Source organism: Massilibacillus massiliensis, assembly GCF_900086705.1.
Taxonomy (GTDB): domain Bacteria; phylum Bacillota; class Negativicutes; order FLKF01; family FLKF01; genus Massilibacillus; species Massilibacillus massiliensis.
In genome coordinates this window covers 1,134,406-1,192,076 of the sequence record NZ_LT575483.1, presented here as the reverse complement: position 1 = coordinate 1,192,076, position 57,671 = coordinate 1,134,406, and the positions used below count along the sequence as shown (strand labels likewise).

Annotated in this window: 44 protein-coding genes and 1 riboswitch (2 of these 45 only partly in view); of the genes, 37 read left to right on the top strand and 7 right to left on the bottom strand. The window is 39.4% G+C overall.

Annotated features, from left to right (window positions below):
- From BN6559_RS06000 to BN6559_RS05975, 6 genes are all read left to right on the top strand, one after another.
- Positions 1 to 2,545: the 3' portion of a sigma-54-dependent transcriptional regulator gene (locus BN6559_RS06000; protein ID WP_110953873.1), read on the top strand. 158 nt of this gene lie to the left of the window's left edge; only the last 2,545 of its 2,703 coding nucleotides appear in the window; the start codon falls outside the window, past its left edge; the stop codon is at positions 2,543 to 2,545.
- A 556-nt stretch (positions 2,546 to 3,101) separates the two neighbouring features.
- Positions 3,102 to 3,509: a PTS sugar transporter subunit IIA gene (locus BN6559_RS05995; RefSeq protein ID WP_110953872.1), complete on the top strand. Its 408-nt coding sequence runs from the start codon at positions 3,102 to 3,104 to the stop codon at positions 3,507 to 3,509.
- A 38-nt stretch (positions 3,510 to 3,547) separates the two neighbouring features.
- Positions 3,548 to 4,021, top strand: a complete 474-nt coding sequence (locus BN6559_RS05990; protein ID WP_110953871.1) for a PTS system mannose/fructose/N-acetylgalactosamine-transporter subunit IIB — start codon at positions 3,548 to 3,550, stop codon at positions 4,019 to 4,021.
- Positions 4,022 to 4,040: 19 nt separating this feature from the next.
- Positions 4,041 to 4,817 carry a PTS mannose/fructose/sorbose/N-acetylgalactosamine transporter subunit IIC gene (locus tag BN6559_RS05985; RefSeq protein ID WP_199883783.1) on the top strand — a complete coding sequence of 259 codons (777 nt, stop codon included), beginning with the start codon at positions 4,041 to 4,043 and terminating at the stop codon, positions 4,815 to 4,817.
- Positions 4,817 to 5,635 carry a PTS system mannose/fructose/sorbose family transporter subunit IID gene (locus BN6559_RS05980; RefSeq protein ID WP_110953870.1) on the top strand — a complete coding sequence of 273 codons (819 nt, stop codon included), beginning with the start codon at positions 4,817 to 4,819 and terminating at the stop codon, positions 5,633 to 5,635. The genes BN6559_RS05985 and BN6559_RS05980 overlap by 1 nt, the downstream gene beginning before the upstream one ends.
- Positions 5,636 to 5,659: 24 nt before the next feature.
- Complete coding sequence (locus BN6559_RS05975; RefSeq protein WP_110953869.1) at positions 5,660 to 7,024, top strand: sn-glycerol-1-phosphate dehydrogenase; 1,365 nt, start codon at positions 5,660 to 5,662, stop codon at positions 7,022 to 7,024.
- A 540-nt stretch (positions 7,025 to 7,564) separates the two neighbouring features.
- On the opposite strand, the gene BN6559_RS05970 is transcribed toward BN6559_RS05975, so the two are convergent.
- The 3 genes from BN6559_RS05970 to recQ all read right to left on the bottom strand — a co-directional run bounded on the left by BN6559_RS05970 (position 7,565) and on the right by recQ (position 13,619).
- A complete protein-coding gene (locus BN6559_RS05970) occupies positions 7,565 to 9,754 on the bottom strand; it encodes a TonB-dependent siderophore receptor (RefSeq protein WP_110953868.1) in 2,190 nt (729 codons plus the stop codon).
- A gap of 441 nt (positions 9,755 to 10,195) precedes the next feature.
- On the bottom strand, positions 10,196 to 11,326 hold the full coding sequence (locus BN6559_RS05965; RefSeq protein WP_110953867.1) for a [Fe-Fe] hydrogenase large subunit C-terminal domain-containing protein: 1,131 nt from the start codon (positions 11,324 to 11,326) through the stop codon (positions 10,196 to 10,198).
- 181 nt (positions 11,327 to 11,507) lie between these two features.
- Positions 11,508 to 13,619: a DNA helicase RecQ gene (recQ, locus tag BN6559_RS05960; protein WP_110953866.1), complete on the bottom strand. Its 2,112-nt coding sequence runs from the start codon at positions 13,617 to 13,619 to the stop codon at positions 11,508 to 11,510.
- Between the two features lie 304 nt (positions 13,620 to 13,923).
- Here recQ and BN6559_RS05955 point away from each other — a divergent pair, with 304 nt between their 5' ends.
- The 8 genes from BN6559_RS05955 (at position 13,924) to BN6559_RS05920 (ending at position 21,850) form a co-directional block, all read left to right on the top strand.
- Positions 13,924 to 15,195 (top strand): TolC family protein, encoded by a 1,272-nt coding sequence (locus tag BN6559_RS05955; protein ID WP_110953865.1) that lies wholly within the window; start codon positions 13,924 to 13,926, stop codon positions 15,193 to 15,195.
- 2 nt (positions 15,196 to 15,197) lie between these two features.
- A complete protein-coding gene (locus tag BN6559_RS05950) occupies positions 15,198 to 16,295 on the top strand; it encodes an efflux RND transporter periplasmic adaptor subunit (RefSeq protein ID WP_110953864.1) in 1,098 nt (365 codons plus the stop codon).
- Positions 16,296 to 16,310: 15 nt separating this feature from the next.
- A complete protein-coding gene (locus BN6559_RS05945; protein ID WP_110953863.1) occupies positions 16,311 to 17,015 on the top strand; it encodes an ABC transporter ATP-binding protein in 705 nt (234 codons plus the stop codon).
- Positions 17,008 to 18,225: an ABC transporter permease gene (locus BN6559_RS05940; protein WP_110953862.1), complete on the top strand. Its 1,218-nt coding sequence runs from the start codon at positions 17,008 to 17,010 to the stop codon at positions 18,223 to 18,225. Before BN6559_RS05945 ends, BN6559_RS05940 begins: the two co-directional genes overlap by 8 nt.
- Before the next feature lie 232 nt (positions 18,226 to 18,457).
- Complete coding sequence (pxpA, locus tag BN6559_RS05935; RefSeq protein ID WP_110953861.1) at positions 18,458 to 19,228, top strand: 5-oxoprolinase subunit PxpA; 771 nt, start codon at positions 18,458 to 18,460, stop codon at positions 19,226 to 19,228.
- Positions 19,229 to 19,282: 54 nt separating this feature from the next.
- Positions 19,283 to 20,074 (top strand): putative hydro-lyase, encoded by a 792-nt coding sequence (locus BN6559_RS05930; protein ID WP_110953860.1) that lies wholly within the window; start codon positions 19,283 to 19,285, stop codon positions 20,072 to 20,074.
- 25 nt (positions 20,075 to 20,099) lie between these two features.
- Positions 20,100 to 20,852 carry a 5-oxoprolinase subunit PxpB gene (pxpB, locus tag BN6559_RS05925; RefSeq protein ID WP_234407812.1) on the top strand — a complete coding sequence of 251 codons (753 nt, stop codon included), beginning with the start codon at positions 20,100 to 20,102 and terminating at the stop codon, positions 20,850 to 20,852.
- Positions 20,843 to 21,850 (top strand): 5-oxoprolinase subunit C family protein, encoded by a 1,008-nt coding sequence (locus tag BN6559_RS05920; protein WP_110953859.1) that lies wholly within the window; start codon positions 20,843 to 20,845, stop codon positions 21,848 to 21,850. Before pxpB ends, BN6559_RS05920 begins: the two co-directional genes overlap by 10 nt.
- A 247-nt stretch (positions 21,851 to 22,097) precedes the next feature.
- Here the strand turns inward: BN6559_RS05920 and pdxT are convergent, their stop codons facing one another.
- On the bottom strand, positions 22,098 to 22,679 hold the full coding sequence (gene pdxT, locus BN6559_RS05915) for a pyridoxal 5'-phosphate synthase glutaminase subunit PdxT (protein WP_110953858.1): 582 nt from the start codon (positions 22,677 to 22,679) through the stop codon (positions 22,098 to 22,100).
- Positions 22,680 to 22,684: 5 nt separating this feature from the next.
- A complete protein-coding gene (gene pdxS, locus BN6559_RS05910) occupies positions 22,685 to 23,563 on the bottom strand; it encodes a pyridoxal 5'-phosphate synthase lyase subunit PdxS (RefSeq protein ID WP_110953857.1) in 879 nt (292 codons plus the stop codon).
- Positions 23,564 to 23,691: 128 nt separating this feature from the next.
- Between pdxS and pdxR the strand changes: the two genes are divergently transcribed.
- From pdxR to BN6559_RS05880, 6 genes are all read left to right on the top strand, one after another.
- Complete coding sequence (pdxR, locus tag BN6559_RS05905; protein WP_110953856.1) at positions 23,692 to 25,128, top strand: MocR-like pyridoxine biosynthesis transcription factor PdxR; 1,437 nt, start codon at positions 23,692 to 23,694, stop codon at positions 25,126 to 25,128.
- Between the two features lie 179 nt (positions 25,129 to 25,307).
- Positions 25,308 to 26,093, top strand: coding sequence for an amino acid ABC transporter substrate-binding protein (locus BN6559_RS05900; RefSeq protein WP_110953855.1), 786 nt, complete (start codon positions 25,308 to 25,310; stop codon positions 26,091 to 26,093).
- A 394-nt stretch (positions 26,094 to 26,487) separates the two neighbouring features.
- Positions 26,488 to 27,132 carry an amino acid ABC transporter permease gene (locus tag BN6559_RS05895; RefSeq protein ID WP_110953854.1) on the top strand — a complete coding sequence of 215 codons (645 nt, stop codon included), beginning with the start codon at positions 26,488 to 26,490 and terminating at the stop codon, positions 27,130 to 27,132.
- A 16-nt stretch (positions 27,133 to 27,148) separates the two neighbouring features.
- Complete coding sequence (locus tag BN6559_RS05890; RefSeq protein ID WP_324609403.1) at positions 27,149 to 27,910, top strand: amino acid ABC transporter ATP-binding protein; 762 nt, start codon at positions 27,149 to 27,151, stop codon at positions 27,908 to 27,910.
- 477 nt (positions 27,911 to 28,387) lie between these two features.
- Positions 28,388 to 28,489, top strand: a riboswitch (glycine riboswitch).
- 213 nt (positions 28,490 to 28,702) lie between these two features.
- Positions 28,703 to 29,872: an ABC transporter substrate-binding protein gene (locus BN6559_RS05885; RefSeq protein ID WP_110953853.1), complete on the top strand. Its 1,170-nt coding sequence runs from the start codon at positions 28,703 to 28,705 to the stop codon at positions 29,870 to 29,872.
- 298 nt (positions 29,873 to 30,170) lie between these two features.
- Complete coding sequence (locus tag BN6559_RS05880; RefSeq protein WP_110953852.1) at positions 30,171 to 31,337, top strand: ABC transporter substrate-binding protein; 1,167 nt, start codon at positions 30,171 to 30,173, stop codon at positions 31,335 to 31,337.
- Positions 31,338 to 31,455: 118 nt separating this feature from the next.
- On the opposite strand, the gene BN6559_RS05875 is transcribed toward BN6559_RS05880, so the two are convergent.
- Positions 31,456 to 32,439, bottom strand: a complete 984-nt coding sequence (locus tag BN6559_RS05875; protein WP_110953851.1) for a helix-turn-helix domain-containing protein — start codon at positions 32,437 to 32,439, stop codon at positions 31,456 to 31,458.
- A 399-nt stretch (positions 32,440 to 32,838) separates the two neighbouring features.
- Here BN6559_RS05875 and BN6559_RS05870 point away from each other — a divergent pair, with 399 nt between their 5' ends.
- The 9 genes from BN6559_RS05870 (at position 32,839) to BN6559_RS05830 (ending at position 45,392) form a co-directional block, all read left to right on the top strand.
- Entirely contained in the window at positions 32,839 to 35,001 is a 2,163-nt protein-coding gene (locus BN6559_RS05870) for a TonB-dependent siderophore receptor (RefSeq protein ID WP_110953850.1), read from the top strand.
- Between the two features lie 476 nt (positions 35,002 to 35,477).
- Positions 35,478 to 36,557 carry an ABC transporter substrate-binding protein gene (locus tag BN6559_RS05865; protein ID WP_199883782.1) on the top strand — a complete coding sequence of 360 codons (1,080 nt, stop codon included), beginning with the start codon at positions 35,478 to 35,480 and terminating at the stop codon, positions 36,555 to 36,557.
- A gap of 155 nt (positions 36,558 to 36,712) precedes the next feature.
- Positions 36,713 to 37,240: a flavodoxin family protein gene (locus BN6559_RS05860; RefSeq protein ID WP_110953848.1), complete on the top strand. Its 528-nt coding sequence runs from the start codon at positions 36,713 to 36,715 to the stop codon at positions 37,238 to 37,240.
- Positions 37,237 to 38,712, top strand: coding sequence for a heme anaerobic degradation radical SAM methyltransferase ChuW/HutW (gene hutW / locus BN6559_RS05855; RefSeq protein ID WP_110953847.1), 1,476 nt, complete (start codon positions 37,237 to 37,239; stop codon positions 38,710 to 38,712). Before BN6559_RS05860 ends, hutW begins: the two co-directional genes overlap by 4 nt.
- 397 nt (positions 38,713 to 39,109) lie before the next feature.
- Entirely contained in the window at positions 39,110 to 41,032 is a 1,923-nt protein-coding gene (locus BN6559_RS05850) for a TonB-dependent receptor plug domain-containing protein (RefSeq protein WP_110953846.1), read from the top strand.
- 392 nt (positions 41,033 to 41,424) lie between these two features.
- The gene (locus BN6559_RS05845; RefSeq protein ID WP_110953845.1) at positions 41,425 to 42,465 is read left to right on the top strand and encodes a FecCD family ABC transporter permease; all 1,041 of its coding nucleotides are present in this window, start codon (positions 41,425 to 41,427) and stop codon (positions 42,463 to 42,465) included.
- On the top strand, positions 42,465 to 43,502 hold the full coding sequence (locus tag BN6559_RS05840; protein ID WP_110953844.1) for a FecCD family ABC transporter permease: 1,038 nt from the start codon (positions 42,465 to 42,467) through the stop codon (positions 43,500 to 43,502). The genes BN6559_RS05845 and BN6559_RS05840 overlap by 1 nt, the downstream gene beginning before the upstream one ends.
- Before the next feature lie 26 nt (positions 43,503 to 43,528).
- Entirely contained in the window at positions 43,529 to 44,320 is a 792-nt protein-coding gene (locus tag BN6559_RS05835; protein ID WP_110953843.1) for an ABC transporter ATP-binding protein, read from the top strand.
- A gap of 85 nt (positions 44,321 to 44,405) precedes the next feature.
- Positions 44,406 to 45,392 (top strand): ABC transporter substrate-binding protein, encoded by a 987-nt coding sequence (locus BN6559_RS05830; RefSeq protein WP_199883781.1) that lies wholly within the window; start codon positions 44,406 to 44,408, stop codon positions 45,390 to 45,392.
- Positions 45,393 to 45,529: 137 nt separating this feature from the next.
- On the opposite strand, the gene BN6559_RS05825 is transcribed toward BN6559_RS05830, so the two are convergent.
- The gene (locus BN6559_RS05825; RefSeq protein ID WP_110953841.1) at positions 45,530 to 46,237 is read right to left on the bottom strand and encodes an HAD family hydrolase; all 708 of its coding nucleotides are present in this window, start codon (positions 46,235 to 46,237) and stop codon (positions 45,530 to 45,532) included.
- Positions 46,238 to 46,559: 322 nt separating this feature from the next.
- On the opposite strand from BN6559_RS05825, the gene BN6559_RS05820 reads away from it, so the two are divergent.
- The 8 genes from BN6559_RS05820 to BN6559_RS05785 form a co-directional block, all read left to right on the top strand.
- Entirely contained in the window at positions 46,560 to 47,681 is a 1,122-nt protein-coding gene (locus BN6559_RS05820) for an N-acetylmuramoyl-L-alanine amidase (protein ID WP_110953840.1), read from the top strand.
- 154 nt (positions 47,682 to 47,835) lie between these two features.
- Positions 47,836 to 49,059, top strand: a complete 1,224-nt coding sequence (locus BN6559_RS05815) for an SEC-C metal-binding domain-containing protein (protein ID WP_110953839.1) — start codon at positions 47,836 to 47,838, stop codon at positions 49,057 to 49,059.
- Positions 49,056 to 50,417 (top strand): MATE family efflux transporter, encoded by a 1,362-nt coding sequence (locus tag BN6559_RS05810; RefSeq protein WP_110953838.1) that lies wholly within the window; start codon positions 49,056 to 49,058, stop codon positions 50,415 to 50,417. The genes BN6559_RS05815 and BN6559_RS05810 overlap by 4 nt, the downstream gene beginning before the upstream one ends.
- 115 nt (positions 50,418 to 50,532) lie before the next feature.
- Positions 50,533 to 51,774: a purple acid phosphatase family protein gene (locus BN6559_RS05805; RefSeq protein WP_110953837.1), complete on the top strand. Its 1,242-nt coding sequence runs from the start codon at positions 50,533 to 50,535 to the stop codon at positions 51,772 to 51,774.
- Positions 51,775 to 51,938: 164 nt separating this feature from the next.
- Positions 51,939 to 53,309: a lipase family protein gene (locus tag BN6559_RS05800; protein ID WP_110953836.1), complete on the top strand. Its 1,371-nt coding sequence runs from the start codon at positions 51,939 to 51,941 to the stop codon at positions 53,307 to 53,309.
- A 386-nt stretch (positions 53,310 to 53,695) separates the two neighbouring features.
- On the top strand, positions 53,696 to 56,473 hold the full coding sequence (locus BN6559_RS05795; RefSeq protein ID WP_110953835.1) for a sigma 54-interacting transcriptional regulator: 2,778 nt from the start codon (positions 53,696 to 53,698) through the stop codon (positions 56,471 to 56,473).
- 319 nt (positions 56,474 to 56,792) lie between these two features.
- Positions 56,793 to 57,227 (top strand): PTS sugar transporter subunit IIA, encoded by a 435-nt coding sequence (locus BN6559_RS05790; RefSeq protein WP_110953834.1) that lies wholly within the window; start codon positions 56,793 to 56,795, stop codon positions 57,225 to 57,227.
- Positions 57,227 to 57,671, top strand: the 5' portion of a protein-coding gene (locus BN6559_RS05785; protein ID WP_110953833.1) for a mannose/fructose/sorbose PTS transporter subunit IIB. 32 nt of this gene lie beyond the right edge of the window; only the first 445 of its 477 coding nucleotides appear in the window; its start codon is at positions 57,227 to 57,229; its stop codon lies beyond the right edge, outside the window. The genes BN6559_RS05790 and BN6559_RS05785 overlap by 1 nt, the downstream gene beginning before the upstream one ends.

The window sequence follows — 57,671 nt, the reverse complement described above, 5'->3', positions numbered from 1 at the left end:
CTGCTTGATTCGAAATAATGTAAGCAAAGAATTAAATATATTAGTTAAAGAGAGACAAGCGATCAAAATAACAGGAAAACCAGTATTTTATCTGGCGGTTTCAGTATTAGAAACAACGTATCATTGTCGTTTAGAATCTGTAATATATAAAAGTTTTTCTGATCTAAAAACTTCAATTATGCCAGAAGGGTTGAGCGAAGAGCCGAAGATTAGTGTTATCTCGAATCGCTTGATTCGTAGTGGGATAGAAGATGCAAATAAGCACCAGAATCAAAATAAAAATTTTGATTCTGGTGTTTTTGAAAATCTTATTGGAGCGCATGATGATTTACAAGTACAAATAAAGCAAGCAAAGGCGGCAATCCTATATCCACCACATGGTTTACATACCTTGCTCATTGGGCCTACCGGAAGTGGAAAAACAACATTTGCCGGTGTTATGTACCGTTATGCTGTGCAGATTGGTAAGCTGCCAGTGCATGCACCATACATTATTTTTAATTGCGCAGATTATGCGGAAAATAAGCAGCTGTTGCTTTCACACTTGTTCGGACATGTAAGAGGTGCTTATACTGGTGCGGATCGAGAAAAAAAGGGACTGGTTGATCAGGCCAATGGTGGAATTTTATTTTTAGATGAGATTCATCGATTGCCACCGGAAGGCCAAGAAATGTTATTTTCCTTAATTGACCGTGGGTCATATCGAAGATTAGGTGAAACGGAGAGTGTTCGCTCAGCAAATGTATTGATTATTGCAGCTACGACGGAAACTCCGCAAGCAGCTGTATTGAGCACTTTTTTACGACGCATCCCGCTTATTATTAATCTTCCAGGGGTAAATGATCGCCCCTTAAAAATAAGAATGCTGTTAATTTGTCAATTTTTTCGTGAAGAATCTATGAAAATAAAAGTTCCTTTGACAGTATCAAAAGAAGTATTAAAAGTTTTATTAATTTATAAATGTCAAGGAAATATCGGACAATTGCGTAATGATATTCAATTGCTTTGTGCGAATGCTTTTATTGAATATGTTACAGCAAAAAAAGGTGAAATACAGATTAAATTATCTCAACTGACCGAACAACTTAGAGAAGGCTTTTTCGCAATGGATGAAAAACGCAAAGAAATCATGCAGAATTTTAATTTAAATGATTATGGGACAATTACCTTTAGTGGAAATGAAACTAGCTTAAAGGAAAATTTAAACGATATATTACTGTTTGATGAATATCAAATTGGTGAAGATTTTTATGAATTTATTTTAGAAAATGCCCAAAAATTGTATAGCGAAGGTCGTTCAATTGCGGAAATAAAAGAAAATATCAATTCTAAGATACAAACGCGTATGCATCAAACAATGACAAAAGCAAGGATTCATAATGTAAAAATAGATCAAGAAATACTATCTAAGCTCGCTACGCCTGATATTGTGAATATTATAGAAGAGGAATTTGGCTGTGCTCTGCACTTATTTGGACATAGCGTTGATACAAAGGTTATTTATGGTTTAGCATTGCATATGGAAACTTTAGTTGAACGTATTAGGCAAGGAAATATTACAATCTATCCGGATATCGTTAAGTTGAGTAACAAATATCCTGAGGAATATGCTGTTGCAAAAAAAATTAAATCAAGAATTGAAAAAGTATTAAACATGCAAATTCCGGATGATGAAACGGCGTTCATTGCAGTATTTCTTCATTCCATGCAGGTCAAAGAGTGTGGAATGGTGCAAGTACTTGTTATGGCACATGGAAATTCTACTGCAAGTAATATGGTGGAAGTTGCTAAAACGTTATTAGGGTATGATTGCATTTATGCACTAGATATGCCTATGGAAGCGAAAGTTGAAGATATACTGCAATCGGCGATTGAACTTGTGCAGCAGATTGACCAAGGAAATGGTGTTTTATTTCTGGTAGATATGGGATCATTGACGACTTTTCCTGAAATTATTACAAAACGAACAGGCATTGCAACGCGTATGATTCGTATGGTGAGTACCCCGATGGTAATAGAAGCAGCAAGAAAGGCTATGATGCCGAATATGACATTGGATAAGGTTGAAGAGAGTGTTATTACAATGAGTACATTTATTGGTGAACGTGTTAAGGTAGAAGAAGATCGTTCAGCCATAAAATTTAGTGATCATGAGCTTCAGCTGTCTATAAAACCTTTTTCAAGCCGTGTGGTCGCAATGATGGAAAATATTCTTGTGTTTTTAAATGTTCAAAAGGCTTGCAAGATATTAGAAGAAATCTTTCATGATATTATGAAAACGTATCATCAAGAAATAGACGATACCATCAGCTTAAAATTCTTTTTTCACTGTGCTTGCATGTTAGAACGTGTTATTCGAAAAGAACCGCTTCCATACAATAATTTTGATTTAATCAAGCAGGAAAAAAGTGAATTGTTTCAAATCGTTAGAGAACGTTTTACCTTAGCAGAAGAAGTATTTGGTGTTTCTATACCGGATACTGAACTTGCTTATATTGTAGAAATGCTGTTACTACATTTCAATTTAAATGGTACGAAAAAATAATGATCGCAATAAAAAGGTGTCGCATGAACAATGCGACATTCAGTGTGTAGACAAACTATGGACAGATAGGTTGCGGGCTGGCGATAAGCACTCATCTGCGTTGTTACAGCAAGGTGCTGCTCGTCGACGTACAGAAGTACGACTCCTTCACAACCCCTTGCTGCGCCTAGCATCTGAGTACTTCTCACCAACCGGCAACCTATCTTCGTACTAGTTTATAAGTGGAACGAATTTCGGTTTTTTCTAAGTTATCAACATAAATATATGATTTGTCTACAGTCTGGGTGTCGCATGAACAATGCGACATTTTTTTTATTGCGATACGGATCTTGATACGGATGTGATACGCATCGCAATACGCATTAGGTATACGGATCATATATAGCTTATTTTTATTAAAAAATAATAAACTTGAAATAAATTTTAAAAGAGATATAGCGGTAGTTGATGTTGGACGGACTTTACGTATTGTGATACACATTGAAACGTGTATTGGCATAACTTTTGCAATATTCTATAGCGTAAATAAATACAAGAACCAAAAGGAGGTGAACACATGATTAGTATCTTAGTATTAACGCATGAAGATTTTGGTACAGGTATGTTAAAGAGTGCTTCTTTGATTGTCGGCGAGTTGAAAAATTGTTTGTCGATTGGTCTCAACCGTGGTGATGATATTACAGCCTTTGGTCGGAAAGTACAACAGGAAATTGAGGAAATAGATGCAGGAGATGGTGTTCTTGTATTTGTTGATCTGTTTGGGGCTAGTCCGTATAATGTGATGGCTATAGCAAGTGCACAAATCAAAAACAAATTCAGGTGCATTTCAGGGGTAAGTTTTCCTATGTTGTTGGAAGCCTTGACGATGCGTGGGACCTATGGATTGGATCAGTTAACAGAGCACTGTATGGAAGTTGGCGCTGAGGCAATTAAAGAGTTGTTCACGGAAATAGAACGCATGTGACTTTGAATCATAAAAATTAAGGTAACGGAGTGTTTTGAATGTTAAATATCGTATTAGCAAGAATTGATGATCGATTAATTCATGGTCAAGTTGTTACAGCTTGGTCGAAAATTACAAAGGCGAATAGAATCATTGTTGTGGATGATGAAGTAGCGCAAGATGATTTCATGGTAAAAATATTAAAAATGGCAGCGCCAAATGCATTTAAAATTGGAATTCACACGATTGCTGATGCAAGTAATATTTTAAAGGAAGAAGATCATGGGGAACGTGTAATCATTCTGGTAAAAACCCCAAAAACGGTAGAAACGTTAATTGAAAATGGTGTCGAAATTAAACGGTTAAATTTGGGGGGGATTGGTGCAATTCAAGGGCGCAAGCAGTTGTATCGTAATATATCGATTTCTGAAGATGAGAAAGCTTGTTTTAAAAGATTATTAGATATTGGAGTTCAAGTTTATGTACAGATTGTACCGGATTCATCACCCATCGATATTAAAACGCTCATATAAATTTTAAGGGGGAGTTACAATGCAAATGGAAGTGACCTTATTCCAAGCTGCTTTAATTGGATTTTTCTACTATCTTTCATGGAGTCCATGGTGTACATATGTTGGTTTTTTTACATTAAATAGACCCTTGTTAGCAGGCTTTATTACTGGTATTATTCTTGGAAACCCATTAGAAGGTGCATTGATTGGTGCTGGGATTAATGTTATTTATCTTGGTTTTATCTCAGCCGGAGGGGCACAAATGGGGGATCCTTCTTTTGCTGGTTATGTAGGGACTGGTTTAGCGCTCATATCAAATTTAGATGTCAGCACAGCTATGGCAATATCAGTTCCATTAGGTACCATTGCAACTGTGCTATGGATTGCAAAAATGACGGTAAATTCATTTTTTGTCCATTGGGCTGATCGAGAAGTGGAAAAAGGCAATCTTAATATGGTGGCATTTATTAATGTTGTACCACCACAAATTTTATTATTTGCTGTAAGTTTTATCCCAGCTACTTTAGTTGTGTATTATGGCCCTAATGCAGTTAACGGTATGTTGAATGTTCTAACGCCAAATGTTTTACATGTCTTTAATGTTATTGGAGCAACTTTGCCGGCATTAGGAATTGCAATGAATTTAAAATTGATTGGTAATTCGTTTACCATGCCTTTCTTTGTCCTTGGAATTATATTAGCAGTTCATTTTAATATGGATATTATCATTATTTCTATAATTGGTGCAGTTATTGCCTTGACGATCAGTGGAATAAAGCATAATTTAAGCAATCATACAGATGCAGGAGGAATGTAATGATGGAACAAATCAAACTGTCCAAACATGATGTTATAAAATCCTGGTTCAATTGGTTTATGTTTGCGCAATCCAATTATAATTATGAACGCTTGCAGGCGACTGCATTTGCACATTCCATGCTGCCGATTATAAAGAAATTATATAAAAATAAAGAGGAACAGAAAGCAGGCATCAAGCGGCATTTATCCTTCTTTAACACAGAACCTATTTGTGGATCTGTCATCCATGGCGTAACGGTAGCGATGGAAGAAGAGCGAGCGAATGGTAAGCCGATTAACGATCAGGCGTTTAATGGAATCAAAACAGGCTTAATGGGGCCGATCGCTGGGATCGGTGATACATTGACACAAGGTGTTATTACACCAATTATGCTGGCAATCTGTATCGGTATTACGAATAATAATAATATTGCTGGCCCAATTATTTTCGTCCTTGCACAATTCATTATTATGACTTCAATTTCGTTTAGTTTATGGATGAATGGCTATAAATATGGACGAATGGCTGTAGAGGAAATTATGTCTGGCGGTAAAATAAATCGAGTAATAGAAGCCGCTTCTATATTAGGTACGTTAGTCATGGGTGGCTTAGTTGGCAGGTTCATTCCACTCCAATTTGCTTTAAATTATGATTTAGGCAGTGGAACAATGTTTAACTTACAAACGGATTTACTGGACAAACTTATGCCTGGATTGATCCCGTTGATCTTAACATTGGTTGTTCTAAAATTGGTTCGTTCCGGTGTATCCCCAATTAAATTGATGGGACTATTGATTCTATTTGGTGCGGTTACCGGGGCGCTTGGAATATTTTAATGCAGATACATTAGGGAGGCGTTTATGATGAAATTGACTTTAGAAACGATAGATCAGCTTTCTCTATCAGATTTATTAGGGAAAGCGTTAGAGTGTCAATGCGGAAAATCGCATAAGATTTGTATGGAGAAAGTGATGATCGAACCAGGTGCTATCGAAAAAACTGCAGAAGTTTTAAGAGAATTAGGTTATAAAAAAGCACTGCTGATTTCAGATTCAATCACTTGGGATATTGCGGCTAAGAAAGTAGCAGATGTATTACGGAGAGAGCAGTTTGCCTATAAAAAATATATAATCAATGGACGAATTGTTCCTGATGAAAAAATGGTCGGTGATCTTGTCATTCATTGTGAACGTGACTTTGATGTAATCGTAACAGTGGGGGCAGGGGTGCTAAATGATCTTGGAAAATTTGTGAGCTATAAGGTGGGGATTGATAATATTGTAGTCGCTACAGCCCCATCCGTTGATGGTTTCGCTTCCCAGCATGCAGCGCTAGTAATTGGCAACTTAAAAATATCGTATAATTCGGCTTGTCCTAAGGCAATTATTGGTGATGTGAATGTGCTGAAAGAGGCTCCTTTGTCGATGATTATGGCTGGCTGGAGTGATCTAATGGGAAAGTATTCTGCTCTGAGCGATTGGAAAATTAGTCGTATCGTTAACGATGAGTATTATTGTGACGTAATTTATGAGATGGTATATAAATCCGTACGAATCTGTAAAGACAATATTAAAAAAATACAAGCACGTGACGCTAAAGCGATTCAGCACATCATGGAAGGGCTGGTGTTAACCGGAATTGCGATGAGCTTTATCGGAAATTCTAGACCTGCCTCAGGATCTGAACATCATCTATCACATTGCTGGGAAATGATAGCGCTAGAGCAAAATAAAAAAATAGCACCCCATGGCGTTCAGGTTGGTGTTGCTACGACATTGATCACAGATTTATATAAAAAACTAGCGATACAAAAGATCGATTTTAAAAAGGCAATGGATCAGGCACAAATCTTTGATGAGGCTAAATGGGAGGAAAAGACGAGAAAATATTTTCATAATATTGCAGAGGAATTAATAGAGGAAATACAAAGTGATAAAAGATATTCAACTGAGAAGCGAATTCAACGAATTCAAAAATTGGAAGAGGCGTGGCCTGAAATTCAAAATATTTTAGATCATGTTCCGTCGTCTGAGGAAATAAGTGCTCTTTTAGAAAATGTAAATGCTCCATCAAAACCACAGGATATCGGAATAACCTTAGAAGAGGCAATTGACTCTATTCGTTTCGCCAAGGAAGTTCGGCCTAAGTATACAATTTTAGGGGTGTTAGATGATTTAGGGCTGCTGGAACAATTTGCTGAAGAAATCAAAGGGAAACTTGCTTGATTCTTGCAAGGGCATGACAAGGGGACGGAGGAAGTGTCTTAAAAGAAAAGAGAAGACAGAACCACCGTCCCTTCGTCTTACCTTCGTCTTACTCAGAAAATTAATTTTAGACAAGAATATATAAGTTTTTTCCAAATAGCACCTTATATCGGACTAATCCGATGAAATCGTAAGCTATTTTAGGGGTAACTAGCCGGTAGCATACTTCAACTGTCTAGCGCATGCGTTATCATGCGATGTGCATATATGAATAACATCGTTTGTGGATAAACTATGCTATACTAAACATAGTTCATTGTTACAAAAAGGAGATGTTCGATATGGGAGATAAAAGCCCAAAGAACAAGGAAAAAAAGAAGAAAAAGCAAATAAAGAAAGTTGAACCGACTCCAGCAGTTTCATCAACTAAATCTGAATAAGAAAAAAACGCAGCCAGCGATGGTTGCGTTTTTTCTCTCTTTTGTACGAGTTGTTATGTAAATAGGGGCAATGGGATATTCTATTATCGCAAAATTTTGAAGGCAATAACGGCGTTTTTTCTTACCATTTATGCGTAGCTGTTAACAGTACAGTACGACCTTCACCGGCAAAACCGGTGCCGACATCATAAAACTTATCAAAGACGTTGCGGACGTTGAGTGCCAGCCGCCATTCGTCTAAATCATAGCGAATCATCGCATCGGTTACGACTACGCCTGAATGTTTGAAATCGTTGGCACTATTATACCGTGAGCCGATATAACGCAGACCGGCACCAAAGCCAAGCCCTTTCATTTTGCCTTCCTGTATCGTGTAGTCGGTCCAGAGCGAAGCAACATGTTTGGGAACTCCGACTGTGCGTTTGCCGATTTCTCCCACTGTATTACTCTTCGTTGTTTTATTATCCAGATAAGTATAGGCTGCGATCACATTCAGCCCTTTCACCGGTGTCAACTGTGCTTCCAGTTCCAGTCCTTTTGATGCGACCTCTCCGGTTTGTACCTTATATTTAGGGCCGGAAATCACTTCGTTCAATGGGTCAGGGGTCAACATATTTTGCCGGCGCAGATCAAATACAGCGGCGGTGAACCGAGCATTGCTTCCGACCGGTTCGTATTGGACACCAACTTCGTATTGGGTTCCGGTGGTCGGGTCAAACGGTTTATTGTAACGATCCTTTTCAGATTGTCCTTCGAAGGATTCTGCATAGCTGATATAAGGGGATAGTTCGTTGGTCGCGTGATACACGATGCCGGCTCGACTGGTATTGGCTGTCTGTTTAATACCGCTTGAATCATCTTCATACCAATCGCGTCGACCGCCCATTAAAAACACCCAACGTTCTCCTAATTTTGCCTGATCCTGTAGATATAAACCACGCTGGCGGATATGAGCTACAGTAGCAGAATAAAGATTAGTCGGTGCGGGTACCACTTGACCATAGTTAAATTTTCTTATATCAAGGTTGGGCGCATCGCCAGTTAATATGCGGGAATTATAGTTAGTCTGCAGATAATCAAACCCTACTAAACTCGTATGCGACCACGACCCGGTTGTCCATTTGGCCTGAAAATGCGTATCGATGCTATTAGAACGTAGAAATTCCGGCATGTCATATGCGCCGCGCGTTAGCGTTCGTCCGTCGCTACTAAGCATGCCTTTTTCTACGTATCTATACTCTAGGTTAATATCGGTGTGACGAGCGGTCTGCGTTACCGACCATACATCGTCAAATTTATGTTCAAAAATATAGCCGATCTGTTTTTGCTCTCGTTCGTAATGATCGTAGTCCGGTTCGCCGAAATATGATGTACTTGGTAATCCGTATAGAGGATTTGTTGGTGAAAAAATTTCTCGTGAAACTGTAACACCTTTAACTTTATTTTTTTGATAGGTAGATAAGACGGTGAATTTTGTGTCATCATTTGGTTTCCAAGTGAGTGCCGGCGCAACAAAGATGCTATTGGCGCTGCTGTGATCGCGTTCTAAATCCTGATCCTGCGTTCGCGTTGTCAGACGAAAGAACAGTTTGCCGTCATCAGTTGCCGGTCCGCCAAAATCAAGGGCGAGGCTTTTATTTGCGTTATTGCCGACTTGCATTTGAAGTTCGTGCAGTTCCTGTTCAGGTGGCAGCTTGGTCACTTGATTGATGAGCCCCCCGGGACTGTTGGCGCCATAAAGAATGGAAGCAGGTCCCCGTAGAATTTCAATACGGTCAAACGCATAAGGGTCAGTATTGGTTGTGATAAAAATTCCGGATGCGTTTCTCAGACCATCAGTAAAGGTTGAATAGGTGCCGTCGCTAAGTCCGCGAATGCTTATATAGCTGTAACCACGTGCGTCTTTTCCAGAAGTAGTAGGGGTGATACCCGGTGTATAGGCAACGGCCTCATCGAGGGTTTGCACGGCGCGTGCTTCCATCTGCTCACGGGTAACTACGCTGATAGACTGCGCCGTTTCGTTGAGTGGTGTGTCGGTCTTGGTAGAGACAGAGCTGCGTTTGGCAACATAGCCGGTATCAGCTTTATCTTCTTTTGCTTTTTTTTCTTTTAGGGCTGTGATTTCCATGCCTTCCAAAGTGAATTCATGCTGCGATGCATCATCGACTGCCGCTGTTTCCTGAACTTCCTGTTCGGACGGTGGCTGCGCAGTTTCGTCAGCAGCGTAGACTGGGGATTGCCAAAAAAAACTGCTGCCGATTAAAGCGTACAGCAATCTTTTTTTTGTTGGACTTAGTGTTCTTTTTTTCATGCGGTTCCTCATACTCCTTTAAAGATATATGCTTCCTAGCTCACGCTGAAAAGTCTGCTTGTCCCGGCATACTTGTAATGACCAAGCCAGCAAAACGGACATTCATGGTAATCGCCAAGAATTCAACTTGTTTTACTTATAAAAGAAAGTATACAGGATAATGATAATCAATGTCAATTATTACCCATAATCTTATACGAAGTATAAACAGTACTATCATTAAAAGTGATTTTCAACATAGATTATTGACAATCATTCTCAAAATGACATATACTTACCACAGGAATTATACTTTTTAATGAAAAGGTTGGAGTTGTTATAGCTATGACTATACGAAGAAATCCCATACATACACAAAAATAAAAAAGTTTAAGAGGCTTATGCAGCCATCTTAAACTTTTTGCTTTTCAACGAGTTTAGAAAGTAACGTATATTTAAATTTTAAAATTTTCGGGTGAAAAATTTATTATCTTCAATCAGACTTTCAGGGGTGTCAAAACCTAGGCGGTGCAGCAGTTCAATGACGTAAGGGTTATCGATTGGTGTTGGATAAAGGGCTTTTTCGCCGTAGGTGTTGATATGATCTTTGGCGATCGCTTTGTCAAGAATCGATTTGGGACCACCGACACAGCCGCCTATGCAGCCCATGCCTTCAAAGAAGTTGGCTGTTATCTGACCGGACATGAGTTCGTTGATCATGGCTTTGCAGTTGATTACACCGTCTGCTTGACGTGTTTTGATGGCAATTTCTCGGTTGGGATTGAGGCGCTCAACCGTATTGCTTACCGCTTCGCTGACACCACCGACCCGTGCGTAAATTCGCCCGGCTTTAGAAGAGTTTTCTTTCTCGTTGGCGTTGAAAAGTGTTAAATCTACTTTCAACAGATCAAATAATTCTTGGGTTTCCTGAAATGTCAGCACATGGTCAATGGCGCCTTGGAGATCAGGCTCTCTTGCTTCTGCTTTTTTTGCGATGCAAGGGCCGATGAAGACGGTTAGGGCATCGGGGTGAAGAATTTTCACCGTACGTCCTGCGGCGATCATCGGTGATACAGTCGCAGGCACGTGCGGCATCAGCTCGCTGTATATTTTGCGGATCATGGCAATCCACATTGGGCAACAGCAGCTGGTTAATTGATAATCTTTTTCGGAAATAATATTTTGATCAAACTCCAGTGCTTCTTTCAAGGTTAGAATGTCGGCGAAAACAGCAACCTCGACCATACCATCAAAACCCATTTGTTTAAAAGCACTGCGTAGCATTCCGGGGGTGACTTGATCGCTAAATTGCCCAATAAACGCTGGGGCAATGAGTGCATATGCAAGATTTTTTTTGCGGTGTAGTGATTGCATACACGAATGGACATCTTTGGAGATTTTTAAACCAGTTTGGTTTGCCTTGGTTACGCAGGCATCGAAATTCCAGAATACCGGATGACGTTCAGGCGTGAAAAGACAATTTAATTCACTTTTATCAAAATCTTCGAATAGATTTTTTACGGAAAAATCGTTTGCGTGGCCTAACGCCGATGTTTCCAGTATTCTTTTTTGTAAATCTTTAAATGTCTGCATGCTTGACGGCTCCTTTTTCCTTTTGTATGGCTCACAGTATTTTCATGCCAATTTCTCTTATTAGCTTATCATACTTATGCAAAAGCAGAAAGTCATTTGGTTAATTTTTGAAAATAATAATCATTTTAGAAACTTTTATAGTATGATCTAAACGTCAAGATGGTATCCGATGTAAAAAGGCTTAAGAAAAATGCTTTGCAATAACTGCTTTAATGGTGTCATAACCGATTTCTTCTGGTAAGGCATCTTTAATTGGACGAAGTTTATCAGTGCCGAGCTCATCGATCACGGCGATTATGCGTGATTCTTGACCCGCGGGGATTAAGCGATCCCAATCTACGGGATGACCTTCTTCGGCAGCTTTTACAAGGTGGTTCTGCAAGGTTACAGGTTTTAAGTCACGTGTTTGGCCAATTTCTTCTAGGGATAGGCCATCAGCAAACATTTGCAAGGTGATTAGATGGGTAGGCTGTTTGTCGGATTTTTTTTCAGGTTGTACTTTTTTTTCTTTGGTTTCCGGTGGTGCGCTAGGTGCAAATTCTTTGAGTAAATTTAAAAACTGCGCGCCATATTTTTTTTGTTTTACTTCTCCGATACCTTTGATTTGCTGTAGGTCATCCATTGTTCTTGGCAATTGCGCAGACATTTCCCGCAAGGTACTATCGGCAAATACGAGATACGGTGGAATATTCTCTTCTTCGGCAATTGTTCTGCGAAGTTTACGCAACGCAGTAAAAACCGTGTCATCCGCTTGTGCTTTATGTGTTTTAACAACTTTTTGCCAAACGCTTGCTTCATTTTTTAAGACGGCAAAGGCTGTTTCCGTTAATTTTACTACAGGGTATTCACTTTCGGTAAGTGCCAGATATTGTGTTGCAGTAAGACGCTGAATTAAAGATTTAATTTCATCTACACTGCGATTTGAGAACAAACCATAGGTAGGAAGTTGATCAAATTTGAATTGCAGGACTTTCTTATTTTTAGAGCCTTTCAGCACATCGGCAATCATTGTCACGCCGAACCGTTCACGCAGGCGATATACGCAAGAAAATACTTTCTGTGCATCAATGGTGATGTCGATCAGTTCACTGTCGTTTTTACAGTTGCTGCAGTGGTCGCATTCATTTTTGGCGCTCGTTTCACCAAAATACTGCAGAATGTATTGGCGAAGGCAGTTTGGTGTATGACAATAGTCAACCATAGCTTGCAATTTGCCCAGTTCATGCTGTTTACGATCAGGATTTTCTACGGATTTATCAATGAGAAATTTCTGCAGCATGATGTCTTGGGAGCTGAATAGTAAGATACATTCACCTGGTTCACCGTCACGCCCGCTGCGTCCGGCTTCTTGATAATAAGCTTCCATATTTTTTGGCATGTTGTAATGGATGACAAAGCGGACATTGGATTTATCAATACCCATACCAAATGCATTGGTGGCAACCATAACTTGAATTTTGTCATACAGAAATTGTTCTTGCTGGTGGATGCGTTCGTCATCGCGAAGGCCAGCATGATAATGCCCAGCTTGATAACCTTTATTGAGGAGCAGTTCATATAGACCATCCACATCTTTACGTGTGGCCGCATAAATGATGCCGGATTGGTCTGCATGATTTTTGATATAGTTCAAAATAAATTTTTGTTTGTTTTCACCTCGAAGAATGCTAAAATATAAATTTGGACGATCAAAACCAGTAACGTAAATTTCTGGTCGATGCAGGCCGAGCAATGTATGAATATCTTCTTTTACTTCGAGCGTTGCCGTGGCAGTAAAAGCGCTGATCAGAGGTTTGGTCGGCAAGGTATTAATAAATGGGAAGATGGCTTGATAGCTTGGCCTAAAATCATGTCCCCATTGTGAGAGACAGTGCGCTTCATCTACGGCTACCATACTCACGGTGAGTTTATTTAGAATGGATTGAAAAGCCTCTGTCGATAGACGTTCTGGGGCAATATAGATAAGTTTATAATGATTGCTGCCGATGTCATAAAGGCGGCGGCTGAGTTCTGCTGATGTGAGGGAACTGTTGATATAGGTAGCAGGAATACCTTGCATGTTTAGCGCATCTACCTGATCCTTCATTAAAGAAATCAACGGTGATATGACAAGGGTTACGCCAGGAAGCAGCAGTGCAGGGATTTGAAAGCAAATGGATTTTCCGGCTCCGGTTGGCATAATCGCAACAGTATCTTTGCCTTCGAGCAAGCTTAGAATGATTTTTTCCTGCCCGGGTCGAAATTCATTATATCCATAAAAACGTTTTAATAATTGAAGTGCTTGTTGTAACATGATTTTGTTAACCTACCTTTTTGTGCATGTGCGTGCGTTATAGTTCGTGTATTTTACATAGTTCAACATAAGTAATAAGATACCTTTCTTCCAATCTGAAAGGCAGAGGAAAAAAACTATGTCGAAACGTGTTTTTCCCTTTAGAATAAAGGTGTAAAATTATGTATAGCAATGCGTTATGAACAATGGATGGAAAACTAGAATAATTTGAGAATTTCTATCAAAAACAAATATTTTTCAAAGAAAGAACTTTTATAATGAAGTAATCAATTTTATCAGAAGGAACGGCAGAGGAGTGTGCTAGATGAAAAAAGAGTCTTTGCGCAAAGTTATGGCGGTAACGGCGAGTTATTTTTTACTGAATACGTCGGCTGGATTTTGTGCTGATTTATCTTTGGATCAGGCCATTGATATGGCACTTACCAATAATTATGATATTAAAATCGCGCAGAAGGATGGAGAAAATGCGAAAGTTGCTTTAGATGGAGCAAAAGGGCAGAAAAAACCTTCCATTTCAGCAAACAGCAGCTTTAGCTTTTCCGATATAAATAATAATGGGTCTTCTCGGGGGAATAGTAACAGAATAACGATGAGTATGCCACTCTATACTGGCGGCAAAAATGAGTTAAAAATAGAAAAGGCGCAAGAGGAAATTACTTCTGCTGAGCTGGGGCTTGCGAGAACAGAGGAAAATACAATTTTATCGACGATAACTGCCTATTATGATATTTTAGAAGCCAAAAAGGTCGTTGATGTAGATACAGAGACGGTAAATAATTATCAGGAACATTTAAATAATGTACAACAATTATATGATGCAGGCAGTTCCCCAAAGGTAGACTTACTTCGTTCGGAAGTGGAGCTTGTCAATGCGCAGCAAACCTTAATCAAGTCGCAAAATACGTATGATGTTGCTGTAAGCACCTTGAAAAATATTATAAAACTAAAAGGTGAAGAACCAGTCGAGTTAATTGACGATGCAGGGTATCAAAACTTTGATTCTTCGCTTATGGATTGTATTTCTTATGCAAAAGACAATCGTAAAGATTTAATGAAATATCAAATTGCAATAGAGCAGGCAGAAAAAGATGTCAAAATTGCGAAAAGTGATAAAAAGCCAACGGTAAATTTATCCGTTGAAAATAGCTGGCAAAAACAAGTGCTGCCAAGTGATGATAATCATACGTTAGCGGCCGGAGTTTCTGCGAGCTGGAATCTTTTTGACAGCAATGTGACAGAGTCAAATATAAAGCAGGCACAAATTGCTGTAGAGCAAGCACAGCTAAATTTTGAAAAACAAGCCGATGCGATTGATTTAGAAGTACGTGAAAATTATCTGAGTATGCGCGAAGCAGAGAAGAGATTTAATAGTACACAGGTTGCCATTCATAAGGCGGAAGAAGATTATTTTATTGCAAAGGAAAAATATAGAGCTGGAGAAGGACTTATGTTGGATGTGATTGATGCACAGTTGGCGTTAACTACGGCAAAAACAAATTATATTCAAGCACAATATGACTATGCAACATATAAAGCAAAACTAGAAAATGCAATGGGCATGAGTAAAGGAGAATAACTATGCAAGAAAAAAAAATCAAGTGGATTGTTGTTTTTGTTGTAATTGCGGCGTGCATTGGCGGTGGGTACTATTATTACAGCGCGAAGCAGACGGTTCAGCCAACAGTGACACAAACAGCAGTGGTTGAACGAGGAAAAATAACTTCTACTGTGTCTGCGACGGGAACGATTAAACCTTTAAATTCGGTAGAAATCAGTTCTAAAGTTACGGCGCGGTTAAAAGAAGTAATGTTTAAAGAAAATGACGTTGTAAAAGCTGGGCAGACAGTCGCTGTATTAGACAGCACCACGTTACAGACGCAGCTTGATCAGGCGAAATATAAAGTGACGAATACAGAAGCAAAATATAAAAGATTACAATATTTAAATTCTATTGGAGCAAAATCCGATGCGGATTTAGAAGATGCGTTGCTATCCTATCAAACTGCTGTATTAACGTATGCAGGTGTTCAATCGGATGTAAATGATACGATTATCGTTTCGCCGATGGATGGGGTTGTGATCGGTGAGCCTAAAATTGCAGGAACGATGATTACAGCAGGCGTAACGTCCCCAACTGTGATTATGACAGTTGCCGATATGTCAACGAAACAAATTAATGCAAAAGTCGATGAAACAGATATCGGCAAGGTGAAAATTGGTCAAAAAGCAACCTTTACAGTAGATGCTTATAGTGGCAGAACGTTTACTGCAACCGTATCGAATATATCACAAACAGATGTAGGCAGTACTTGGTCCAGCAGTACTTCTACGACGACGGTTATTTATTATAGTGTGACACTGGATATTGATGATCCGGAAAATTTATTAAAACCAGCCATGACGGCCAGAGTTAACATCCATACGGCTGAAAAAGAAGGCGCGCTCATGATTCCGCTTTCTGCATTAAAGACGAATAATGACGGACAGTATGTTGTGCTGGCACATCCAGATGGAACTACAGAGAACAGAAGCGTAACGATTGGGTTATACAGTGATGATAAAGTGGAGATAACGGATGGACTTAGTGAAGGCGATACATTGTCTATTTCGTATACAAAATCAACTTCAAAAAGCAGCAGCTCGTCAAAGGATCAAGGCGGGCCACCGCCAAGATAGGAAGGAGAATCTAGTATGACAATTCGTCTTTCTGATGTAAAGAAAATTTATAATGTCGGAGACTCAACTGTGGCGGCGCTTGCGGGGATTGATTTGCATATAAAAAAAGGACAGTTTGCAGCCATCATGGGACCGTCTGGTTCGGGTAAATCAACGTTGATGAATATTTTAGGCTGTTTAGACCGACCGACAACGGGGTCTTACATTCTCGATGGCGAGGAAGTTGCACAGCTCAGTGATGATAAGCTGGCGATTACACGCAACAAAAAAATTGGTTTTGTGTTTCAGAACTTTAACTTATTGTCGAGAATCAGTGCTTTAGAAAACGTAGCTTTACCGCTCATTTATGCAGGTGTAAATAAGAAAGAGCGTACTGAACGGGCGGCAGCGCTGCTTGAGTCAGTCGGACTGGGAGAGAGAAAAGATCATTTGCCAAATGAATTATCTGGCGGACAGCGGCAAAGGGTAGCGATTGCTCGTGCGCTTGTCAATGATCCAAGAATTTTGATGGCCGACGAACCAACCGGGAATCTTGATACGAAATCGAGTATCGAAATTATGGGGTTATTTGGTCAGTTGCATAAAGAGGGAAAAACGATTATTCTTGTAACGCATGAACCGGATATTGCAGAGTATGCGCAACGCCAGTTGATGGTACGGGATGGCAAGTTGGTACGGGATGAAATCAGCCAGCCGGAGGAGGGCGTTGCTCATGTTTAGGGAAAGTGTAAGGATCGCTTTTTCTGCGCTGATCTCCAACAAAATGCGGTCTATTTTAACGATGTTAGGGATTATTATCGGCGTTGGTGCTGTCATTGCAATGGTTTCAATCGGGATGGGGGTACGGCAGGAAATCCAAACTTCTATTTCCAGTCTTGGCAGCAATATGTTGATTATTTCACCGGGATCGGCTTCGGCTAAAGGTGGTCCGCGGTCTGCGGCCGGCAGTGACATTACGTTAAAATTTGGGGATGCTGAAGCGATCGATAAAGAAATCAAAAATATTGATTATGTATCACCAACTGTGAGCAGTTCCTATCAGATCGTAGCAGGAAACCAAAACTGGAAGACAAGTGTACAAGGCGTAACGCCTGAATATATGGCAATTCGCAGTTTGAGTGTTGGCAGCGGCAATTTTATCACAACGCAGGATATTAATTCGCGGAACCGTGTGGCGGTGATCGGTTCTACGGTAGCGGAAAACTTATTTGGAGAGGTAAATCCAACCGGGAAAAATATCCGGATCAACAATACACCGTACCAAGTAGTTGGAGTTCTTGATAGCAAAGGGCAGTCTTCTATGGGGCAAGACCAGGATGACGTGGTCATTGTTCCGCTTACAACAGCGCAGGAGAGATTAATTGGTATTACTTACGTACAGTCTATTAACATCCAGGTATCGAATGCAGAGGTTATGGATCAAGTACAAGATGAAATCACCACTTTATTGCGCCAACGACATAAGATTGTTGGTGAAAAAGAAGATGATTTCACGGTACGTAATTTAACCAGTCTTATGGAAACAATGACAGAGACGACAACGATGATTACCTTGTTGCTTGGGAGTATAGCAGCAATTTCCCTGCTGGTCGGCGGTATTGGTATCATGAATATCATGATGGTGTCAGTTACGGAAAGAACGCGGGAAATTGGGATTCGTAAAGCGCTTGGTGCAACGTATCAGAATATTATGCTGCAATTTTTGATTGAATCGATTGTAATTGGTGTGGTCGGCGGTCTGATTGGAATCGTTCTTGGATGTGCTTCCTCGCTGGCAATCTCTAAAGTTGCCGGATTTACGACTGTAATTACGATGATGCCGATCCTTGTGTCTTTTGGTTTTTCAGTGGGAATCGGACTTTTCTTTGGGATTTATCCTGCGAGAAAAGCAGCACTTTTAGACCCAATAGAAGCTTTACGATATGAGTAATAGCGGCACAATATAAATTAAGGTTATTTATCATAAAGACATTGTTTTTATAAGTAAGACTGTAAAAACAAGGTGGAATATACATTGACAAGGACTTTCTGCAGTGCTACTATTAGGGTATTCACAGTAGAATACTGGGAATGAATTGTTGAAGCAGAGCGGCTTCGGGTGAAGATGACTTTACTCGGAGCTTTTTTTGTCTGTTGATGCGCAATAAATGAGGTGAACATAAATGTATACAATTGACTTAAATTGTGATCTAGGGGAGAGTTTTGGTGCATATACAATTGGCGGTGATGAAAAAATTTTACCGTTCATTACATCTGCTAATATTGCTTGTGGTTTTCACGCCGGTGATCCAAGTGTAATGCGAAAAACTGTGCAGGCGGCAATTGCACAGCATGTAGCAATCGGTGCGCATCCAGGTCTGCCGGATTTGAATGGCTTTGGTCGTCGTGAGATGGCGATTTCCCCGCAAGAAGCTTATGATATGATGGTGTATCAAGTAGGCGCATTATATGGATTTGTGAAGGCGGAAGGTGTAAGAATGCAGCATGTGAAACCTCATGGCGCTTTATATAACATGGCGGCAAAGAAACCGGCGCTTGCAGAAGCAATTGCGGAAGCGATTTATAAAGTAGATCCGGAGTTAATTTTATTTGGGTTGTCTTGCAGTGCATTCATTAAAGCTGGTGAAAAAATTGGTTTAAAAACAGCACAAGAGGTTTTTGCAGATCGTACATACCAGTTGGATGGTACACTGACGCCGCGTAAAATGGCGAATGCGATGATAACAGATGCAGATGCAGCTGTCATGCAAGTTGTACGCATGGTAAAGGAAAGCAGAGTGAAAACGCTTCCGGGAGAAGATCTCACAATCAAAGCAGATACAGTTTGCATTCACGGTGATGGTGCACATGCGATTGCGTTTGCAAAGCAAATTCATGAAACACTGGAGCGAGAGGGAATCACCGTACAGGCTTTTGGTAGTAAAATTCTTTAAACGATGTTTTTAAAATAGATAGAGTAAGTTTTAAAATTGAGGAGTTGATAGTTCATGGGAGATATTTTGAATTTAAGTCCTGAAGCGGCACGGTTAATGATTCGTAACAATGCGTGGTTAAAACCCACTTCCGGCATGGCCAGAGGGTATACGCAGGCGAATTTAGCGATTATGAAAAAAGAGCTAGCTTTCGATTTTCTTTTATTTTGTCAGAGAAATCCTAAACCATGTCCTTTAATTGATGTAACAGAGCCGGGCTCGCCAGTCCCGGCGATGGTTGCTCCGGCAGCCGATCTACGTACCGATATTCCTAAATATCGTATTTACCGTCATGGAGAAATGGTAGAGGAAGTGACGGATATCAAACGATATTGGGAAGATGATATGGTTGCTTTTTTGCTCGGCTGTAGTTTTACTTTTGAGTTTCCTATGATGAACAATGGAATTTCTGTTCGCCATATTGAAGAAAATTGTAATGTTCCTATGTTCAAAACCAATATAGCATGTACGAAAGCCGGACGTTTTTCAGGGCCGATGGTTGTCAGTATGCGCCCGATTCCGGAGAAAGATGTTGTTCGTGCGGTACAGGTCACTTCTCGTTTCCCTTCCGTTCACGGCGCGCCGGTGCATATTGGCAATCCTGCCAGCATTGGAATTGCCGATGTTTTCAAACCTGACTTTGGAGATCCGGTAACGATAAACCCCGGAGAAGTTCCTGTTTTTTGGGCTTGTGGTGTAACGCCGCAGGCAGCAGCAATGCATGTAAAACCAGATCTCATGATTACCCATGCACCTGGGCACATGTTTATTACAGATGTTCGTGATGAACAGTATGGCGTTTTATAAAACTGCGTAATACGAGGTGAAAAGTGTGGGAAAAGCAAAAGACTTGCAAGTAGAGTTCTATCCGCTGGGTGAAAATGCAATTATGATTGAGTTTGGTAAATCTATTCATCCGGAAGTCAATCGCAAAGTGATGGCATTGGTGCATTATTTAGAAAATCACCCTTTTAAGGGGATGATAGAATATAGTTCTGCTTATAAAAATGTGACGATTTTTTATGATCCTGTATTGGTGCATACATTGCCTATTGAAATAGAAGAGAGCAGTATGCCGGTATCTTACTGTAAAATGATCAAATTACTTGAATCGATGCTTGCAAATTTAGATATGAATCGGCAAGAGACAGGGAAAGTAGTGGAGGTTCCAGTTTGTTATGGCGGAGAATTTGGACCGGATCTCGCCTTTGTTGCTCAGTACAATCAATTGTCGGTTGAAGAAGTAATTGAGATTCACAGCAGTGGGGCATATTTGGTCTATATGATTGGTTTTGCGCCGGGATTTCCGTTCCTTGGCGGTATGTCAGAGAAAATCGCTACACCACGGCGTTCGTCGCCAAGATTGGCGATACCGATAGGCAGTGTGGGAATTGCCGGAAGTCAAACAGGTGCATATCCCATTGAAACGCCGGGGGGATGGCAGCTTATTGGGCGTACGCCGGTGGAGCTGTTTTGCCCGGAACAGAATCCTCCCACATTATTAGAGGCTGGAAATATTGTGAAGTTTAAGCCGATAAACAAAGCGGAATATGAAGCGGTAAAGGGGGCTAAAAAATGCAGGTAAAGGTCATTAGCCCAGGTCTTTTGACGACCCTCCAAGATAAGGGGCGTATTGGTTATCAAAAGCATGGAATCATTGCCAGCGGAGCGATGGATCCCTACGCTTTTCGTATGGCGAACATTTTATTAGATAATGAAGAGAATGAAGGCGTTTTGGAAATTAGTTTTCTGGGACCTGTACTTGCTTTCCAAGAAGATACGTTAATCGCGATTACAGGTGGTGATTTGTCACCTACGATAGACGGTGAGCCGGTGCCTATGTGGCGGCCTGTGCTCATAAAAAAAGATCGTGTTCTTCATTTTCGTATGTTAAAATCAGGTGCGCGTGCTTATCTTGCGGTGGCTGGAGGTTTTGATGTTCCGGTTGTCATGGGCAGTAAAAGTACCTATATGCGTGCGGAATTGGGTGGATTTAAAGGACGTGCACTCTTGGCCGAAGATACGCTAGTCACGTTGCAGACAAAAACGCAAATGGAGAAGTTCAGACCTGTACTCTGTAAATCGTCGGTAACGGGCGGCTTTCTTACGACGTATTGGTTTTTTGAACCCACGCATATTCCTTTGGGCGATGCACCAATTCAAGTGCGCGTGACGCGGGGAAATCAGATGGAATCTTTTACAGAGACATCGATTGCTGCATTTTTTCGTACGCCCTATGCTGTCACACCAGCCTCAGATCGTATGGGATATCGACTGGACGGTGCAGCTTTGCAATTGATTTCTCCGCTAGAGATGATTTCAGAGGCTGTTTCGTTTGGGACAGTACAAGCACCGCCGGATGGCAATCCGATTATCTTGCTTGCTGATCGGCAGACGGCGGGCGGGTATCCGAAATTTGCGCAAGTAATCCATGTCGATTTGGCAGTTATTGCGCAAATTTGTCCAGGCGGTATGATACAATTCACTGAAGTGTCGTTGAAAGAGGCAGAGAACCTTTATCTGCAACGGGACGCCTATTTGCAGAAAATCCAACAAGCAGTGAACTTTTATCTACAGAAGTAAAAGCAGAACATAAATGAAAAGAGCAATCACTGGGCAGTAGTGATTGCTCTTTTCGTTTATACGAGGGAGTATAGATTGTGAATTACAAAGCAAAAATCAAAGCGGTAGCGATAACTGAATTTTGCTTTGTAATTAAACAAAAAACAAAAAGATGCTATGAGAAAAATTTCTCGTAGCATCTTTGCTTTTATGAACCTAAGTATAGTCGGAGTTTATATTCTTGTCAATCAAAAAAATTTTATCGCGGTTATAGATTGCTTTGTACCTTATTGCAAAAATATCGATGAAACGATAAATCTCCTGTTAATTCTGGGTGAAAGGCAGTGACGAGCATATTGTGTTGCTCGGCAGCGACGATTTTATGATCTACTTCGGCGAGGATCGTTACAGTGTCAGCGGCACTTTCGATATAAGGTGCACGAATAAATACGAGAGGGAGGGGATGACCGGCAATTGCAGGCAATGAAAGTTCTGTTTGAAAACTGTCGAGCTGCCCTCCGTAAGCATTGCGTTTTACGACGATATCCATCGCATTAAAATAGTTCGTTTCCTGGTCAATAATTTTTTTGGCGAGCAAAATCATGCCGGCACATGTTCCCCAAACTGGAAACCCTGTTTGAATTTTAGCAGCAAGTGGTTCTAGCAGATGAAAATATGTTAAGATTTTTGCCATTGCCGTTGATTCTCCGCCGGGAAGAATCAATCCATCCACTTGTTCAATTTCTTCTAATGTTTTGACAGCGATGCCGTTCACATTTTCGGTTTTATGAAGCGCAGTTATATGCTCGGTTATTGCACCCTGTATCGCGAGAACACCAATGGTAATCATAATACTTACCAGCCTCTATTTGCAAGTAATTCTGATTTTTGCAAGGTGTCGATTTCAATTCCTACCATCGGTTCGCCGAGATCTTCAGAGATTTTAGCAAGCTTTTCTGGTTCATTGTAAAAGGTGGTTGCTTCAACGATTGCTTTAGCGCGTTTTACGGGATCACCGGATTTAAAGATTCCAGAGCCTACAAATACTCCTTCTACGCCAAGCTGCATCATCAGTGCCGCATCCGCAGGTGTTGCAATACCACCGGCTGCAAAATTTACGACTGGTAATTTACCGTTATCGTGAACATATTGGATTAAATCGTACGGTGCACCATATTCTTTGGCAATTGACATGAGTTCCATTGACGAAGCTGTTTGTACACGACGCATATCCTGCAGCATCGTGCGCATATGACGAACTGCTTCAACTACGTTTCCAGTTCCTGCTTCGCCTTTGGTACGAATCATGGAAGCACCTTCACCGATACGGCGTAAGGCTTCGCCAAGATTTCTTGCACCACAAACAAAAGGAATTTTAAAGGCGGTTTTGTCGATATGGTTAACATCATCTGCCGGCGTTAATACTTCACTTTCATCAATGTAATCTATGCCGATGGCTTCGAGAATTTGTGCTTCAACAAAGTGCCCGATTCTCGCTTTGGCCATTACAGGAATGGATACCGCTTCTTTGATTGCGCGGATCATTTTCGGATCGGACATGCGAGCGACACCGCCTTCTCTGCGGATGTCGGCGGGGACGCGTTCAAGTGCCATAACGGCAACAGCACCGGCTGCTTCGGCGATCTTTGCTTGCTCTACGTTGGTAACGTCCATAATGACGCCGCCTTTTAGCATTTGTGCTAAATTTTTGTTTAATTCATATCTGTTTTCCATGTGAAAATTACCTCGCTTTACATTGTAGAATCAAAATAAATTTGTTAAAATAAAATTGTACCGATACGATTTTTGTGGTTTGGTACAAAATTTTTCTTATTCTAGCAGAGTAAAATGGAGATTACAAGATGAAAGATGAATTTGTTGATTTTGTATCGATACAATTAATAAAGGATAAAAAAGAAGCGTTGTATGTGCAGCTGTATGACCAATTGCGAGAGTACATAATCAGCGGAAAGTTGTCGCACGGGTATTTACTGCCACCGGTAAGAAAGTTTGCCAAGTTTTTAGCAATTAACCCGGGAACGGTTATGAGTGCTTATAAACTTCTTGAGAAAAATGGTTATATTTTTTCAAGAGCTGGCAGTGGAAGCTATGTTGCGGAGCTTTCTGATGTCGTTGATCAAGAGGATTGCGAAAAACAGGATGAAGAAGAAATTGATGCGATTGAAATCTTGTCACCAAAATTTGATGAAACCTATATCAACTTAGCCAGTATTGCCTTAAATCCTGATTTGATATCGGTAGAAGCATTTAAAAAAGTGCTGATTGAAGTTTTAGACCGTGACCAAGGGTATGCATTTAGTTATCAAGAAAGTCAAGGGTTTTATCCATTGAGGGAATCAATTGCCAAGGATTTGAAAAAGAATGGTGTAAAGGCTGAAGCGAATACAATGCAGATTATTTCAGGGGCACAGCAAGGAATCGATATCGTCGCCAAGGCTTTTTTGAATTATGGGGATTATGTGTTTACGGAAAATCCCACATATCCGGGGGCGATTGCTGCATTTCGTTCGCGGGGGGCTAAAATTATCGAGATCCGTATGGAGGAAGATGGAATTGCAATTGAAGAACTTGAGGAAAAACTACGTAAATTCAGACCCAAGCTAATCTATGTTATGCCCAATATCCAAAATCCGACGGGGGCTTCTTATTCTGTGGTTAAACGAAATCGCTTGATGGGGCTGGCTCGGTATTATAATACAATCATTCTTGAAGATGATTATATTAGCGCATTAAGTTATGGCAAGGAGATGATGGCACCGCTGAAGGCGATTGATCGAGATGACCGTGTCATCTATTTGAAAAGTTTTTCTAAAATTTTCATGCCTGGATTGCGGCTGGCGTTTTTGATGATGCCGGAGCATTTGGTCAGTAGGCTGTTATCGGTAAAACATAACTCTGATATTTCTACTTCGGGATTAACACAAAGAGCATTTGACTTGTATTTACGAAAAGGTATTTGGCATGCGCATATTGCACAGATCAAGGCAATGTATTTGGAACGATTTAATGTAACACTTGCCGCGATAGATGCCTATATGCCAAGAACTGTGAAGGTGATAAAACCACAGGGCGGTTTATCCATTTGGTTGGTATTGCCGATGGGCGTATCTGCGCAAGTATTGGTTGAAGAAGCACGTAAACGGCAGGTGCTGATTACGGAAGGTGCGCCATTCTTTCCACGCCAAGCCCCGGATTGTTACGTAAGAATCAGTTTCGCTACGGCAACGCCGGCTGAAATTCAAAATGGAATTCGAATCATTGCTCATTTAATCAAATAAAAATGTTTTAAAATAATGCGTGTAGAAGTAATATCACGAGGTTTAACGAGCTAGATAGAGAAAATGCATTTTATTTTTTTACAAATGCAACAATTTAAAGGTTTCATGTTTTAGCGAACTAAAGTATAATAGAATATAACATACCGTAAGGGATAAAAAAAGTGAGTGAGGGATTGGGAATGAAGAAATTAATTGCGTTGTGCGTACTGGTTATAATGGCTGCTGCATTTATGGCTGGCTGCGGTGGTGATACGGCAAAACAAGATACGGCTAAGAAAAAAATTGTAGTCGGATTTGACGATAATTTTCCACCAATGGGTTTTAAAGATGAGAAAAATAATATTGTTGGTTTTGATATCGATATGGCAAAAGAAGCTGCGAAAAGATTAGGTAGAGAAGTTGAATTCAAAGCAATTGACTGGAGCAGTAAAGAAGCCGAACTAAAAAGCGGTCGTATAGATGTACTTTGGAATGGGTTAAATATTACGGAAAAGCGTAAAGAAAATATGCTGTTTAGTGCGCCGTATATGGAAGCAAAGCAATTAATTTTCGTTCCTGTTGGTTCAGCCATTCAGGGAGAAGAGGATCTAGCTGGCAAGGTTATCGGTATGCAGAGTGCTAGCACTGCGGACGAAAATCTTGAAGCAGATGCAAAAATGAAAGCAGCGATTAAAGAGGTAAAAAAATATCCGGATTGTATTTCTGCGATGATGGATTTAGAAAATGGTCGTGTTGATGCGATTATTACGGATGAAATTGTAGGCCGTTATTACATGGGCAAAAACAAGGATAAATTTATTGCTTTAGAAAAAGCAGTTGGTCCTGTAGGTGATTTTGGTATTGGCTATCGTAAAGATGACACTGCATTACAAGGGGAAATTCAAAAAGTATTGGATGAAATGAAAAAAGACGGTACGACTGCGAAGATTTCTATAACGTGGTTTGGGAAAGATATTACAAAATAGTGCCTTTTAAAACAAACTATGGACAGATAGGTCGCGGGTCGGCGATAAGTGGAATGATATCGTTTTTATCTATTGAACTAAATCATTATTTTGTTGATTGTCTGTGATTTTATTTATAAAATCTGTATATTGGGTTAAATCGGTGGTCGTCCTTTTGTCATTGCCACAAAAGAACCAAAAAGGCTAGGCCTCACACCTCCAAAATACTTGAAAAATTACCGACTTACTAAAATCCGTAAACTCGCTTTGCTCAGACAAACGGATTTCTTAACGTAAGTCGGTAATTTTTCATCCTTCGGAACGTATTTTTCCGGAAAGGCCGGGAACGAAACCCTTGGAGACCGCAGTAAAGTTTCAAGGGATGGTAAACTGAATTTTAAAAGGGAGTTTTATCATGGAAAAAATCATTGGCATGGTGGTACCGATGCTCGATGGTATCGTTGTCACATTACAGATATTTTTTATCACGCTGGCGCTGTCACTGCCACTCGGATTGCTTTTGGCACTTGCTAGAATTTCTGGCTGGCGGCCGGTCAGCTTTCTTGTAGAGGTTTATATTTGGTTAATGCGTGGAACACCGCTGATGTTGCAATTATTATTTGTTTATTTTGCATTGCCTTCTCTGGGCATTCTATTGCCTGATTTTGCAGCGGCGTTATTGGCTTTTACGCTAAATTATGCGGCGTATTTTGCTGAAATTTTTCGAGCGGGTATTCAATCGATTGAACGCGGGCAATATGAGGCGTCGAAAGCTTTGGGCATGACGTATGTGCAAACGATGCGTCGTATTATCATTCCACAGATGATCAAACGTGTTTTACCGCCGATCAGCAATGAAACGATTACACTCGTAAAAGATACATCGTTGATTTACATTTTAGCAATGAACGATTTGCTGCGCGTTGCCAGAACGATTGTGCAGCGTGAATTTGATATGACGCCATTTGTGATTGCGGGCGTATTTTATTTAATTATGACTTTTGTATTAACGTGGATTTTCAATAAATTAGAGGCACATTACGCAAAATATGATGAGTAAGGAAGGAGGGAAGGACATGCATGAAGCAATGATTGAATTAAAAGATATTCACAAAAGTTTTCATAAATTAGAAGTGCTGAAGGGGATTCATTTAGAAATTAAACGTGGTGAGGTCGTGGCGATCATTGGGCCTTCCGGTTCGGGGAAAAGTACATTGCTCCGTTGTTTGAATCGTTTAGAGACAATTGACAAAGGCTCCATTATCGTACAGGGGGAGACTTTGGTAGAAGATGTAGATGGCATATGTCAATATGCAAATGATTTAAAATCTCGTGCGATATGCGCAAAAATGGGAATGGTATTTCAGCATTTTAATTTATTTCCGCATATGACGGTGCTTGAAAATTTGATTGAAGCACCGATTTTAGTCAAGGGCATGAAGAGAGAAGAGATCGTACCGATTGCTGAGGAATTATTAAAAAAAGTTGGTTTGCTGGATAAAAAAGATTGTTATCCATCCAGATTATCCGGTGGTCAGAAACAACGTGTTGCGATCGCCAGGGCACTGGCGATGAATCCGGCAATTATGTTATTTGATGAACCGACCTCGGCACTCGATCCGGAACTTACAGGAGAGGTATTAAAAGCAATGCGAAGACTTGCTGAAGAGCATATGACAATGATTGTTGTAACACATGAAATGGCATTTGCTCGAGAAGTTGCACAGAAAGTAATTTTTATGGCGGACGGCGATATCATTGAGGCAGGAACGCCAGAAGAAATCTTTGTGCATCCTAAGCAAGAAAGAACAAAGGCATTTTTAAAAAATATGCTATAAATAGGTGCAGCGTGTTGATAAACTATGGACAGATAGGCAGCGGGTTGGCGATAAGCACTCATCTGCGTCGTTACAGCAAGGTACTGCTCGTCGACGTACAGAAGTACGACTCCTTCACATCCCCTTACTGTGCCTAGCATCTGAGCACTTCTCACCAACCGGCAACCTATCTTCGTACTAGTTTATAAGTGGTACGGATTTCGTTATTTTCTAAGTTATCAGCATAAATATATGATTTGCCTACAGTTTAAATGCAATGATCCAATTTTTGAGATCATTGCATTTTTCTTTGTGGATCAAATCTTTTTATGTTGATAGTATTGCAAAAAAATAAACATTGTTTTATAATAGTGTTCATTCGAGTGTTTCAGACAATTACATATGTATACCGGATGAAGTCTACGGAAGAGCGGCAATTTAGCCCACCGAAGGAGTAACACTCTCAGGTACTCAAAATTTTTGAGTAGAACCGTAAATGGACGGGACTCTGGAGAGTACCCTTAAATGGGTCGCCGAAGGTGAAAACAGACAGTGAAAATTGTTTGCAAATCTCTCAGGCAAAAGGACAGAGACAAATGGTAGCAATTAAGTATACAGGATGCATGTATTCTTTATTTCTTGTGCTATTATTTTGCCGTAAGTTTCTTAGTAAATACAGAGTCAAATCAAAACGATTTGACTCTTTTTATTTCTAAGGCGTGAACTACCCTTCTTTGTTTCAATTGCAAATGGATTGTTTCTGAAATGCAGGATAAAATGTTGGTTTGATTGGAAAAGAGGGGGCGTTTATTTATGAGAAACAAAAGTAAAAAAGCGGTATGGATGTGGATGATGGTGACGTTGCTGCTTATGAGCGTAATGTCTGGTTGCGGTGGCGGAGATTCTAATAAAATTAAAATCGGTTTATTAAATGAGATGACTGGCGGCGCTGCAACATTGGGGACATCATCTGCCAACGGGGCAAATTTGGCAATTAAGGAAGCCAATGCGAATGGCGGCGTTTTGGGCAAACAAATAGAATCTGTTGCGGCAGATAATAAATCTGAACCAGCAGAAGCTGCAAATGCTATGACAAAATTGATCAATCAGGATAAAGTGGTTGCGGTTACAGGTACATTCTCAAGTTCGAATGCAATCGCTGCTGCAAGTGTCGCTGAAGCTGCGAAAGTACCTTATCTTGCTTCCGGTGCGACCAATCCAAAAGTAACAGTGGATGAAAAAACCGGCAAAGTGAACGACTATGTTTTCCGCGTATGTTTTATTGATCCATTTCAAGGTACAGTTGCTGCGAATTTTGTTTTTGATCATTTAAAATTGAAAAAAGCGGTTATGTTGATTGATAATAGCAGTGATTATAGTAAAGGGCTTGGTGATTTCTTCAAAAAGGCTTACACGGCAAAAGGCGGAGAAATTTTAGGTGAAGAAGCTTATTTACAGAAAGATCAAGATTTTAAAACCATATTAACGAAGATAAAAAGCTTAAATGCAGAAGTTATCTATATCCCTGGCTATTATGAAGAGGTTGGGAAGATTGTAAAGCAGGCACGTGAGCTTGGGATTGAAGCGGTGATGATTGGCGGCGATGGTTGGGATTCTCCTAAACTAGCGGAGATTGCCGGAAATCGTGCACTGAATCAAACGTATTTTACAAATCATTATTCTGTAGATGCAGATGATGCTAAAGCAAAAGCGTTTGTTGAGGCTTATACCAAAGAATATGGTCAAAAACCAGATGCTTTGGCTGTACTTGGATATGATGCGGCACGTGTACTGATTGACGCGATGAAAAGAGCAAACAGTGCGGAACCGGAAAAAATTCGTGAAGCACTGGCTGCAACAACCAATTTCGATGCAATTAGTGGTGAAACGACAATCAATGCGACGCATGATGCGGTGAAAAGTGCAGTGATTATTGAAATGAAAGATGGAAAGCAAGTATTCAATACGAGTGTAAAGCCTTAAAGGCATGTTGCATGCTCCTGTGTATTTTCATACAGGTATAATGTACGTTGTATACATCATCTATTTTACAAAAAAGTATTGCATAAGAAAAAAACATCGATTATAATAACATTATTCTAAGAGATAGATAATCAAATAAGAACAGCAGGATTATTTTCGACATCGAAAATAGCAATGAAAGCTATTCAGAGTCAAACCATAGATTGTGGTTTGACTCTTTTTTATTTTATAAATCTATCTTGCAGAAGAGGATTCTACGCATGGTCATCCATTGAAAATAGAAGGGGGTATTGTAACTATGAATTTTAGCAAGAAGAAACTTTTAGCGATTTTTATTGGTACTTGTTTGACTGCAACAGCATTAGCAGGTTGTGGTGGCGGCTCTGATGCGAAAGATATCAAAATTGGTATGGTTGCAGAAATGACGGGGGGCAGTGCTACGTATGGTACATCACTTGTAAATGGAGCCAAATTGGCGATCAAAGAGAAAAACGCAAAAGGCGGTGTACTTGGTAAACAAGTTTCAACTGTAATTGCAGATAACAAAAGTGAACCGTCTGAATCAGCAAATGCGATGACAAAAATTATCAATCAGGATAAAGCGATTGCTGTGACGGGGATTTTTACAAGTTCCAGTGCGATTGCAGCTTCTAGTGTAGCAGAAGCAAGTAAAATACCTTTCCTTACAGTTGGTGCAACGAATCCTAAAGTAACGGTAGGCGATGACGGAAAAGTAAAAGATTATACGTTCCGCGTATGTTTTATTGACCCATTCCAAGGCACTGTTGGAGCAAATTTCGTCTTGGATGAATTAAAACTCAAAAAAACTGTGATGTTAATTGATAACAGCAGTGACTATAGTAAAGGCTTGGCATCTTTCTTTAAAAAGGCTTACACTGAAAAAGGTGGAGAAATTGTAGGTGAAGAAGCGTATCTACAAAAAGACCAAGACTTTAAAACCATCTTAACCAAGATTAAGACGATGGGAGCAGACGTAATTTATGTACCTGGCTATTATGAAGAGGTTGGCAAAATTATTAAACAAGCACGTGAAATTGGGCTGAATCTGCCTATCGTTGGTGGTGATGGCTGGGATTCTCCTAAACTTGTTGAGATTGCCGGCGGTGAAGCGCTGAATAATACATTCTTTACGAATCATTATTCTGTAGATGATCCAAATCCAGTATCTAAAGCTTTTGTGGATGCTTATATGAAAGAATATGGTCAAAAACCAGATGCACCGGCTGTTCTTGGCTATGATGCGATGAACGTTATGATGGATGCAATTGAACGAGCAAAAAGCACAGAGGCAAATAAAATTCGCGAAGCTTTGGCAGCAACTAAGGATTATCAAGCAATCACTGGCTCTACGACTTTAAATGAAACACACGATGCCGTAAAAGGTGCTGCAATTATAGAATTTAAAGATGGTAAACAATTATACCGTGCAACGGTAAATCCGTAATTTAAGAAAGTTTTTTATTTATGAATCTCCCTGATTAAAACCATAAAAAGAAGCAAGACAAAGGGACGGTGGAAATGTCTTAAAAAAGACAGAACCACCGTCCCTTTGTCTTGCTCGGTTATAAACCGAATAACTTTCTAAATTGATTTGGCGTAAAGCCATGTACTTTTTTGAAACTGGCGATGAATTGACTGCAGTTTTTATAACCAATTGCCGTCGCTATATTTTTGATGCTCAAATCATCTTTTGACAATAGCCGCATGGCTTCTTTCATTTTTTCTTGCCGCACATATACATCCATGGTTACTCCAAAGGTTTTTTTAAAGCACTGACGCAGCTTGGTTGCCCCCATATTGGCAACGGCTGTAAGTTGCTTAGTCGATGGAGGATTTAGCAGGTTTTCATCCAACGCGTCCTTGACTAAAAGCATATATTTCTTATTTTGATATGTGACATAATGGCGGCGTTCTTCTTTCAGTTGTCTTTTCCAAAACCATTCATAACGGATATTTCTTATAATCAATGACAGTAATTCGCCGATTTTGTTCTCATAATATAATAATGGTACACTAGCAATTCTTAAAGCAAATTTTAGCTGCTCAAATAGCAGTACAATGTCTGGTGTATTATACTGGGGAAACTGCCAGCTATCATAATCCGTAAAGTTGTAAGATGTTTCTGTTGGCTTATCTCGTAAATGGTTATCAATCCATTCATCAAACAGCCAGATGCTGGTAAACCAAATTGGTGCTTCCGTATCAAATACAATTTTAAATGGTTGCCTTCCGGTCTGTACCATATGAATACCAGGTTTCAGTCGCCGTGCTTTCTTTCCGGGCTCGAAAATGGTTATTACACCACTTGCTACAGCACACAGCCATCTCCCTTTTTGCCTAATATCATATTCTCTGATCATAGGTTTCAGCAAAGTTATAAATGCGTTGGTAACGAATAATCCGGGAGAAGGATGTGCTTCCATGAGCCAACTGTCACCATGTTCTGGCGGTAAACGATATTCAATAACATTATTCTGCTCAATCTTTATGCAATCTAACTGGGCGGCTAATTCTGCATTGCCCATCGAGTATTCATTCGTTGTCACGGTGACCTTCCTTTCTAAATTGCGAGACCTTGATGCTAAATTCACGAAAATCTTCTCTGTATTATAACATGAAATAGGTTTTTAAATAACCGATAGTATACTGCCAATTACCACTAGAATACGGTTCTAAATCGCAAAAATAGTCCTATTCATCCTTTAATAAATGATAACAATTCTCATTTTGTGGGCGCTAATTGACTTTTTATACCCTGAAAGAAGTACTGTTGCTGCCAATTGACGCTGTAAAAAAGCATTGCTATAATAGTGCCAGGTTAATTTTACACGTGTTAAACCGAGTAAAACTAGCTGTCACTAGTGAATTTAATAGGTATTTTTATTATATATTTTCATTGTTTGGCCAGCAATGAGAATCACCCTGATGAATGAGGAGTCAAAACTATGAGAAAACTATCATCTTTTACCAGAAAAAGACTGCTGTATGTCTTGGTAGGCAGTGGTCTGATCTGGCAATGGCCATATGCTGCCGCTGCTGAGGAGGCAAATGATCCTCAGGTAGATGTGCGTGAGACCGCTGTCTCGCAGATTGAATTCACTTTAGAGGGGATGGAGGTTACAGCGGATAAGGAAACTCCCGTCAAAGGTCATGTCGCTAAATACAACAATGTTGGCACTAAGACGAATGCAGCACTTATCAATATACCGCAGTCCGTTAGTGTTGTTACTCGTGAACAGATGGATGCCCGTGGTGCGACAAATCTTACACAGGCGTTAGAATACAATGCCGGTGTCACTTCCAACCAGCAAGGAACCGATTACCGATGGAATTCAAGCCTGGTAAGAGGGTTTAACGTTGATAGACGTGTTGATGGCTTGCAGTTGGTAACAAATCAGTTTGCCTTGTGGGATTTTGAACAATATGGGCTTGAACAAGTTGCAGTACTGCGTGGTCCAGCTTCAACCCTCTATGGCAGCAATGCCCCCGGAGGAATGTTTAATTTGGTGAGCAAACGCCCGAAAGCAGACCAAGTGAATGAGATACAGATACAAGGTGGCAATGACGATTATCGCAGCGTTGCTTTGGATATTGGCGGGAAAATTGACGGGCACGACAATCTGACTTTTCGATTGACAGGGCTGACTCGCGAGCAGGATTTGCCTGTAGACTATAGCAGCTTCAAACGAAAGTTTATTGCGCCTTCTTTGGCTTGGAACATTGATCCGGATACCACCATTACTTTTCAGACCCATTATTTAAAGGATGAAATGAAAGGTTCTGATGAAGGAAATTCTCTTTACCGTCCTAACAGTGATTTTTATGGACGCTCCGGCAGGTTGTTTTTAGGACAACCCGGTTATACGGGGTATCAACGAGAACAATATTATTACGGCTATCTCTTGGATCATCGGTTGGATGATACCTGGTCCTTTCATCAGAACTTTCGCTATGGTAAAACTAACACCGTTTATAATATGAATTGGGCCACTCTTCAGAGCGATAAACACACGGTTACGTTTGATCCTCTTATCTATGATGACACTGCTACATCCTATCAGCTGGATACTTATGGAGAAGCAAAATGGAAAAACGGCACAATCAGTCATCAGGCCATCGTTGGTATCGACTATCGGCATGGGAAACTTACAAATCGGTACGGTGCGGGCGGCAGCATTCCGGCTGTTGATCTCGATGATTTGCATTATGGAACATCGTGGCTTGCTCCTGAAACGGCTGTAACTTACAAAGGCAAAGTCAAGCAAACCGGTATCTATCTTCAGGATCAGATCGATTTTGGTGAAAAGTGGTCGGCTACGCTGAACGGACGTAAAGACTGGTATAAACAAAATGGTGTAAATCCTCAAAATGGAGCAATCACTGAGATTGATCAGGATGCCTTTACAGGAAGAGCCGGACTTGTCTATCACGCAACTAAAGAATTATCTCCCTATATCAGCTATGCGAAATCCTTCGAACCCCAATCCGGGAGAGATCGCAGTAGTCAGCCATTTGTACCGACTACAGGACAGCAATATGAAGTAGGTATACAATACGAACCAGTAAATATGGATGCTCGTTTTACAGTAGCACTCTTTGATCTTCGTCAGCAGAATGTGTTGACAGCCGATCCTATAGATACAAATTTTAGCATTCAAACGGGCGAAATTGCATCAAAAGGATTGGAATTAGAGGCAAATATGGTGGCTTTCAAAGATTTGCGACTAACTGCATCTTATACGATACTCGACAATAAAATTACGAAGAGTACCGATGCAGCTGCGATTGGTAGGCGCACGGCAGGTGTCTCAAAGCATACGGCTGCTTTATGGCTGGACACAGCAAAAGATAAGCAAATACAGTCTGGATGGAATGCTGGCATCGGTGTACGCTACATTGGTTCTCGTTATAATACTGACAATTCACTGAAACTCAACGGTGTTTGGCTGGCCGATGCTTCGATCCGTTACAACACTACGGACTGGCAATACCAGCTTAATGTACGTAATTTATTTGATAAATTTTATGAAGCTTCTGCCTTTGACAACACCCGGACATTCCAGGGAGAGCAACGAACTCTCATTCTGACAGCAACACGATATTGGTAAGGCAATGTATAAACAAGAAATCGGTTTCACAGAATTTTGGTGTGTATCGCGCTAAGAAGACAAACATATATAATATACTAATTTTAATCTGCTGCTTAACTATAGGCGGCAGATTTTTTAGATGATAGGATAAAGGTGAAAACTACTATGTCGTGCAACGGTGAATCTGTAATTTAGAATTAATTTTATACATTAAATATTTTCTGCAAATAAAAACTTCCTTAAAGGTAAATGTTTTAGAATATAGGTATAACCTGTAAGGAATTTTAACATCAATTCTAAAATATATTGACAATGATTCTCATCTACGCTATATTATAAACAAGATGTGTATTAAATCAGAAAAAGTAAAGTACTGCTATCCTTCGTTGGTTGCGGTAATGTTTAAGAAAGCCTGGAGCTTCATTACGTAATTAAGTTATGTATGGAGCTCTTTTTATTTTGCGAAAATGGAAAAATGAGGGAGAGTGATTTGCGTGTTGGGATATGATAGACTTGTGCAAGATATATGGCATGAGTCTCACGAGGATTTGTGTCCTGTCCGATGTGTTTTTTGTAATAGTTTGTTGTTTCGCGGAATCGTAGAAAAGGTCGAAATCAAGTGCCCAAAATGTGGGACAATTCAGCTTTTAAACCATAAGGGAGATAGTCGGATTCAAAAGCGAAATTCGCCGAGACGACAGTTAGATAAATCTGGCGATATTCAAAATCGTATGGTTACGGATAGTGCCGGTAGACTGGTTGAGATCCCAAGTCATCCACGTCGGGTGGTTATTTTAAATTCATCTAATTTAGGATTGTATGTTGCAACTGGCGGTATGCCGATTGGCAGGGGGACAAGTGATCGGTTGCCGGCCATATTAGAAGATAAAGTTAAGGATATTCCAGAAGTAGGGATACCGGAAAATCCTGACCTTAAGCGTATTGTCGAGATGAAACCAGATTTAGTTATTGGTATGGCATTTCCGACATATCGATCATTAGCAGCTGTTTTAGAAAGAAAAGGAATTCCAACTATATTACAAACATTTTCTAATTATGCAAGTGTTTTGGAAGGATTATGTTTTTATGGTGAATTAAATGGCACAGAAAAAATAGCGGAAAAAAAGATTGGTGTGATTGAAAAACATCGACAACAATTAATTGAACAAATTGGTGAGCAACCTTCGCCAAGAGTGCTGGTTGTTTGGTCTATTGACGGCGAATTATATGCAGCACTTTCTACAAGTTTTGTTGGCGATATGGTAAAAAGATTGGGCGGCGTCAATGTATTTGATTTAATCACAATTAAAGATGAAAAATTAGCATATGCTCCGCTGGATTTTGAGACGATTACAGAAATTCAAATTGATGTTATTTTATTTGTCGATCATCATTTGAGTGGAGGGGAAAATCAAAAGAATACATCACTCCTGCATTCACCATGGCAGAAACTAAATACGCTGCAGAAAAATAGACGCATATATAAACTCCCGTATTCTTTATTTGCAGTCAATCCTGGTATTCAGATGGAAAAAGCATTGAGTGTATTAGCCGCTTTTCTTTATGAAAAATAGGCAGGTGAACACATTGTTCAGCTTGCTATGAGCATAGCATAAATAAAATTAGAATCTATAACCATGAAGGGAGTGGTGCAGGCAAAGCTTCCGACAATATGAAAAGAAGGATTTTGTTATACTTTAGATGAATTAAATTTTTGGAGGAATGATTTATGAATTGTATCGTTTTATACTCATCAAGAACAGGCAATACTGAGAAAATTGCCAAAGAAATTTGCAGCGTTTTACCTAATGAGACACCATGCCTGTCAGTGGCGGATGCCCCAGAAAATTTGGATGCTTACGATTGTGTTTTTGTAGGCTTTTGGGTTGATCGTGGAACAGCTGATGCACAGTCAAAAAAATTATTAGAAAGATTACATCATCCTAAAGTTGCATTATTTGCTACACTTGGTGCAGATCCGGATTCAGAGCATGCAACATCAAGTATGCAAAACGCGATAGCACTGTTGCCGTCTAATGCAATGCCGATTCATACATTTATTTGTCAAGGTAAAGTTGACCCGAATTTAATTGAGCAAATGAAAAAAATGTTCCCGACTGGACATCCGCATGCTGTGACATCTGAAAGAGAAAAACTGCATGAACGAGCATCGGTGCATCCAGATGATAGAGATTTGCAAGCAGCTAGAAATTTTGTCGTTGAAACATTAAAACGATTGGAGAATTCTGCTTTATGAAACTAGAGACGATTATGCAGACTCTTTCAAAGGAAGAAGCAGCATTACAATTTGGTTATCAAAATGTCGATCCGCTGACTGGTGCATTTCCTCATAAAAGAGTAGTTCATGCTGGTTTGACAGGGAGACCGGTAAAGGCAGACCAAACACAAGGTGTATGGGAAAAAATCATGTTTTCTGTGCCCGAGCAGATGGCGCCTCGTTCCGTTTATATTCATATTCCTTTCTGTCAGACTAGATGTTTATATTGTAATTTTTTTCAAAATGCTGCGAATCAAGCGATCGAAGATAAGTATATTGACTGTTTAATACAGGAAATAGAAGCTTCTGCCGCAGTACCGCAAATGAAAGATGGTCTGATACATGCAGTTTTTATTGGGGGTGGAACGCCGACCTCTTTATCACCACAAAATGCAAAACGTCTGTTACAAACCATTCACGATTGTTTACCGTTGGCTAATGATTATGAATTAACGTTGGAAGGACGCATTTACGATTTAGTGCCGGAAAAAATGGATATATGGATGAAGCATGGTGTCAATAGAATGTCTTTGGGTGTACAATCGTTTCATACGCATATTCGACGCCAATTAGGACGAATTGACGATCAAGAAACAGTGCTAAAAAGATTGGCAGAATTAAAAGCTTATCAGCAATGTGCAGTGATTGTTGATCTGATCTACGGTTTACCTGACCAAGATATGAAGCTGTGGAAAGAAGATTTGGAACTTTTGTCTGCATCAGCGGTGGATGGTATGGATTTATATCAGCTTAATGTGTTTGAAGAAAGTGAAATGAACAAGCGCATTCAAGCGGGGAAAATGTCTCCGGCTGCTGATACTGCACGGCAGGCAGAAATGTTTTCCTTTGCACATGACTTTTTGACAAAACGAGCTTTTAAACGTCTTAGCATCTGTCATTGGACGCGTAATAACAGAGAGCGAAGTCTTTATAATATCTTGGCAAAAGAAGGGCGAGATATGTTTCCTTTTGGTTGCGGTGCCGGAGGTAGTATCGGAGGTTATACAACGATGCTGCACAGAATGCTTCCCGTTTATGAAAAATTGGTAAAAGAAGAAAAAAAACCATGTATGGTACTGATGGAACAATCTCCATTGCAACCAATCATAAATACTGTTTTGGGACAGCTAGAGCAAGGTTTCTTAGACTTACAACGATTGATTCAGGCAGAACCTCGCTTGAGTGAGTTGCAATGGCTATATAAACTATGGGAAGAGCGTGGTCTTGTAAAATACAACGGGATTCTTTATGAATTAACGCTTGCTGGTCAATTCTGGCAGGTCAATCTATCACAGACTACGGTAGAATGTATTCAAATCTTAGTAACTGGGGAAAAAAGTTTAGCTGTGCAAAAAATTGCCGCACAAGATGGGGCAATGAAATTACATCCCAAAATCCAACATATGCCAGAAGGGCATCCGGCAATAGGAGCGGGGTTTGCTAAGGCATAATGCTGGATAGCAGAGTAGATTATAACGTAAACGTTGATATAGATATTTACATACAGCTTTTGACGCAGTGATACACTGCCGTATAAACATGTTGTATAAAATGTTGTGGCCTTGATTTTAATCAGACCACAACATTTTTTTGTATAGAAGTGACGATAGCAAAATGATAACTGGAATCGCAATTGATTTAATAAAATGAAAAGATAGGTAAGCCATTATAGATTAAAGTATGATCTGCTATAGTTTCCGATTCTTTTACTTAGGAAAGATCGTTCAAAGTTGACAAGCCCAAGGTTTTTTTGTATCATAACAAAAGTATTGATAATGATAATAACTATCAATATCGTTTTTATTCTTATTACTTAAAAATAAAGTAAAGATATAAGGAGATGACTGCATGGACAAGAAGACCAAGGGCTTACTGTGTACTTTAATTTGCGGTGCAATATCGTTTGGAATAGCAAATGATGCGTATGCTGAAGAACAGGAATTTGATTTTGATGAATATGTCGTGACCGCAACTCGTGTTCCAGTAAAAAAGAGTGAAGTTGCGGCGAATGTTACAGTTATAGGAAATGAAGAGATTGAAAAAGGCGGATATAGTAAGATTTCTGACGTATTAACTGCGAATAATGTTAATATGGGAACCAGTAGTTATGCTTCTTTTCCAATTCTTAATGGAGATGATAGAGTTCTTGTACTAGTAGATGGCAGAAAAATGACTTGGGCATATTATTCTACTACAGGTAGTTTTAATGGGCTGAATATTGATAATATTGCGATTGAAAATATTGAACGTATTGAAATTGTGCGCGGACCGAATTCAGCTTTGTATGGTAGTGATGCAGTTGGTGGTGTCATCAATATTATTACGAAAAAAGCAAAAGAAAATGTTACGAAGGCAACAACAGAATTTGGATCATGGAATTCAAGGCGTTATGCTTTAACGACCGAAGGTGTTGATAATGATATAAGTTATATATTTACATATGATAAACAAACGAGAGGTAATTTTGACTATAAAAACCCACGAACAGGAAACAGTAGAGAATTTAAAGCCAGTGAAATTGATAAAGAGCATCAAACGTTGCGTATCGATAAACAGCTTGATGATGATAGTGAACTTTCTTTGTCAATCGAACGTATGGAAGATCGCGGGGGCTATGGTTTAGCACTAAAAGATGTAGATGCTGGTACAATTTCTAATCCGGATGAGCGCCGACGTGTTTCAGATTTAAATGTCGCATTGACTTATTCATGGGGAAAAGAAAAAAATAATGCGAATAGCTTTCGAATTTATCAAAATACCAGTGAAGAAACTGCACATTGGCCGTACGGCATTTTGTGGCATGATCTTAAAGTAAATGGTGCAGAATGGCAGCAAAGTTGGCAACTGAATGATAACTATACTATGACCGGTGGTACAGATATTCGGCAAGAGAAGGTTAACGATTTTAACAGTTCAAAGTATATGAAAGCTGATGCAACTACGAAAGCGGTATTCATAGAAAATAATTTAAAATTAAAAGATGATATGTCCTTAAACTTCGGTAGTCGTTATGATCATCATGACACATTTGGTGGTGAGGTTACCTCTCATGTATCTTTGAGTAAAGAAGTAGCAACGGATACAAATGTATATATATCCTGGGGACAAGCCGTCAGAAATCCAAGATTGTTGGATCTATATGCAAATACACCAAGTTGGTTAGGTAATAAAGATTTGAAACCGGAGTCTTCAGATACATTTACACTGGGATTGGATATGAAATTAGATCATAAGACTACACTGCAATCCAGTATTTACCGTAGTGATTTAGAAAATGCAATTGTATGGAAATCAGGAGTCGTCGGTAGTCAAGGAATGTGGATGAATGTGGATCGTGAAAAGAGACAGGGGATGGAGATCAATTTACAAAGAAAATTATCTGAGCAATGGAAGGTCAATGCAGGTTATTCTTATTCAAAAATTGAAAAACAACAAGGGGGAACAGATAATTATATTCTAGATCCTCTAAATAGCCGGCCAAATGGATATTCTTTAGGTATTCAATATAGCAAAGATAAATTGGATGCGGGAATAACGATGCTGTCTGGAACAGGGCGCGATAAGAGAGCATATACCTCTGATTCATATTTTACCCTAGATATGAATATCCGTTATCGGGCTGCAAAAGATACACAAGTTTATTTAAAAGGGTATAATTTGACAAATCAAGCGTATGAAGTCATTGGAACCTCGCCTGAATATTATAAAGTACCGGGTAAATATCCGATGCCTGGAAGAAGCTTTGTAATTGGTGTGGAAAAACAATTTTAACTAAATAAGTAACAATGGAGGCTGAACAGGTATTGCTCATCATTTCATGAGAGCAGTACCTGTTTATTTTAAAGATCCGTTATGATCAAGGCCGAGCGTTGCCTAACGTGTACGATTTTATAAGTAGCTCTTCTTTTAAGAAGAAAAATTCCTAAAGGCGTTGTTTAGCGATCCGCAGAAGGAGATTTCTATGGATGTGTCTTGACAAGATTTCATCATCTATACTATAATTTCAAGCGGTAATGATTTTCGTTATCAATAAAGAATGGACTATTTCGTTCGTTTAAGATATTGCAATTGCACGAAAGTGATGAATCAGTTAAAAGGTATTATCGTACATACGAAACTGATACTTTTGTTGGTCGTAATTTTCAGAGGAGGATTTCATAGGAATGCATAGATGCTCAGAAATTGTAGCAAATAATGAAAAAGCAAGCGCATGTCCGAACCGGGTTTTGATAGTTTTGGCGTGTAGCTTTGTCGCTTTGGTACTTGGCATGTTGGTGTCCATATCAATCGGAGCAGTAAAAGTTCCTCTGTCCACTGTATGGAACGCAATTTTCAATTTTAACCCTGAATTACATGCGCATTTGATTGTTCAGGAACTACGTTTACCTAGAGTCGCAGCAAGTGCTTTGGTAGGAGCAGCTTTTGCTGTAGCCGGTGCTATCATGCAAGGCATGACGCGCAATCCTTTAGCCGATCCCGGGCTGTTAGGTATTAACGCCGGAGCAGGATTTGCTTTGGCGATTTGTTTTGCTTTTTTTAAGAATTTACCATTTAACTATCTTATTTTATATTCTTTTATGGGTGCAGCCGTTAGTATGGGACTTGTATATGGCATCGGTTCTATGGCTAGAGGAGGATTGAGTCCATTGCGGCTGACTTTGGCAGGTACTGCTGTAGCTTCCTTACTCATTGCTTTAAGTGGAGGAATTGCGATTTATTATCGAATCGATCAAGAATTGGCATTTTGGTACGCTGGGGGAATCTCTGGGATCAAGTGGCTACAAATAAAAGTTATTTTTCCTTGGATTATCCTTGGGCTTATAGGATCTCTTATACTGTCGCGTTTTATTACGTTGCTTAGTCTGGGCGAAGAAGTGGCCGCCGGCCTAGGTGTGAAAGTAACTACTGTGAAGTTCTGCGGAGGAATTTTGGTATTGATTTTAGCCGGTGCCAGTGTATCAACTGTTGGATCTATCGGGTTTGTTGGACTTGTGATTCCTCATATCGCCCGTTATTTAGTAGGCGTCGATTATCGATCGATTATTCCATGTTCAGCAATATTGGGAAGTGTACTGATGATTTTTGCTGATATTGGGGCTCGTATGGTCAATCCACCAAACGAAACACCAATTGGTGCGATTATAACCTTCCTTGGCGTTCCATTTTTTCTTTATTTAGCACGCAGACATAGGAGGGCCATGTAATGCAAGAAGTGACAATTCCTATTGCAGAGCGAGCTAAACAGCTTCGAGGATATGCTGTATTGGCTATATTAGCCCTGCTTGTCATAACATTTTTTATCATTAGTATGAATATTGGGTATATCCACTTAAATTTTAGGGAGATGCTAGAAATACTTTTGGGGTTTGGTACGGCAAAGCAAAATTTGGTATTGCTGGATTTACGTCTTCCTCGAATTGTAATTGCGGTATTTGTAGGAGCGGCTTTGTCTTTATCGGGATGTATCTTACAGGGGGTATCACGAAATCCACTTGCTGATCCAGGAATTTTAGGCATTAATGCCGGGGCTGGAATGGCAGTCGTTTTGTTTATTAGCTTTTACCCAATCCAAGCGGGTATATCCGTGTTTTTATTACCTTTTATCGCTTTTATAGGTGCAAGTTTGGCGGCCGGGATGATTTATATCTTAGCTTACCAACGAAATCAGGGATTATCAGGCGTTTCATTAGTTTTGGTTGGAATCGCTGTGGCCGCAGGGCTATCTGCGGCTATGATTATCTTTACAATTCGTATGAATCCAAACGATTATCATTTTATTTCAGTTTGGCTAGCAGGCAGTATTTGGGGGAGTAACTGGAGTTTTATCTTAGCGCTGATGCCGTGGTTACTCGTACTCATTCCATTTGTATTTTATAAAGCGCGCGTTCTCAATATATTAGGATTGGGTGATCAAATTGCTGTTGGCGTAGGTCTTGATTTGGAAAAAGAACGCTTTGCTTTGCTGGCTGCAGCTGTAGGTTTGGCTAGTGCTTGTTCTGCTGTTAGCGGCGCGATTGGCTTTGTGGGATTAATTGGCCCTCATCTGGCAAGGCAATTGGTAGGAAATCAGCATCAATTGCTTATACCCGCCGCAGCCTTGGTGGGAAGTCTTTTATTTATCATCGCCGATATCGTAGCGCGTGTTCTTTTTCAACCGGCTGAAATACCTACAGGTATTGTAATTGCAGTGATTGGTACACCGTATTTCTTATATTTACTAGCAAGATCCAAGCATTCATAGAACAGAAACGAAAGGAGGCCATAGCTATGTTACAAGAATTTGAGGCAAAGCGGCTTGATATTTCCTACGGGGATAGACTTATTGTTGAAAATTTAAATATACATATAACTTTAGGGAAGATTACAGTTTTAGTAGGTGCGAATGGTTCAGGAAAATCTACGATGCTTAAGACTATGGCACGTATTGTGAAACCAAAAAGAGGCGGCGTTTTTTTAGATGGCGAATCTATACATCATAAATCTACGAAAGAAGTAGCCAAACAATTGGCAATACTTCCTCAAAATCCGGTGGCGCCTGAAGGTATGACAGTGTATGAATTAGTTAGTTATGGGCGATTTTCTAACCAGACAGGCTTTGGTTCGCTTACTGCAGAGGATAGAAAAATTATAAGCTGGGCGATTGAAGTGACCGGAATGACGGAATTTTATGATTTTCAATTAGATCATTTATCGGGAGGGCAGCGTCAACGGGCATGGATTGCTATGGCTTTGGCACAGCAGACCGATATCTTGTTTCTTGATGAGCCGACAAGCTTTTTAGATATGGCGCATCAGCTAGAGGTGTTGCAACTTTTATGTCGGTTAAACAAGGAAGAAGGCAGAACTATCGTGATGGTCGTGCATGACTTAAATCATGCAGCTCGCTATGCGCAGCATATGGTGGCTGTAAAAAAAGGAAAAGTCATGCATCAAGGATCTCCAAAAGAAGTCATGACGCCTGCGATCCTTCACGAAATTTTTGGGATTGATGCAGATATTATCCCCGATCCGAGAACAGGAGTTCCGCTATGTATACCCTATGGATTGTCAATGGCGTAGATTGCTATAAGATGCTGGGGTGATCTGTTTTTATAGCAAGAAAGTGTTTTAAATAAAAGTAGAACTACGCATGTGGAGGATCATCATGTTTCGAAAAAAGAAAATTTTAATATTTAGTTTAATTACGATTGTCATCTTAGGATGTTATGTGGGATATAGCCGTGGCGTTGTGGATTCATTGCGTGCGATGGCAGATGTGCATAAGATAGAAAATGAAGATAAAACAGTAGAAAGATCAGAAATGAAAAGAATCAAAACGCTGCAGGGGGAAATTGAAATTCCTGTGAAGCCAAAACGTATTGTAGCGATGAACTATTTGGGCTATTTATTGACCTTGGGGGTTAAGCCTGTAGGTGCTGGCTCTGTAGAAATGAAATACACCTTTTTGCAAGATAAAATTGCGGGTATTGCTGATGTTGGAGAGTCGGTAGAACGTATTGTGGCTTTAGATCCAGATTTAATCATTACAATGGATGGACAAAATTATGAAATACTTTCTCAAATTGCCCCTACAGTGGTGATTCCATGGTCGGCTAAAGATGTTTATGATCAGCTTAGAGAAATCGCTGTGATATTAGATAGAGAAAAAGAAGCAGAAGACTGGATAAAAAATTTCGAAATTAAAGAACAATTTGCCAGAGAGCAAATTGCTGGAGTTATTGGCAAAGATGAAACAGTCGCTATTTATGAGATCTGGGGTAAAGGTCTTTGGGTTATTAATCAAGATTATGGCAGAGGGGCCAGAAATTTATATAGAACGTTCCAATTTACTCCGCCAGCGGCTGCCGAGCAATATATTCTTGGGAAAAACGGTGGAATCAATCTGTCGTTAGAAACGCTTCCCCAGTATGCGGCAGATCATATGTTTATATTAGTTTCTCCGCAAGAGGGAGGCGCAAAACAAACGATTGAAATTATGGAAAGCCAAGTCTGGAAAAATTTATCCGCAGTAAAAAACAACCACTTCTATGAGATTGATCGTTATGACTTTTGGTCTAATGATCCTATTTCACTAGAAAATCAGTTGGATATTCAAGTCAAGCTGTTACTTTCAAAAAATCAGCGTAAATAATATGAAGGAAATGTATAACAAAAAGAGCACATAGCTTTTCAATAGGGTTAACCTTTGAAAGCTTATGTACTCTTTTTCGTATAAGAAAAGCATGTAGAACGTCTTCGAATTGGTTCCTTAATGTTGATTAAAGGCATCTAACATAATATTTTATCAATGTCCTTGGTCAAATCGGCGATTGTACCAATATAGTCAGCTTGAATTTCTTTTTGGTCGAGATTTAGCAGGTGATCAGTCAGAAGGTATGTTTTTATACCGATTTTCCCAGCAATTAAGTCCTCGGTTACATTATTGCCGATCATTAAGCATTCAGTCGGCGTCGTTTTCAGGGTGTCAACGATTTCCTCAAAATAATGTAGGTTTGGTTTGCAATAGTGACTGTTTTCATAGCTGGTAATAAGCTTAAAATCAACATCCTGCAGACCAGCCCAATGCAAGCGGGCTTTCACAGCTTTTAATGGAAAAACCGGATTGGTGGCAATGGTCATTGCTATATGTTTTTTCTTTATTTTATCGATGATTGGTAAAATTTCTGGAACTGTCACCATTTCTTTTAACTGCATAAAATCATTATCATAAAAATCTTCAATCAGTGGGTCTAAGTTTTCTTTTGATAGATTGGTATTGGTATGAAAATAATCCCAAAAAATATCGGCATTGGTTTTGGTCCCATCCGTACTTTTGATCATACAGCCTGTAGCAGAGAGAAGTTGTGCAGCAAACTCTCTGGGATCGGTCATATGGGATAATTTTTTACTTAATAGTTTTACATAATTCTCAACAAAAAGCATGTGGTCAAAATGAATCAGTGTACCATCAAGATCGAATAATACGTGTTTAATCATAGGAATCCTCCACAGGTTAATATAAATTTAGTATACATGGATCAGCGCTAAAAAACAAATGAAGAAAAAATGTGAGTTTTTGAAAGAATATGGGGGAAAAGGCTTGCGTTTTTTGTGTAAACAAATAATAATAAAGGGTAAACCTTTTTATTTTATCAAATAAATACATATATCCAAGAGGATTTGTTGCTCTGGTTTCTCTTTTGAAATCGTCATTTAATGTAGTCGACATTTTGGATATTTTTGACGAAAGTTCAAAATATAATACACGATTTTGAACTAAGTCGCGATTGATATAATTCTCAACAATTGGAGGAGTAAGATGCGCAAGTCGATTCTTTTATGGTTAGTGTTGGTGTGTTTTATTGCGAGTCCAGCGATGGGATTTGCCGCTGGTTTCAGTGAACGTGTGAGTGGACTGGCGAGAGTGGATGGAGTTCGAATTTATAACAGTGGTGATAAAGTACGAGTGGTTTTAGATACATCCGGGCCTGTAGATTATAAAACCTTTGTTTTATCGAATCCAAATAGGATTGCGATTGATATGAAGGGCGCTTGGTTAAGCCCAGATGTTGGTAAGGTGACAGCGGTCAATAGTAGCTTGGTAGGCAAAGTAAGAGTAAGTCAATTTGATGCATCAACGGTACGCGTCGTCGTAGAAGCCAATGTATCAAAAGATCAGTATGATATTTTTTCCTTAAAAGAAAATCCGGCGGCTGATAAAGCAAATCGTATCGTTATGGATTTTGGCAATCTTGCACATGAGGAAACACATACAACTGTGCCAGCTTCCGAAAGTACGTCAGGAACAACATTACCAGATGCGGATGCCGTTGTAACAAAGAATATTAAACTGTTTGATGTACCGGGATTGAAGGATAAGATCATTGCGATTGACCCCGGACATGGCGGCAGTGACAGTGGTGCTGTCGGACCTGATCGCAGCAAGGAAAAAGATATTACCTTTGAAATCGGTTTAGAACTTAAACAAATGTTAGAAGGAGCTGGAGCGAAGGTAATTATGACACGCAGTGCCGATATGGATGTTGCCTATGCGAATGCTTCTGCGAAAGAGGAATTGCAGGCGAGAGCGGATATCGCTAATCGTGCGAATGCAGATGTATTTGTTAGTATTCATTTAGATGCTTTTGTCAATGCACAAGTAAAAGGAACGTCTTCCTATTATTATCCGAAGACAAATGGAGATGAGCGCCTTGCCAAGTTTGTTCGTGAGGGCGTTATTAGTCAGTTAGGAACGGTTGATCGCAGTACGCGTACATGTAATTTCTACGTGGTAAAACATACGAAAATGCCAGCAACACTTGTTGAAGTGGCATTTATATCAAATCCAGAGGAGGGAAAATTCCTTCAGACTGCTGCGGGCGTAAAAAAAGCGGCAACAGGAATTTTCAGAGGTCTGGATCGGTATTTTTCGTATGAGTAATTTTGACATAATTTAGCCTACATAACTTGACGATTGGGAAATATCTATTATAAACTTAGAGTAAGTGAAGGATGGATGAAAAAGCCCTATTTGTGGCAGAGTCTGCAAATAGGGTTTTATTTTGTAAAGGATTTTAAATAAGTGAGGGATTCATATGGCAGAAAAAAATGGACAGGATATTGTAGCGGATGACTTAGAAATAGAGATTGCAAAACAGATGGAAAAACGTAAAAAGATTTTATGGCGTTATCAGGTTCCGGAAAAACGTACACTGCTTGCGGCACTTAGTACTTTAACAAAAGCGGAATTAGATGATATTCGTTATAACTTATGCGTGCAGGGGATTAGCACGTTAAAAAAACAAGAGATGGCAGAGGCGTTAGTTCCGGAGATTGTTGCGTTTTCTCATAAGTGGATGATTACGATTGGGATTGAACAGTATAATATTTTGACGCATTTGAGCAGAAAACAAGGTCTGAGCACAGTCCTTGATATGAATGATGTCCGCATGGACTATATGCGCAGTATTGGGATCTTATTCAGTGGTATGCACGATGATGATGCGCAGGCTTGGTATTTACCGGATGAATTGTTAGAGGTTTATGCGAGTCTGGATAATGCAAAGTTAAAAAAAGAAATTACTGCAAACGATGAAATCATTCATTTAGCAACAGGATTGTTATATTATTATGGATATTTACCTTATGATCAATTGCATGCACGTGTAAATCAGCTATTAAAGAGTAAAAAGATTGATTTCGTTGATTTTATGGGTGTCATGGTCAATGCCGGCTGTTGGCAGGGAAATATCATCAATACAGAAGTAGGGATGTATTATTATACGGTAATGGATCCAGAGGCATTATTTGAAGAGCAAATTGCTCGTCAAGATATTGCGTATTGTGAATTTACGTATGATGAAGTTTATCAAGCCGGAGATTTAGAATATTACGAAGAGACAGAAGCATATCTTGCTTTGATTAAATTCTTTGAGGAGACATTAGCACTTTCACCGGATGAAGCAAAAAATATTGCCGGGGAAATATGTATTATGATGTTAAATGATGAAGAATTGAACGAGGTGATCGGGTATGTACAAACTGTCGTAAAGTTATCTAGCTTGGAACAAGTGCAGCATATAGGAGCTATTTTAGCTGAATTAAACAATACGACACATAAATGGGTATTAAAAGGGAACCGTCCACAGGATTTATCAGGTGTTAAAAGAAACTTTTTGGAAAAATATCAATCGCAGAAAACGAAAGACAATGTTGTAAAATTTGTACCACGTTCTTCAAGCATTGGCAGAAATGACCCTTGTCCATGTGGAAGTGGTAAAAAATATAAAAAATGTTGTATAGATAAAGATTTTTCATGAGACAAACGTTTACTTATAAGGAAAAATTAAGACAAGTTGTTATTGTTCTGTTCCCTGTTTTTATTACTCAATTGGCAATTATATCGATTGGATTTTTTGATACCGTTATGGCAGGGAATGCTAGTGCATATGATTTGGCTGGTGTTGCCATAGCAGTGAATCTATTTATGCCGATTTTTGGCGGGATTTTGGGTGTCATTTCTGGATTAACACCAATGATTGCACAATTATACGGCGCAGGCAAGAAAGAGCAGCTTCCTTTTGTCGTAATACAGGGAATTTATTTAGCAATTATTATTGGTATCTGTGTTGTTTTACTTGGTTATCTTTTTGCTGATCCTGTTTTGCGGTTTATGAATCTTGATGCGAGAGTAGAGACAATTGCCAGAGGTTTCTTCCAAGCTATAGCATTTGGGATTTGTCCTATTTTTATTAGTTCTAGTCTGCGGAATTTCATTGATGCATTGGGCTACACCAGAGTTACAATGTTGATTACGGTTTGCTCAGTTCCTATTAATATTATAATGAATTATCTTTTCATCTTTGGTAAGTTTGGGTTTCCGCAACTTGGCGGTATCGGTGCTGGGGTTGGAACAGCAATTGCCTATTGGATGGTAATGATCATTAATATTGTTGTGGTTTGTAATTGCAAACCTTTTAAAGAATATAAGATATTTGCAACATTTTTTGCAGTGTCATTTAAAGATTTGCGAAAGCAGCTAGCCATTGGCATACCGATTGGCAGTGCAATTTTTTGTGAACAAAGTATTTTTGGTGCAGTGGGATTATTTATGGCTGCTTACGGAACTGAAGTCATTGCGGCACATCAAGCAGCTCTTAATTTTACTACGATGGTTTATATGATCCCGCTTAGTATTAGTATGACCTTAACGATCTTAGTTGGCTTTGAAGTTGGCGCAGGTCGGTATACAGATGCGAAGCAATATACGAATATGGGCATGCTGATTTCACTGCTATTTTCGGGGACATTAGCAAGTATATTGATATTTTATAAAGCTGAGATCTCAGCCTTATATACACATAACCTTGCTGTAGACCAATTGATTCAGGTATTTTTGGTCTATGCAATTTTTCTGCAATTGGCTGATGCTGTAAATGCACCAATGCAAGGTGCGCTTAGAGGATATAAGGATGTAAAAGTCACGTTAATGTTGGCGATAATATCATTTTGGATCGTTGGATTGCCATTGGGGTATGGATTTGCTAACTTTTTTTCTGCTGGTCCATACGGTTATTGGATTGGATTGATTGCGGGCATTGTTGTTGGTGCGGTTTTACTATTTGTGCGGTTATGGTATATCAGGCGAAAATATTTTCATTTAGAGGAGAAATCTTAAATCATGGAAGTGATGGATTTCTCTTCTTTTTTGTAAAAATGACTTAAAAACTTGGTGTTTTTATTATTTTATTATATGATACTGTATAAGAAAATCTTTTAGAGGAGGGAACGTAATGAAAAAGATGGAGTGGAATCGTATTTGGATGGCTCTGGTGCTATGTATGCTCTTTATCACGTCATCTTGTTTGGCACATGGCGTTGTTGAAGATATTACGCTTACCTGGGTCGAAGATGCAAAGACAACACAGACGATCACTTGGCGAACGCAGGATCAAGAAAGTAATATGCTGTATGTGGAATATAGTGAAGCGGATATGCCGGCGGTTGAAGTTTCAACGGTAAAAATGCAAAAAGCAGAGACTTCGTTGTTTGCTACTGATCAAGGAAATGTTTATATGCATAGTACAACTTTAAAGAATTTACAACCGGGAACGAGGTATGTATATAGAATTGGTGATGGTCAAAATTGGGATGCAGAGGGAATGTTTCGTACAGAAAGTTTAGAAAGCAATTTTAAATTTTTGTTGTTTGGTGATTCGCAAAGCAATGACTACAGTGTATGGAAATCGACATTTACGAATGCGTATGTTCAAAATCGTGATGCCGCATTTTTTGTGAATGTGGGAGATTTGGTTGATAATGGTCAAACTTATCAGGAATGGAAGAACTGGTTTGCTGGAATTTCGGGTATTTCTAATAAACTGCCAATCATTCCAGTGGTGGGGAATCATGAAACGTATACACCAGAAAGAAAATTCTCTATGCCGACCTTTTTTACACAGCAATTTATGCTGCCGCAAAATGGCCCTGAAGGCTTAAAAGGGCAGGTATATTCATTTGACTATGGTGATGTGCATTTTGTGATTTTAGATAGTCAATTCGGGGAAGAACGCAACTTTATTCCGGCGTCACTGGAGTTGCAAAAGATATGGCTCAAAAATGATTTGGCGGCTACGAATAAACGTTGGAAAGTTGTATTTGTACATCGTCCTGTATACCCAAATCGTACAGATCAAATAACGGCATCCATCACAAAGCAGTTTGTACCAATTTTTGATCAATATGGTGTAGATGTTGTATTCAGTGGACATGATCATGTGAATGCACGTACGTTTGCGATGGTAAACGATCAGCGGGTTGCGGAAGGTGGTACCATTTATAGTACAGTTGGACGCAGTGGAACAAAGTATTATGAAAGTGTTGGAACCAAGCTATGGAATACATATTTCACAAATGCTACGGATATGCCAACTTATTCTGTCGTAAAAATTGCCAATGGGGTCTTGTATGTACAAGTATTTAAGCAAAATGGTGAATTACTGGATGATTGGTCGCTGATCAAATTAGATAAGTAAATATTGAAATATTTGGAACTGGAAGAGAACGGAATCTTCTCGTATAATAAATAGATACATAACAGGTTCGTTCAGAGGCATTTGCCAAAAGAATGTGAGCCTACTACGCAGGATTTTGGCTGATCATTGGACCGTATCGCCAGATCAAATGGAGGGGATTGGTTTTGCAAAGAGTACTTAAAAAGACACTTCTTCTATGTCTATGCTTTGTATTTTTTATGAATACGGTTGCATATGCCGGAATTTTAGAAGAGTATCAGAAGGCGAAATTAGAGTATATCAACGCAATTGTTTGTTTAGCTACTTATAATGATCGCATCGGTCAAATCGCAAGAACCGAGCTCTTAGAAGAAGGTTGGCAGATCAAGCCGTATAAAAAATTTGTAAATGGTGTTGATACAAAATTTTACTTTGTTGAAAATGATGCTTTTGAATTGGAGCATGATATTTATATTTTAGCAATTACCGGAACAGAAAGTTTTAAAGATCTTGCAATTGATCTCAATTTTAACAAAATATATTTTGGTGGAACTACACCAGAGCAATTTGCTGAACAAGCAAAAAAACAAAATCTTACCAGCAAAGAGCCAATGGTGCATCGTGGGTTTCATAAGTATACGCAGACTGCTTTTTTCAGTGAAGAAGATGATGGTGCAACCTATGGCGAATATATTGCAGATGTATTAAAAGGCGACAGTAAGCGTAAATTGTATCTGGTTGGACATAGCTTAGGCGGAGCGGTAGCAACACTGGGAGCTGCGAGACTTATTAGTTTAGGTGTCGATCCCGCACAGCTCGAAGTGATTACATTTGGCGCACCCGCTGTGGGCAATCAAGCCTTTGCAGATCAGTTTGGCAGTCAGATTAATTTGACCAGGGTTGTGATACAAGGCGATCCAGTGAGAAATGTATTGCAAAATATTTCGGGCGGATATGCGCAGTTTGGCAGCCAAGAAGTTTGGCGGCGCAATCGAAATGTTGATAAGAAACGTCACTCGATTACGGTATATTTGGATTCTGCAATCCGAAATTATTATGATGTGAGAGAAGAGGCGAAACAAGCAGGCGTTCTGGAGGAAAGGCAAATTGCCAATCGGTATGAAGGTGTAGCCGGCGGCGAGACGGCTATGGTCTACGTTGCGCCGCTTGTTACGAAGATAGATAAGGAGATTGCGGAAGATCAGTTTTATATGGAAGAAAACTATGCGTCAGTCTTGCGAACCAGTTTACCGAGTTTTTTGATTGCGGAGGGGCAGCGAGGGGCTTTGTCAGAGGAATTCGCGAAAGCGAAACAAGCAGGATGTAAATGGATGATCATCCCAGAAATGACTGCGAAAAGAATTTCTAATCAGAAGCATGAGTTTTACGTGAGTTTTCAGGAAGACCTTTATGCAGTAGAAGAACAAAGGCTGGTCGGATCGTTTATCAATGCTAATAGCAGCAAAGAGATCACGCCAATTGAAGCTTCACTGCAAAACGTGACAAGTGTAAAACAACAACGGCAGGCACTATTAAAATCTTTATCAGCACAATGATTTAAAAAATTTCACTGATCCGCACCTTATATGTAATTATTTATGCCAATAATTTAGAAAATAACGAAATCCGTACCACTTATAAACTAGTACGAAGATAGGTTTCCGGTTGGTGAGAAGTGCTCAGCTGCTAGGCGCAGCAAGAGGTTGAGAAGGAGTCGTACTTTTGTACTAGGGCGACAGCACCTTGCTGCAACGACGCAGATGAGTGCTTATCGCCGACCGGCGGCCTATCTGTCCATAGATTATCAACTACTGGCTAGTATTTCACAAGAATACTAGCCGTTTTTCTATTTATAGGGTAAAATGATAAAATAAGAAAACGATGGAAAAAGTAGAAAGTTCAATTTTTCAGGGAGACAAATAAGTTTAGGGACTGGTGACTCATGAAACGTATTGATAAAATCTATGAGTATATAAAATCGAAGTCGAAGGAATATCAACTGGAAGCGTTGCAGGGACGAGTAGGCGTTGATGCGGCAGAGATTGCTGAAAATTTAAATATCTTACGCAATAATGTCAGTATGGAACTTAACGCACTGCACCGTCAGGATAAGATTATCAAGATACTTGGCAGACCTGTACTATTTTTTGATAAAGAGAGTTTAGCAGTTTTGACCGGTGAAGTTATTGAGCTTGGTCCGATTCAAGTAAATGCGATCGAAGAATGCATCCCTAAGTCGGAATTTGTACAAAAAGGGCCGTTTGAATATTTAATCGGTGCAAATAGCAGCCTAAAAAAACAAGTAGAACAGGCAAAAGCAGCAATTTTATATCCGCCCGATGGGTTGCATACCTTAATCGTAGGACAAACGGGTGTTGGAAAGACCTTGTTCGCTCATATGATGTATGAATATGGGAAAACCGTACATAAACTTGCCGCTGATGCCCCTTTTATTACCTTTAATTGTGCTGATTATTATAATAACGCACAGCTTTTGATTTCACATATCTTTGGACATATAAAGGGTGCTTTTACAGGGGCTGATACTGCCAAAGCTGGCTTGGTAGAAGCTGCCGATCAGGGCATCTTATTTTTAGATGAAATTCATCGTTTGCCACCGGAAGGCCAGGAAATGATTTTTTATTTTATGGATACGGGAACATTTAATCGTCTTGGTGAGACGACGCGAACGCGAAAAGCAAAGGTTCTTATTATATGTGCAACTACGGAAGATCCTACTTCCGCATTAACGAGAACCTTCGTTCGTCGTATTCCAAATATTATTACAATTCGACCATTGCTTGAACGGTCTTTAGAAGAAAAACTTGCAATTATTCGTTTGCTGTTATCGGATGAAGTGCAAAGAATTAAAAAACCGGTAAAAATCACCGTGGAATCAGTCAAAGCCTTGATCGGCAGTATTGGTCTTGGCAATGTCGGACAGCTCAAATCGAATATTAAGCTGCTGTGTGCAAAGGCGTTTCTCAATGGCATTGACAATCCGAATTATATTGAGATTGATTTTAAAATTTTGCCGTCAAAGATAAAAACCGGACTGCTTACTTTAAGTGCGAATCGTAAAGAACTTTCAGAGCTTAGCAATTATATTGATGAACCGTTATTTATTATGCCGGAGGGCGAGAAGTTATTGGTCAATGAAGACGTTGATAAAGAGGCGTTTAATTTATATCAAGTTGTGGAAGACAAGGTTGAGCTGTTAAAAGAAGAAGGTATCAGCAATGAATTAATCAAGCAGGTTGTAGCGACAGATGTAAATGTCTATATTAAGTCGTTTTATAATAAACAAAATTCTCATATGACAGCGAGGCAGCGACTGTTGAAAATTGTGGATAAAGACTTGGTAGATTTTACAGAAGAGATCAATCGTTTGGCGCATAAACATTTGGAACGGGAATATGGCGATAAATTTTTGTATGCTTTTAGCTTGCATTTGAGTGCATTTTTAAAACGTGTGAAAGCAAATCAAGAATTGCCGTATAGTGAGATTGAAGGAGCATTGCGAAGGGATTCAATTGAATTTAAGGTTGCTTTAGAAATCAAGGAAAAAATAGAGGGGCATTACCATATTGAAGTCCCAAAGGCTGAAATCGAATATTTTGCTTTGTTGTTGAGTTCGATACAAGAAGATGAGAAAGATGAAAAAGTAATTATTATAGTTGCAACACATGGAAAAAGTACGGCCTCGTCTATGGTGGAAGTTGCGCAAAAATTATTCAGTACCAATGATACAAATCTTATTGCGATTGATATGCCGCTTGAAGTAAGCCCACAGGAAATTTTAGAGAAAATGATCTGTAAGCTGGAAGATTTGAATTATCAAAAAGGTGTATTATTGCTTGCTGATATGGGGTCTTTATGTAATTTAGGTACATGGATTATGGAGAAATTAAAGGTGCAGGTAAGAACGATTGATATGGTATCCACGCCGTTGATTTTAGAAGCGATGCGCAAAGCCGATATTGTCGGGATGGATTTAGATAGTATCTACGAATCGTTGCTTAATTTTAAAGGGTATGAGATCGCCTTGGTTGATGGTAAAAAAATAAAGACAACGAATGAAGTGATTGTTACAATTTGCACCTCTGGTGAAGGTGCTGCGGTGAAGTTAAAAGAAATTGTAGAAGATATTTTGGTACATGTCGTTGATCGAACAATAGAAGTGATTCCAATTGGCGTCAAGAATTTGGAGACTGTACTGATGGAGCTCGCAAAAGCGCATACCATCATTGCCACAGTAGGAATGGTAAAACCAAAATTAGAAATTCCATTTATCCCACTGGAAAAATTACTTCATGGAGAAGGGGAAACGATTCTTCGCAATTTGCTTAAGAAGACGGGGAAAGTGATTGTAAAAGAAGAAAATGTCGTTGTACGTAATCTTTGTGAAGAGAGTTTGCAAAAGTTTTTAACGTATTTAAACCCAACAAAGGTGATCAGTGTATTGCTGGAATTTGCCAGTGTATTGGAGAAAGAACTAAATCGTAAATTCAGCAATCCTATTCAAATTCGTTTAATTGTGCATTGTGGATGTGCATTGGAGAGAATGATTATTAATCAGCCGCTGCATTATGAAGGAAGTTCTGCCGGAATTGATACACACAAGCTGAATGCCGTCAAAAAAGCTGCTAGTGTATTTAAAAATACTTTAAAAATAACGTTAACTGAAGATGAAATGATTCTTATTTCCGAAATGTTGTAAATTTTAGAATACACTATTGTGCAAACAAAACAATAGTGTATTTTTTATTTTGTCATTTTATAGTGTATTATATTTAAAAATATAGAGTATTAAATTTTACGTTAGAGTATCAAAACGGTAGATGGTTATACAGAAAAGATGTAATACACAAAGTTGGCACGCAATTTGCAATTTTATAAAACGAGTGAAAATAAATTTTTTTCTTAAGGTATGTCTGAGAATTAGTGGAATGATCAATGCGCAAAAAGCGTTATCAGTGACCGTTTTGATAGTTTCCAGACACGTCCTTGGGTTGAAGTGAGATTGGGGAGGGCAAATCATGTTAGCAATCATTGTCGGTACGCATGGAAATTTTGCAAGTGAATTGATTAAAACTTGTGAAATGATTTGTGGAACTATTACAAATGTAAAAGCAGTTACTTTAGTGCCTGGAGAGGGTTCAGATGATTTGGCTGTCAAATATGAAGCGGCATTAAAAGAGCTTGATACAAAAGACGGCGTTGTATTTTTGAATGATTTATTTGGCGGCAGTCCTTATAATGCGGCTTGCCGTATTGCAGTTCATGAAGAAAAGTACGGGATTGTAACCGGTGTGAATTTACCGATGCTAGTCGAAATGGTTAGTTATCAATTTAGTAATTTGGCGGTTGATGACATCAAGAAAGTTATGCAAAAAGCTGTGGAGGCAGGCCAAGCGGGGACACAAACATTTCATCTAACTACAATACAGGAAAATGAGGAGGACGATTTATAATGCATATCGTATTAGCGAGAATTGATGACCGGTTAATCCATGGTCAAGTGGCAACAATCTGGACAAAGGTAACAAATTGTGGACGTATTATTGTTTGTGATGATGAAGTAGCAACAGATTCTATAAGAGCTACTTTGTTAAAACAAGTAGCGCCGCCGGGGATAAAATCCAGTGTAGTAAGTGTGGATAAGGCAGTTCGCGCCTATAACAATCCCAAATATGAAAATGATAAATGCTTGTTGCTGTTTACCAATCCTACAAGTGTGCTTCGTATGGTGGAAGCTGGCGTAAACATTACAAGTGTAAATATTGGCGGCATGAGTTTTAAAGAAGGAAAAAGACAGCTGACACAGGTTCTTTCTGTGGATGATCAAGATGTAGCATCTTTTAAAGCACTCCATGAAAAAGGTATTGAACTTGAAATGAGAAAAGTGGACAGTGATA

What these genes read in the sequence shown, in the direction of transcription:
- BN6559_RS05995 (WP_110953872.1), top strand. Translation starts at nt 3,102, where the DNA reads ATGATTAGTATCTTAGTATTAACGCATGAAGATTTTGGTACAGGTATG.
- BN6559_RS05990 (WP_110953871.1), top strand. Translation starts at nt 3,548, where the DNA reads ATGTTAAATATCGTATTAGCAAGAATTGATGATCGATTAATTCATGGT.
- BN6559_RS05985 (WP_199883783.1), top strand. Translation starts at nt 4,041, where the DNA reads ATGCAAATGGAAGTGACCTTATTCCAAGCTGCTTTAATTGGATTTTTC.
- BN6559_RS05980 (WP_110953870.1), top strand. Translation starts at nt 4,817, where the DNA reads ATGATGGAACAAATCAAACTGTCCAAACATGATGTTATAAAATCCTGG.
- BN6559_RS05975 (WP_110953869.1), top strand. Translation starts at nt 5,660, where the DNA reads ATGATGAAATTGACTTTAGAAACGATAGATCAGCTTTCTCTATCAGAT.
- BN6559_RS05970 (WP_110953868.1), bottom strand. Translation starts at nt 9,754, where the DNA reads ATGAAAAAAAGAACACTAAGTCCAACAAAAAAAAGATTGCTGTACGCT.
- BN6559_RS05965 (WP_110953867.1), bottom strand. Translation starts at nt 11,326, where the DNA reads ATGCAGACATTTAAAGATTTACAAAAAAGAATACTGGAAACATCGGCG.
- recQ (WP_110953866.1), bottom strand. Translation starts at nt 13,619, where the DNA reads ATGTTACAACAAGCACTTCAATTATTAAAACGTTTTTATGGATATAAT.
- BN6559_RS05955 (WP_110953865.1), top strand. Translation starts at nt 13,924, where the DNA reads ATGAAAAAAGAGTCTTTGCGCAAAGTTATGGCGGTAACGGCGAGTTAT.
- BN6559_RS05950 (WP_110953864.1), top strand. Translation starts at nt 15,198, where the DNA reads ATGCAAGAAAAAAAAATCAAGTGGATTGTTGTTTTTGTTGTAATTGCG.
- BN6559_RS05945 (WP_110953863.1), top strand. Translation starts at nt 16,311, where the DNA reads ATGACAATTCGTCTTTCTGATGTAAAGAAAATTTATAATGTCGGAGAC.
- BN6559_RS05940 (WP_110953862.1), top strand. Translation starts at nt 17,008, where the DNA reads ATGTTTAGGGAAAGTGTAAGGATCGCTTTTTCTGCGCTGATCTCCAAC.
- pxpA (WP_110953861.1), top strand. Translation starts at nt 18,458, where the DNA reads ATGTATACAATTGACTTAAATTGTGATCTAGGGGAGAGTTTTGGTGCA.
- BN6559_RS05930 (WP_110953860.1), top strand. Translation starts at nt 19,283, where the DNA reads ATGGGAGATATTTTGAATTTAAGTCCTGAAGCGGCACGGTTAATGATT.
- BN6559_RS05920 (WP_110953859.1), top strand. Translation starts at nt 20,843, where the DNA reads ATGCAGGTAAAGGTCATTAGCCCAGGTCTTTTGACGACCCTCCAAGAT.
- pdxT (WP_110953858.1), bottom strand. Translation starts at nt 22,679, where the DNA reads ATGATTACCATTGGTGTTCTCGCGATACAGGGTGCAATAACCGAGCAT.
- pdxS (WP_110953857.1), bottom strand. Translation starts at nt 23,563, where the DNA reads ATGGAAAACAGATATGAATTAAACAAAAATTTAGCACAAATGCTAAAA.
- pdxR (WP_110953856.1), top strand. Translation starts at nt 23,692, where the DNA reads ATGAAAGATGAATTTGTTGATTTTGTATCGATACAATTAATAAAGGAT.
- BN6559_RS05900 (WP_110953855.1), top strand. Translation starts at nt 25,308, where the DNA reads ATGAAGAAATTAATTGCGTTGTGCGTACTGGTTATAATGGCTGCTGCA.
- BN6559_RS05895 (WP_110953854.1), top strand. Translation starts at nt 26,488, where the DNA reads ATGGAAAAAATCATTGGCATGGTGGTACCGATGCTCGATGGTATCGTT.
- BN6559_RS05890 (WP_324609403.1), top strand. Translation starts at nt 27,149, where the DNA reads ATGCATGAAGCAATGATTGAATTAAAAGATATTCACAAAAGTTTTCAT.
- BN6559_RS05885 (WP_110953853.1), top strand. Translation starts at nt 28,703, where the DNA reads ATGAGAAACAAAAGTAAAAAAGCGGTATGGATGTGGATGATGGTGACG.
- BN6559_RS05880 (WP_110953852.1), top strand. Translation starts at nt 30,171, where the DNA reads ATGAATTTTAGCAAGAAGAAACTTTTAGCGATTTTTATTGGTACTTGT.
- BN6559_RS05870 (WP_110953850.1), top strand. Translation starts at nt 32,839, where the DNA reads ATGAGAAAACTATCATCTTTTACCAGAAAAAGACTGCTGTATGTCTTG.
- BN6559_RS05860 (WP_110953848.1), top strand. Translation starts at nt 36,713, where the DNA reads ATGAATTGTATCGTTTTATACTCATCAAGAACAGGCAATACTGAGAAA.
- hutW (WP_110953847.1), top strand. Translation starts at nt 37,237, where the DNA reads ATGAAACTAGAGACGATTATGCAGACTCTTTCAAAGGAAGAAGCAGCA.
- BN6559_RS05850 (WP_110953846.1), top strand. Translation starts at nt 39,110, where the DNA reads ATGGACAAGAAGACCAAGGGCTTACTGTGTACTTTAATTTGCGGTGCA.
- BN6559_RS05845 (WP_110953845.1), top strand. Translation starts at nt 41,425, where the DNA reads ATGCATAGATGCTCAGAAATTGTAGCAAATAATGAAAAAGCAAGCGCA.
- BN6559_RS05840 (WP_110953844.1), top strand. Translation starts at nt 42,465, where the DNA reads ATGCAAGAAGTGACAATTCCTATTGCAGAGCGAGCTAAACAGCTTCGA.
- BN6559_RS05835 (WP_110953843.1), top strand. Translation starts at nt 43,529, where the DNA reads ATGTTACAAGAATTTGAGGCAAAGCGGCTTGATATTTCCTACGGGGAT.
- BN6559_RS05830 (WP_199883781.1), top strand. Translation starts at nt 44,406, where the DNA reads ATGTTTCGAAAAAAGAAAATTTTAATATTTAGTTTAATTACGATTGTC.
- BN6559_RS05825 (WP_110953841.1), bottom strand. Translation starts at nt 46,237, where the DNA reads ATGATTAAACACGTATTATTCGATCTTGATGGTACACTGATTCATTTT.
- BN6559_RS05820 (WP_110953840.1), top strand. Translation starts at nt 46,560, where the DNA reads ATGCGCAAGTCGATTCTTTTATGGTTAGTGTTGGTGTGTTTTATTGCG.
- BN6559_RS05815 (WP_110953839.1), top strand. Translation starts at nt 47,836, where the DNA reads ATGGCAGAAAAAAATGGACAGGATATTGTAGCGGATGACTTAGAAATA.
- BN6559_RS05810 (WP_110953838.1), top strand. Translation starts at nt 49,056, where the DNA reads ATGAGACAAACGTTTACTTATAAGGAAAAATTAAGACAAGTTGTTATT.
- BN6559_RS05805 (WP_110953837.1), top strand. Translation starts at nt 50,533, where the DNA reads ATGAAAAAGATGGAGTGGAATCGTATTTGGATGGCTCTGGTGCTATGT.
- BN6559_RS05795 (WP_110953835.1), top strand. Translation starts at nt 53,696, where the DNA reads ATGAAACGTATTGATAAAATCTATGAGTATATAAAATCGAAGTCGAAG.
- BN6559_RS05790 (WP_110953834.1), top strand. Translation starts at nt 56,793, where the DNA reads ATGTTAGCAATCATTGTCGGTACGCATGGAAATTTTGCAAGTGAATTG.